The sequence below is a fragment of the Tenacibaculum discolor genome (assembly GCF_003664185.1).
In the GTDB taxonomy this organism is placed as follows: Bacteria; Bacteroidota; Bacteroidia; order Flavobacteriales; family Flavobacteriaceae; genus Polaribacter; species Polaribacter discolor.
This window is the reverse complement of the sequence record NZ_RCCS01000008.1, coordinates 57672-115342: the sequence shown is the minus strand read 5'-3', so window position 1 is coordinate 115342 and position 57671 is coordinate 57672. Positions and strand designations below refer to the sequence as shown.

Annotated in this window: 64 protein-coding genes (2 of these 64 cut by a window edge); 42 read left to right on the top strand and 22 right to left on the bottom strand. The window is 31.3% G+C overall.

Annotated elements, in window-relative coordinates:
* A protein-coding gene (locus tag C8N27_RS11085) for an AAA family ATPase (protein ID WP_099216073.1) crosses the window boundary here: on the top strand, positions 1-439 show its 3' end. Its footprint begins 566 nt before the window's first position; the window shows 439 of its 1005 coding nt (coding positions 567-1005); its start codon lies off the left edge, out of view; it ends in the stop codon at positions 437-439.
* A 2-nt stretch (positions 440-441) separates the two neighbouring features.
* Complete coding sequence (locus tag C8N27_RS11080; RefSeq protein ID WP_121147579.1) at positions 442-1773, top strand: DUF58 domain-containing protein; 1332 nt, start codon at positions 442-444, stop codon at positions 1771-1773.
* Positions 1774-1822: 49 nt separating this feature from the next.
* Here the strand turns inward: C8N27_RS11080 and C8N27_RS11075 are convergent, their stop codons facing one another.
* Genes C8N27_RS11075 through C8N27_RS11065 form a run of 3 tightly spaced genes read right to left on the bottom strand, consistent with a single transcriptional unit; the run spans position 1823 to position 2787 of the window.
* Positions 1823-2149, bottom strand: coding sequence for a CCC motif membrane protein (locus C8N27_RS11075; protein ID WP_028892547.1), 327 nt, complete (start codon positions 2147-2149; stop codon positions 1823-1825).
* Between the two features lie 14 nt (positions 2150-2163).
* Positions 2164-2457 (bottom strand): DUF2752 domain-containing protein, encoded by a 294-nt coding sequence (locus C8N27_RS11070; RefSeq protein ID WP_237270938.1) that lies wholly within the window; start codon positions 2455-2457, stop codon positions 2164-2166.
* Between the two features lie 6 nt (positions 2458-2463).
* Entirely contained in the window at positions 2464-2787 is a 324-nt protein-coding gene (locus C8N27_RS11065) for a YbaB/EbfC family nucleoid-associated protein (RefSeq protein WP_121147422.1), read from the bottom strand.
* 139 nt (positions 2788-2926) lie between these two features.
* Here C8N27_RS11065 and C8N27_RS11060 point away from each other — a divergent pair, with 139 nt between their 5' ends.
* Positions 2927-5023, top strand: coding sequence for a S9 family peptidase (locus C8N27_RS11060; protein ID WP_121147577.1), 2097 nt, complete (start codon positions 2927-2929; stop codon positions 5021-5023).
* 114 nt (positions 5024-5137) lie between these two features.
* Positions 5138-6133, top strand: coding sequence for a cysteate synthase (locus tag C8N27_RS11055; RefSeq protein ID WP_121147421.1), 996 nt, complete (start codon positions 5138-5140; stop codon positions 6131-6133).
* Positions 6134-6267: 134 nt separating this feature from the next.
* On the opposite strand, the gene C8N27_RS11050 is transcribed toward C8N27_RS11055, so the two are convergent.
* Positions 6268-7197 (bottom strand): DsbA family protein, encoded by a 930-nt coding sequence (locus C8N27_RS11050; protein WP_121147576.1) that lies wholly within the window; start codon positions 7195-7197, stop codon positions 6268-6270.
* Between the two features lie 226 nt (positions 7198-7423).
* Here C8N27_RS11050 and C8N27_RS11045 point away from each other — a divergent pair, with 226 nt between their 5' ends.
* Positions 7424-7783, top strand: coding sequence for a winged helix-turn-helix transcriptional regulator (locus tag C8N27_RS11045; protein WP_244174747.1), 360 nt, complete (start codon positions 7424-7426; stop codon positions 7781-7783).
* 134 nt (positions 7784-7917) lie between these two features.
* Here C8N27_RS11045 and C8N27_RS11040 read toward each other — a convergent pair whose 3' ends face one another.
* From C8N27_RS11040 to C8N27_RS11030, 3 genes are all read right to left on the bottom strand, one after another.
* Entirely contained in the window at positions 7918-8934 is a 1017-nt protein-coding gene (locus C8N27_RS11040; protein ID WP_121147419.1) for a DUF4405 domain-containing protein, read from the bottom strand.
* A gap of 88 nt (positions 8935-9022) precedes the next feature.
* On the bottom strand, positions 9023-9346 hold the full coding sequence (locus C8N27_RS11035; RefSeq protein ID WP_121147418.1) for a winged helix-turn-helix transcriptional regulator: 324 nt from the start codon (positions 9344-9346) through the stop codon (positions 9023-9025).
* Between the two features lie 60 nt (positions 9347-9406).
* Positions 9407-10576: an exo-beta-N-acetylmuramidase NamZ family protein gene (locus tag C8N27_RS11030; protein WP_244174746.1), complete on the bottom strand. Its 1170-nt coding sequence runs from the start codon at positions 10574-10576 to the stop codon at positions 9407-9409.
* A gap of 223 nt (positions 10577-10799) precedes the next feature.
* Here C8N27_RS11030 and C8N27_RS11025 point away from each other — a divergent pair, with 223 nt between their 5' ends.
* Entirely contained in the window at positions 10800-12035 is a 1236-nt protein-coding gene (locus C8N27_RS11025) for an ABC transporter permease (protein ID WP_121147416.1), read from the top strand.
* 22 nt (positions 12036-12057) lie between these two features.
* Positions 12058-13416: a pyridoxal-phosphate dependent enzyme gene (locus tag C8N27_RS11020; protein ID WP_121147415.1), complete on the top strand. Its 1359-nt coding sequence runs from the start codon at positions 12058-12060 to the stop codon at positions 13414-13416.
* A 236-nt stretch (positions 13417-13652) separates the two neighbouring features.
* On the opposite strand, the gene lipA is transcribed toward C8N27_RS11020, so the two are convergent.
* The 4 genes from lipA to C8N27_RS11000 all read right to left on the bottom strand — a co-directional run bounded on the left by lipA (position 13653) and on the right by C8N27_RS11000 (position 16949).
* Positions 13653-14522 (bottom strand): lipoyl synthase, encoded by an 870-nt coding sequence (gene lipA / locus C8N27_RS11015; protein WP_121147414.1) that lies wholly within the window; start codon positions 14520-14522, stop codon positions 13653-13655.
* Positions 14523-14561: 39 nt separating this feature from the next.
* Positions 14562-15782: an Nramp family divalent metal transporter gene (locus tag C8N27_RS11010; RefSeq protein ID WP_121147413.1), complete on the bottom strand. Its 1221-nt coding sequence runs from the start codon at positions 15780-15782 to the stop codon at positions 14562-14564.
* 182 nt (positions 15783-15964) lie between these two features.
* The gene (locus C8N27_RS11005) at positions 15965-16528 is read right to left on the bottom strand and encodes an RNA polymerase sigma factor (RefSeq protein ID WP_121147412.1); all 564 of its coding nucleotides are present in this window, start codon (positions 16526-16528) and stop codon (positions 15965-15967) included.
* A gap of 217 nt (positions 16529-16745) precedes the next feature.
* Complete coding sequence (locus C8N27_RS11000; RefSeq protein WP_099216576.1) at positions 16746-16949, bottom strand: membrane or secreted protein; 204 nt, start codon at positions 16947-16949, stop codon at positions 16746-16748.
* Between the two features lie 134 nt (positions 16950-17083).
* Here C8N27_RS11000 and aqpZ point away from each other — a divergent pair, with 134 nt between their 5' ends.
* Positions 17084-17770, top strand: coding sequence for an aquaporin Z (gene aqpZ, locus C8N27_RS10995; protein WP_121147574.1), 687 nt, complete (start codon positions 17084-17086; stop codon positions 17768-17770).
* A gap of 50 nt (positions 17771-17820) precedes the next feature.
* On the opposite strand, the gene murB is transcribed toward aqpZ, so the two are convergent.
* Positions 17821-18831, bottom strand: a complete 1011-nt coding sequence (gene murB, locus C8N27_RS10990; RefSeq protein WP_121147411.1) for a UDP-N-acetylmuramate dehydrogenase — start codon at positions 18829-18831, stop codon at positions 17821-17823.
* Complete coding sequence (locus C8N27_RS10985) at positions 18832-20022, bottom strand: pyridoxal phosphate-dependent aminotransferase (protein ID WP_121147410.1); 1191 nt, start codon at positions 20020-20022, stop codon at positions 18832-18834.
* A gap of 157 nt (positions 20023-20179) precedes the next feature.
* On the opposite strand from C8N27_RS10985, the gene C8N27_RS10980 reads away from it, so the two are divergent.
* Positions 20180-21520 (top strand): retropepsin-like aspartic protease, encoded by a 1341-nt coding sequence (locus C8N27_RS10980; RefSeq protein WP_121147409.1) that lies wholly within the window; start codon positions 20180-20182, stop codon positions 21518-21520.
* A gap of 49 nt (positions 21521-21569) precedes the next feature.
* Here the strand turns inward: C8N27_RS10980 and C8N27_RS10975 are convergent, their stop codons facing one another.
* Positions 21570-21974: a DUF1573 domain-containing protein gene (locus C8N27_RS10975; protein ID WP_121147408.1), complete on the bottom strand. Its 405-nt coding sequence runs from the start codon at positions 21972-21974 to the stop codon at positions 21570-21572.
* 187 nt (positions 21975-22161) lie between these two features.
* On the opposite strand from C8N27_RS10975, the gene C8N27_RS10970 reads away from it, so the two are divergent.
* Positions 22162-24801, top strand: coding sequence for a valine--tRNA ligase (locus C8N27_RS10970; RefSeq protein WP_121147407.1), 2640 nt, complete (start codon positions 22162-22164; stop codon positions 24799-24801).
* A gap of 67 nt (positions 24802-24868) precedes the next feature.
* Here C8N27_RS10970 and C8N27_RS10965 read toward each other — a convergent pair whose 3' ends face one another.
* From C8N27_RS10965 to C8N27_RS10950, 4 genes are read right to left on the bottom strand one after another with little or no spacing between them, the layout of a single operon-like run.
* Positions 24869-25597, bottom strand: coding sequence for a head GIN domain-containing protein (locus C8N27_RS10965; RefSeq protein ID WP_167444749.1), 729 nt, complete (start codon positions 25595-25597; stop codon positions 24869-24871).
* Positions 25598-25622: 25 nt separating this feature from the next.
* Entirely contained in the window at positions 25623-26693 is a 1071-nt protein-coding gene (locus tag C8N27_RS10960) for a hypothetical protein (protein WP_121147405.1), read from the bottom strand.
* Positions 26680-27210 carry a hypothetical protein gene (locus tag C8N27_RS10955; protein ID WP_121147404.1) on the bottom strand — a complete coding sequence of 177 codons (531 nt, stop codon included), beginning with the start codon at positions 27208-27210 and terminating at the stop codon, positions 26680-26682. Before C8N27_RS10955 ends, C8N27_RS10960 begins: the two co-directional genes overlap by 14 nt.
* Positions 27200-27766: an RNA polymerase sigma factor gene (locus tag C8N27_RS10950; protein ID WP_394342567.1), complete on the bottom strand. Its 567-nt coding sequence runs from the start codon at positions 27764-27766 to the stop codon at positions 27200-27202. Before C8N27_RS10950 ends, C8N27_RS10955 begins: the two co-directional genes overlap by 11 nt.
* A gap of 212 nt (positions 27767-27978) precedes the next feature.
* On the opposite strand from C8N27_RS10950, the gene C8N27_RS10945 reads away from it, so the two are divergent.
* The 9 genes from C8N27_RS10945 (at position 27979) to C8N27_RS10905 (ending at position 36846) form a co-directional block, all read left to right on the top strand.
* Positions 27979-28836, top strand: coding sequence for a hydroxymethylglutaryl-CoA lyase (locus tag C8N27_RS10945; RefSeq protein WP_121147402.1), 858 nt, complete (start codon positions 27979-27981; stop codon positions 28834-28836).
* Between the two features lie 3 nt (positions 28837-28839).
* On the top strand, positions 28840-29646 hold the full coding sequence (locus tag C8N27_RS10940; RefSeq protein WP_099216586.1) for a hypothetical protein: 807 nt from the start codon (positions 28840-28842) through the stop codon (positions 29644-29646).
* Between the two features lie 36 nt (positions 29647-29682).
* Complete coding sequence (locus tag C8N27_RS10935) at positions 29683-31242, top strand: bifunctional metallophosphatase/5'-nucleotidase (RefSeq protein WP_121147401.1); 1560 nt, start codon at positions 29683-29685, stop codon at positions 31240-31242.
* A gap of 142 nt (positions 31243-31384) precedes the next feature.
* The gene (locus tag C8N27_RS10930) at positions 31385-32587 is read left to right on the top strand and encodes a putative porin (protein ID WP_121147400.1); all 1203 of its coding nucleotides are present in this window, start codon (positions 31385-31387) and stop codon (positions 32585-32587) included.
* 99 nt (positions 32588-32686) lie between these two features.
* Positions 32687-33223 carry an FMN-binding protein gene (locus C8N27_RS10925; RefSeq protein WP_121147399.1) on the top strand — a complete coding sequence of 179 codons (537 nt, stop codon included), beginning with the start codon at positions 32687-32689 and terminating at the stop codon, positions 33221-33223.
* Complete coding sequence (locus C8N27_RS10920; protein ID WP_121147398.1) at positions 33224-33715, top strand: Aq_1264-related membrane protein; 492 nt, start codon at positions 33224-33226, stop codon at positions 33713-33715.
* 141 nt (positions 33716-33856) lie between these two features.
* Positions 33857-34384, top strand: coding sequence for a hypothetical protein (locus C8N27_RS10915; RefSeq protein ID WP_121147397.1), 528 nt, complete (start codon positions 33857-33859; stop codon positions 34382-34384).
* Between the two features lie 2 nt (positions 34385-34386).
* Positions 34387-36099 carry a tetratricopeptide repeat-containing sensor histidine kinase gene (locus tag C8N27_RS10910; RefSeq protein WP_121147396.1) on the top strand — a complete coding sequence of 571 codons (1713 nt, stop codon included), beginning with the start codon at positions 34387-34389 and terminating at the stop codon, positions 36097-36099.
* A gap of 3 nt (positions 36100-36102) precedes the next feature.
* Positions 36103-36846, top strand: coding sequence for a LytR/AlgR family response regulator transcription factor (locus C8N27_RS10905; protein WP_121147395.1), 744 nt, complete (start codon positions 36103-36105; stop codon positions 36844-36846).
* Here the strand turns inward: C8N27_RS10905 and C8N27_RS10900 are convergent, their stop codons facing one another.
* From C8N27_RS10900 to C8N27_RS10890, 3 genes are all read right to left on the bottom strand, one after another.
* The gene (locus C8N27_RS10900; protein WP_099216594.1) at positions 36847-37116 is read right to left on the bottom strand and encodes a hypothetical protein; all 270 of its coding nucleotides are present in this window, start codon (positions 37114-37116) and stop codon (positions 36847-36849) included.
* Positions 37117-37121: 5 nt separating this feature from the next.
* On the bottom strand, positions 37122-37709 hold the full coding sequence (locus C8N27_RS10895) for a hypothetical protein (protein ID WP_121147394.1): 588 nt from the start codon (positions 37707-37709) through the stop codon (positions 37122-37124).
* 123 nt (positions 37710-37832) lie between these two features.
* Positions 37833-38597, bottom strand: a complete 765-nt coding sequence (locus tag C8N27_RS10890; protein ID WP_121147393.1) for a hypothetical protein — start codon at positions 38595-38597, stop codon at positions 37833-37835.
* Positions 38598-38852: 255 nt separating this feature from the next.
* Here C8N27_RS10890 and guaB point away from each other — a divergent pair, with 255 nt between their 5' ends.
* Complete coding sequence (gene guaB / locus C8N27_RS10885) at positions 38853-40328, top strand: IMP dehydrogenase (RefSeq protein ID WP_121147572.1); 1476 nt, start codon at positions 38853-38855, stop codon at positions 40326-40328.
* 70 nt (positions 40329-40398) lie between these two features.
* Here the strand turns inward: guaB and C8N27_RS10880 are convergent, their stop codons facing one another.
* The gene (locus C8N27_RS10880; protein ID WP_121147392.1) at positions 40399-41175 is read right to left on the bottom strand and encodes a hypothetical protein; all 777 of its coding nucleotides are present in this window, start codon (positions 41173-41175) and stop codon (positions 40399-40401) included.
* 371 nt (positions 41176-41546) lie between these two features.
* On the opposite strand from C8N27_RS10880, the gene C8N27_RS15940 reads away from it, so the two are divergent.
* The 22 genes from C8N27_RS15940 to C8N27_RS10780 all read left to right on the top strand — a co-directional run.
* Positions 41547-41714: a hypothetical protein gene (locus C8N27_RS15940; RefSeq protein ID WP_167444748.1), complete on the top strand. Its 168-nt coding sequence runs from the start codon at positions 41547-41549 to the stop codon at positions 41712-41714.
* Positions 41715-41774: 60 nt separating this feature from the next.
* A complete protein-coding gene (locus tag C8N27_RS10875; RefSeq protein WP_121147391.1) occupies positions 41775-41957 on the top strand; it encodes a hypothetical protein in 183 nt (60 codons plus the stop codon).
* 29 nt (positions 41958-41986) lie between these two features.
* Complete coding sequence (locus C8N27_RS10870) at positions 41987-43867, top strand: hypothetical protein (protein ID WP_147431724.1); 1881 nt, start codon at positions 41987-41989, stop codon at positions 43865-43867.
* A gap of 2 nt (positions 43868-43869) precedes the next feature.
* Positions 43870-44535 carry a response regulator transcription factor gene (locus C8N27_RS10865; RefSeq protein WP_121147389.1) on the top strand — a complete coding sequence of 222 codons (666 nt, stop codon included), beginning with the start codon at positions 43870-43872 and terminating at the stop codon, positions 44533-44535.
* Positions 44536-45421: 886 nt separating this feature from the next.
* Positions 45422-46087: a hypothetical protein gene (locus tag C8N27_RS10860; protein ID WP_121147388.1), complete on the top strand. Its 666-nt coding sequence runs from the start codon at positions 45422-45424 to the stop codon at positions 46085-46087.
* 82 nt (positions 46088-46169) lie between these two features.
* Complete coding sequence (locus C8N27_RS15935) at positions 46170-46319, top strand: hypothetical protein (RefSeq protein ID WP_099216601.1); 150 nt, start codon at positions 46170-46172, stop codon at positions 46317-46319.
* 24 nt (positions 46320-46343) lie between these two features.
* Entirely contained in the window at positions 46344-46577 is a 234-nt protein-coding gene (locus C8N27_RS10855) for a hypothetical protein (RefSeq protein ID WP_121147387.1), read from the top strand.
* Positions 46577-46858, top strand: a complete 282-nt coding sequence (yidD, locus tag C8N27_RS10850; RefSeq protein WP_121147386.1) for a membrane protein insertion efficiency factor YidD — start codon at positions 46577-46579, stop codon at positions 46856-46858. Before C8N27_RS10855 ends, yidD begins: the two co-directional genes overlap by 1 nt.
* An 80-nt stretch (positions 46859-46938) precedes the next feature.
* Positions 46939-47496 carry an SH3 domain-containing protein gene (locus C8N27_RS10845; protein ID WP_099216604.1) on the top strand — a complete coding sequence of 186 codons (558 nt, stop codon included), beginning with the start codon at positions 46939-46941 and terminating at the stop codon, positions 47494-47496.
* An 84-nt stretch (positions 47497-47580) separates the two neighbouring features.
* A complete protein-coding gene (locus C8N27_RS10840) occupies positions 47581-47910 on the top strand; it encodes a YegP family protein (RefSeq protein WP_121147385.1) in 330 nt (109 codons plus the stop codon).
* Between the two features lie 102 nt (positions 47911-48012).
* Positions 48013-48234: a hypothetical protein gene (locus C8N27_RS10835; RefSeq protein WP_099216606.1), complete on the top strand. Its 222-nt coding sequence runs from the start codon at positions 48013-48015 to the stop codon at positions 48232-48234.
* 7 nt (positions 48235-48241) lie between these two features.
* Complete coding sequence (locus C8N27_RS10830; protein ID WP_121147384.1) at positions 48242-49000, top strand: ion transporter; 759 nt, start codon at positions 48242-48244, stop codon at positions 48998-49000.
* Positions 49000-49248 carry a DUF4236 domain-containing protein gene (locus tag C8N27_RS10825; protein ID WP_121147383.1) on the top strand — a complete coding sequence of 83 codons (249 nt, stop codon included), beginning with the start codon at positions 49000-49002 and terminating at the stop codon, positions 49246-49248. The genes C8N27_RS10830 and C8N27_RS10825 overlap by 1 nt, the downstream gene beginning before the upstream one ends.
* A gap of 27 nt (positions 49249-49275) precedes the next feature.
* Positions 49276-49644, top strand: a complete 369-nt coding sequence (locus C8N27_RS10820; protein WP_121147382.1) for a DUF6804 family protein — start codon at positions 49276-49278, stop codon at positions 49642-49644.
* Between the two features lie 4 nt (positions 49645-49648).
* A complete protein-coding gene (locus C8N27_RS10815) occupies positions 49649-50044 on the top strand; it encodes a hypothetical protein (protein ID WP_121147571.1) in 396 nt (131 codons plus the stop codon).
* Between the two features lie 26 nt (positions 50045-50070).
* The gene (locus tag C8N27_RS10810; RefSeq protein WP_121147381.1) at positions 50071-51333 is read left to right on the top strand and encodes an ABC transporter permease; all 1263 of its coding nucleotides are present in this window, start codon (positions 50071-50073) and stop codon (positions 51331-51333) included.
* 6 nt (positions 51334-51339) lie between these two features.
* Complete coding sequence (locus C8N27_RS10805) at positions 51340-52254, top strand: hypothetical protein (protein WP_121147380.1); 915 nt, start codon at positions 51340-51342, stop codon at positions 52252-52254.
* A gap of 3 nt (positions 52255-52257) precedes the next feature.
* On the top strand, positions 52258-52728 hold the full coding sequence (locus C8N27_RS10800) for a thermonuclease family protein (RefSeq protein ID WP_121147379.1): 471 nt from the start codon (positions 52258-52260) through the stop codon (positions 52726-52728).
* 7 nt (positions 52729-52735) lie between these two features.
* A complete protein-coding gene (locus tag C8N27_RS10795; RefSeq protein ID WP_121147378.1) occupies positions 52736-52972 on the top strand; it encodes a hypothetical protein in 237 nt (78 codons plus the stop codon).
* Positions 52973-53064: 92 nt separating this feature from the next.
* The gene (locus C8N27_RS10790) at positions 53065-54921 is read left to right on the top strand and encodes a DNA topoisomerase IV subunit B (RefSeq protein WP_121147377.1); all 1857 of its coding nucleotides are present in this window, start codon (positions 53065-53067) and stop codon (positions 54919-54921) included.
* Between the two features lie 54 nt (positions 54922-54975).
* A complete protein-coding gene (locus C8N27_RS10785) occupies positions 54976-55506 on the top strand; it encodes a hypothetical protein (protein ID WP_147431723.1) in 531 nt (176 codons plus the stop codon).
* Positions 55507-55589: 83 nt separating this feature from the next.
* Positions 55590-57671, top strand: partial view of a DNA gyrase/topoisomerase IV subunit A gene (locus C8N27_RS10780; protein WP_121147375.1) — the 5' portion only. It continues 633 nt past the right edge of the window; the window shows 2082 of its 2715 coding nt (coding positions 1-2082); the start codon lies at positions 55590-55592; its stop codon lies off the right edge, out of view.

The window sequence follows — 57671 nt, the reverse complement described above, 5'->3', positions numbered from 1 at the left end:
AATAAATGTTGGATATCCTAACTTAGAAGAAGAAATACAAATAATCACTGCTCATAACGATCGTAAAGGAGCACTACCACAAACTAAAGTGGAAGCAGTATTAACTGAGTCTGAATTATTAGAGTACAGAAACAAGGTTTTTGAGGTGTTGGTAGAAGAAAAGATTATCAAATATATAGCGCAACTCATTTCTAACACGCGTAACAATGCACATTTGTATTTAGGAGGTTCGCCAAGAGCAAGTATTGCAGTATTGATGGCATCTAAAGCGTTTGCGGCAATTAACGGACGTGATTTTGTAATTCCAGAAGATGTAAAAAAGAGTATTTATCCAGTATTACGTCATAGAATTATGTTAACTCCTGAACGCGAAATGGAAGGAATGACTGCCGATAAGGTTATTGAAATGATTGTACAATCTGTAGAAGTTCCAAGATAGTGATACAATTCTTTAAATCGTTATACGTACACAATCGCTTTTTTATCTATATAAGCGTAATTTCGGCATTGTTTTTATTGTCGTTTTGGCTTCCTGCGTTGTATGCAGCAACATGGATGTTAGTATGGTTATTTGTGATAGTGATGTGCATTGATGTACTTATTTTATATCGATTTAAAAACGGATTTTCAGCGAAAAGAATTGCATCAGAAAAGCTGTCGAACTCTGATGATAATGAAATAGCAATTACACTTGAAAATAATTATCCGTTTCAAGTTTTTATTTCGTTGATTGATGAATTGCCAGCACAATTTCAAAAAAGAGATTTTGAACATGGAATGTCTTTGAAACCTGGAGAGAAGTCCACTTATACATACAATGTAAGGCCTGTTGAAAGAGGAGAGTACAAATTTGGAAAAGTAAATGTATTCGTGTCTTCTTTTTTACAAATGTTTTCTAAACGTTATTTGTTTTCTGCGGAAGAAAGTGTGAAAGTATATCCGTCGTATATACAAATGAAGAAGTATGAGTTTTTGGCTATGAACAATAACTTAACGGAGTTTGGCATGAAGAAAATACGACGAATAGGGCATACCATGGAGTTTGAGCAGATAAAAAACTATATTCCTGGTGACGATGTACGTACCATAAACTGGAAAGCTACGGCTAAAAGAGCAGAGTTAATGGTGAATCAATATCAAGATGAAAAATCGCAACCTATTTACTCTATAATAGACTTAGGACGCGTAATGAAAATGCCTTTTGAAGGATTAAAGTTACTAGACTATGCAATTAACTCAACGTTAGCTTTTTCAAACATAGCTTTATTAAAAAATGATAAAGCAGGAATGCTTACCTTTTCCAAAAAGGTTGAAAAGATAGTAGCAGCAAGTAATAAGAAAACTAATTTATCGGTCATCAACGAAGAGTTGTATAATATAACTACCGACTTTTCAGATGCTAATTTTGCATTGTTGTATGCAAACATTAAACGAAAAATAAATCAACGTAGTTTGTTGATTTTATATACTAATTTTGAACATATATCGGCGTTAAAAAGGCAATTACCCTATTTAAAAGCGATAGCTAAGAAGCACCTATTGGTAACAGTTTTCTTTGAAAACACTGAATTAGATACTTTAGTCACTGAAAATGCAGAAGACTTGCAAAGTGTATATCACAAAACGATTGCAGAGAAATATGCTTACGAAAAACGTTTGATGATAAAAGAACTAGAGAAAAATGCTGTACATGCTATTTTAACCAAGCCGCAACATTTATCCGTAAATGTAATTAATAAATACCTTGAGTTTAAAGCTAAAGGAATGATATAAAAAAAAGCGACCGTTTTGGTCGCTCTTTTATTTTTTTATTGATGTAGAATTATTGTAGTTCTTGTAATCTTTCTTGTAATAATTCTGGATTTCCTAATGCATCCATTCCTATCATTGAAATAATCCAAACAATGTAAGCTATAAAAATAACATTTAATATAATACCAACAATACCAAGTATTTTCCCAGTATTGGCATTTTTTACTCCCTCATACATATCAGGGTTTTCGTTATTCAATTTAATAGCTTTGTTACCTAAAACTAAAGCAATAATTCCTAAAGGTAGCCCAATAACTCCATAACAACAGCAAGTTACAATAGAGCATATACCTAAAACTAATGCAGTAGTTGAATTTGGTAGTTTTTGTTTTTCCATAGTTTTTCTAAAGTTTAAATTAATTGATTCATTTTTATAACATAACTACTCACAATGATAATTATATTAATAATAGCCAATATACTGATTATTTTTTGAGCATATTTTACTTTATAGAAGAAGTTAATACTAACAGCAATAGCTAACAGCAGTAAAGTATATATAGCAGGATACATTTTAAAAGCAGCTATAAACTCTCCATGGAAAACTAAACTTAAAGCACGTTGGATACCACAACCTAAACAATCAACTCCAAAGAATTTTTTGTTTAAGCAGGGTAACATATAATCTTCTAATTGTAAAGGCATAAGTTATTATTTGAACATATCCATTCCAGGAATATTTGGCATTCCGCTTTTAGCAGCAACAGCCAATTCTTGTTCGTTAATTTCACCAGCACGTTTTAATGCTTTGTTTAGCGCTAAGATTAAATAGTCTTCTAATTCTTCTTTGTCTTCTAACAAAGATTCATCTACTGTAATAGCTTTAACTTCACGATTAGCAGTTACTGTAACTTTTACGTTTCCTCCAGCAATTGTTTCATCAATTAAAACAGTATCTAATCGCTTTTTTGTCTCTTCTACTTTTTGTTGGGCTTCTTGTAATTTACCCATCATTCCAGAAATATCTCCAAACATTGTTGTACAGTTTTTATGATTTGTTTAACAACAAAAATAGTATTTTCACAGGAAATATAAACCAACTTAAAAAATGAAAAAAATAATGCTACCGGCTTTGTTTTTTAGTCTTATTTTTGGTTCTTGCAAAAAACAAGAAATGAATAAAGATATCAAAGCCCCAGTTGCTGAAAAGCAACCGACTAAGTTAGAGAAACATGGAGATGTTCGTACCGATGATTACTTTTGGATGCGTTTAACCGATGAGCAAAAGAATGCTAAAGTTAAAGATGAACAAACCCAAAAAGTATACGATTATTTAAATGCAGAAAATGCTTATTATGAAGAAATGACGAAAGAAACCAAAGAGTTTCAAGAAGAGTTATTTCAAGAAATGAAAGGGCGTATTAAAGAGGATGATGAGTCAGTACCATATAAAAAGGATGGATACTTTTACATTACTCGTTATGAAAAAGGACAGCAATACCCAATTTATAGTCGTAAAAAAGAAACCTTAGAGGCTGAAGAGGAGATCATGTTTAATGTGAATAAAGAAGCAAAAGGATATGATTATTTTCAGTTAGGAGGGTTAAATGTTTCACCAGATAACAAAATGGTGGCTTTTGCAACAGATACGGTAAGTCGTAGACAATATTTTATCAGAATTAAAAACTTAGAAACTGGTAAAATTTACAAAGATATTATTGAGAATACCACTGGAGGTTCGGTTTGGGCTAATGATAATAAAATATTGTTTTATGCTAAAAAAGACCCTGTAACCTTACGTTCTTCAAAGATTTACAAACACACTTTAGGTTCAGATGCATCTTTAGATGAATTAGTATATGAGGAAAAAGATGATACTTTTGGAGCTTTTGTTACCAAATCAAAATCAAAAAAGTATATCATAATTGGTTCTTACAGTACAGTTTCAACTGAGTACCATGTATTAGATGCTAATAATCCTGATGGAGAATTACAAATAATTCAACCTCGTGAGCGTGATTTAGAATATGAAGTAGCACACTACGGAGATCATTTTTACATTAAAACCAATAAGGATGGAGCAACCAACTTTAAGTTGATGAAAACTCCTGTAGATAAGCCAGGAAAAGAGAATTGGGTAGATGTAATTCCACATAGAGAAGATACGTTATTTGAAGACTTCTCAATTTTTAAAGATTATTTAGTTTTAGAAGAAAGAAATGAAGGATTAAATAAGATCCGTATCAAACGATGGGATGGAGGAGAAGACTATTATTTGCCTTTTGATGAAGAAACTTACTCAGCAGGAGTATATGGAAATCCAGAATTTGATACTGAGGTAATCCGTTATTCATATAACTCAATGACAACTCCAAGCTCTGTGATTGATTTCAATATGAAAGACAGATCAAAAGAGGTTAAAAAAGAACAAGAAGTTTTAGGAGGAAAGTTTGATAAAAACAATTATGTAAGTAAGCGTATTTGGGTGCCTGCTCGTGATGGTAAAAAAGTAGCGTTATCAATCGTACACCATAAAGATACTAAGCTTGATAAAAATACGCCAATTTTACAATATGCGTACGGTTCTTACGGATATACAATTAATGACGGATTTTCAACAACACGTTTAAGTTTATTAGATCGTGGATTTGTATATGCATTAGCGCATATTAGAGGAAGCCAGTATTTAGGACGTGAATGGTACGAAGATGGTAAAATGTTGAATAAGAAAAATACATTTACCGATTTCATTGACTGTTCTAAGTATTTAATTGATCAAGGATATACATCTCCAGAACATTTGTATGCAATGGGAGGTTCTGCTGGAGGACTACTAATGGGAGCTATCATTAATATGAATCCAGAGTTATATAATGGAATAATTGCTGCGGTACCATTTGTAGATGTAATTTCTACGATGTTAGATGACAGTATTCCATTAACAACAGGTGAGTATGATGAGTGGGGTAATCCTAATAATAAAGAATATTACGATTATATTAAGTCATATTCTCCATACGATCAAGTAGAAGCAAAAGCATATCCAAATATGTTGGTAACTACAGGTTTACATGATAGTCAAGTACAGTACTGGGAGCCAGCGAAATGGGTTGCGAAGTTACGTGAGTTAAAAACTGATAACAATATGTTATTCTTACATACTAATATGGAAACAGGCCATGGAGGAGCTTCAGGAAGGTTCGATGCATTAAAAGAAACTGCAGAAGAATATACGTTCTTTTTAATGTTAGAAGGTAAGTTAAAAAAATAATTATATTTTTGCGCTCGATTGAGTGTAAGTGTCATTGCGAAAGCAACGAACAATCTCAACAGATTTTTCGTGTCTAATTTTCGTAATGACACTTTTTCTTATTTAAAGACTATAATGAAGAGACATCAAGGTATAACCAATTCAATAATAGATTTAGTAGGTCAAACCCCCATGATTCAACTGCATAGAATTACCCAAGATTTACCGGGTACATATTATGCAAAAGTTGAAGCTTTTAATCCGGGGCACTCTGCTAAAGATAGAATTGCGTTACATATCATAGAAACGGCAGAACAAAAAGGAATAGTAAAAGAAGGAGATATTATTGTAGAAACAACCTCTGGTAACACAGGGTTTTCATTAGCAATGATAAGTATCGTAAAAGGTTATCGTTGTATTTTAGCAGTAAGCGATAAGTCTTCTCAAGATAAAATAGATATGCTAAAATCGATGGGGGCAGAAGTGCATGTATGTCCTGCAAATGTTACTCCAGACGATCCTCGTTCTTATTACGAAGTAGCTAAACGATTGCATAGAGAAAATCCAGGATCTATTTATATCAATCAGTATTTTAATGAGTTGAATATTGAAGCACATTACAAGAGTACAGGACCAGAAATTTGGGAACAAACAGAAGGAAAAGTAACACATGTAGTCGCAGCAAGTGGAACAGGAGGTACAATTTCTGGAACTGCACGATATTTAAAAGAACAGAATCCAGATATTCAAATTTTAGGAGTAGACGCTATGGGGTCTGTAATTAAAAAATATCACGAAACTGGTGAGTTTGATGCAAATGAAATCAGTCCGTATAAAATAGAAGGATTAGGAAAGAACTTAATACCTACTTCTACAGATTTTGATGTGGTAGACGTTTACGAAAAAGTATCAGATAAAGAAGCTGCTTTAAAGGCCAGAGAGTTAGTAAAAGCAGAAGGAATTTTCGCAGGGTATACTTCAGGAGCAGCTTTACAAGCTACGCAACAATACGCCGATAATGGATTTTTTGATGAAAATAGTGTAGTAGTAGTAATTTTACCAGATCATGGTTCTCGTTATATGAATAAGATTTATTCTAATAACTGGATGAAAGAGCAAGGTTTTTTATAAGCCTTGTATGATAAAACTATAAAATTTCGCTTTTGTTTTTATACATAAGCAATAGCGGAATTAATGATGTAGTTTAAAATAAAACACCATTCATCTGGGGGGCGGTTGCTATTGCTTATGTTTAGTGCTAGGAGTTATATTTTTTTAACCTCCCACATAGCACCATTTTTAGTAGCAATTTTTTCTAAATATCCCTTTTTCATGAGGTCATTTAATAATAGTTCACTTTGTATTCTAGGAATCCCAGATAATTCTGAATACTCTCTAACAGTAAGTGAATTGTATTTAGCGAATAAAGTTTTCCAGTCCTTAGCATATTCACTTTTAGAAATTGTAGGTTGAATTTTTAAAATAGCCATTTCGTAGAAAGCATACGCTTTAGAACCGTATACGATTTCTTGGTTACCAGAATTATCTTCAAAATACATTGTAGGAAAACCTCTTACTCTATAAGCTCTCGCTAATTTTAAATCTTCTTCAAATAATAGTTTAGCTTTTCCTTCATAATCAGTTTTTAATGAATCAACATCAAGCCCCACATTTTTAGCAGCAGTAGCCATGTGCTCCCATTTAGCAATGTTTTTCTTTTTTAAGAATACCATTTCTCGCAGTTCCCTTAAAAACAAAATAGCTTTGTCTTTACCTTGTAACTGAGCAGCTTTAAAAGCAATTGAAGGAGGATAAGAAGAATCTAAAGGATCTTCTAACCATACATCACCATCAATAGGTATATCGTAATAAACGCTAACTTCGTCCCAATGATGAGCAACGTCTGAAGGTTTGCTTATTCCTCCACTGTTATAACTCCAATCAGGTAATAAACCTCCCATTCTATAATCAATTTCAAGATTTTGCCCATATTCAAGTTTTAATTTTCTTAATTGAGGCTCTATAGCCCAACAAGAAGAACAGATAGGGTCGGTAAAGTAAACCACCTTTATCTTGTTTTCGTTAGGTTGATCTTTTTTTATAGTAGCATTTTCGGTACTATCATTTGCTACTTCACACATTCCTGTTTGTGGATCGCATAAAAGCGGATTTGCGTTCGATGTTTGTTCTTTCATGTTGTTTGTTTTTGATTGTCCTTTGCAAGCTGCAAGATTCAACAAGGCAATAAATACTATTAGTACATTAATATTTTTAACCATGTTCTTATTTGTTTTACAATTGTTTTATAAAACAAAACTATGATAGATAACTAGTATATTTGGCATGAGTTTCCTAAAGGAAAGTACTTTCCTCTAGGAAACTACCTTAGTGTTTAAACAATAAATTATAGAGTTTACATCAGTGAAAAAATCAGTAATTAACAACACACCTATTTGTCAGGTTAGAATGCAAGCAATAAGTGATGCAATGAGTGTATTATCTGGAAAATGGAAGTTCCATATTTTAGGAACGCTGATAGAAGGCAATAAACTAGGGTTTATGGACTTGTTGAGAGAAATAGATGGAATTGGATCGAAAATGCTATCGAAAGAATTGCAAGATTTAGAAATGAATCGCTTGGTTAACAGAACGGTTAAAAATACCAAACCCATCACTGTTGAATATACTATTACCGAACATGGCAAAACACTAGCTCCTTTAATTGATACATTGGCAAATTGGGGAATTGAATACCGACGATCGGTGTGTAAGGATAAGTGATATAAAGTTTATTTAAATAATTGGATGAAAGAGAAAGGGGTAGTTTATTGGTGACTGATTTTAGTTGGTGTTATGTTTATGCTCTTTTAGTAATTTTTTAAACCTTTGTATTATGTGGTCTTAAACTTTGCTGATTATTCTAACGTCAAGATAATTCTTTCAGCAATGTTTTTAGCAGTGGTTATATTTGATACATCTGTATAAAGCTTTGCATCTTTTCCTGAATGATGTCCGTGACCAATTAAATTCATTATTTGATGAGTTGTTTTTTCGGTAATTTCAGTAGCATAAATTAAAGATGGTTGCCCTACTTGCCCAGATCCAGAATATATTTTATCGTCAGGAAATTTGTTTTTAGTATAATATTCGTTCCAATCATAAGATTGATTAATCTCTATTAAAACTTTGTAATTTGAAAGACGATTTAAATCACTTTTAGATTTGATGATAAAATTTCCTGTTGGAGTAGCTCCAGAAACCGCATCTAAATCAGGAGAACCATTTAAAGGAATAAAAAGGCCATCAGATTCTATGACCCCTCTTTTATGAGACCAATAAGGCAAAGCTTCAGGGCGTCTGAGTTTTGCTGGTTGCCAAGTGTCATTAACTTTTTTTCCATAATCAAAAGTGCTTGATGAGATTACCCTAGATATGTAAAGGGTTTCAATATAGTTTCCTATGGAATCTTCGACCCAAACTGCAAATAAAGGATATTGAAAAGCGTTCCCTTTTTTTAGTTCGATACTTATTTTGTGATTTCCTATGGTTTTATCCAATTCTATAATTTGATAATCAAAAGTCTCTTCTGTTTTTCCAAGTTGCTCATTTCTGAGTTGATTTCCCCAGTTATATACGGTATTAAACAAAGGGTTTTCAAAATAAATTAAAGAGCAAATAAGAGTGAAAAATATGAGTATAAATGGAGCTTGTAGTTTTTTCAGGTTAGAAACTCTCTTTCCAATTATATAGTTTTTTAAGGGTAATTTATTGTTAACTATATGAAGCACCATTGCTAAAATAAATAGCAAAGCAAAGAAAGTATGTAGAGATGCAACCCTCTTTTCAAAAGGAGTGAAATATAGTAGTAATCCTGTTCCTGAAAGGATAATAAGTGTGATGATAAGTATGTTGCCTAAGGTTCTTCTGTCCATAATAAAAATAAGTTTGACGACAAAAGTATTAGTTAGGTAGTATGAGGACAATAAGGGGCAAATTTGCCCCTTATTTTTTTAGAAAAATTTATACTTTTTTTCCGAATTCGTCTAAACTTTTTAATACAGAGATTAAATCTATTCCTCTAGAAGTTAAAGAGTAAACAACTTTTTTAGGGTAAACATTAAAGTCTGTCTTTTTAATAATTCCATCATCAACCAACTCTTTTAGTATTTTTGTTAAACTTCTTTTTGAAGCTTCAGGGTTATACTTTTCTAAATCTGTTAATCTACAATCACCTCTATTAAGTTCACAAAGAACTGCAATTTTCCATTTTCCAGAGATAATGTTAAGAGTCTTTTCCATAGGACAATCTTCCTTTAATGGAGTTTTTCGAGTATATATTCCCATCTTTGTTTTTAGAATTACTATCTATGTGCCAATAATACTGAAAGGAGTATTAAATTAGTGTTATTCATAAATTAAATACTGCTCACGTATTTTTTTAAAATCATTTAAACCTTGTTGCCAGCTTGCTTTAATTTCTTTTTCTGAAAGCCCTTGTTCAATTTGTTGTTGTAGCTTTTTAGTACCTGCTAATTTGATGAAAAAAGAATTGAAAAAATCTTTTTTAGGAGATTGTTGATAAGCTTTTAATAACCAGCTAAGGTTTAAGTTAGCTAAACGTTCTGAAGCGCTTAAATCTTCCCCAAAGCACATCTTTTCTTTATGTTTTGGATGTTTTGCTCCTTCATTGGACTGTGGTGTAAAATTAAAGTCAGATTTTTTTAAAAAAGGTGAACCATACACTTGAAACTGTTTGTCGGTTCCTCTTCCAGCAGATACGTTAGTTCCTTCAAAAAAACACAGACTAGGGTATAAGTTTATCGAAACATCATTTGGTAAGTTAGGAGATGGTTTTACAGGTAAGCTATATGTTGACTGATGTGTGTAATTTTCTAACGGAATAATAGTTAAATCACATTTTAAGTTGTTAGCTAACCATTGTTCACCATTAATCATTTGTCCGTATTCCCCAATCGTCATTCCATATACGATAGGAACAGGATGCATACCTACAAAACTTTTGTGTTCAGGTTCTAAAATAGGTCCGTCAATATAATGTCCGTTAGGATTAGGTCTATCTAATAAAATCACAGGAATATTTGCCTCGGCACAGGCTTCCATTACGTAGTGTAAAGTAGAAATATAGGTGTAAAAACGCGCGCCCACATCTTGAATATCAAAAACTACAACATCAATTCCTTTGAGTTGCTCAGGAGAAGGTTTTTTATTTTTTCCGTACAACGAAATAATCGGTATGCCTGTTTTTATATCTTTTCCATCAGCAATCGCTTCACCAGCATCCGCTTTTCCTCTAAAGCCATGTTCAGGAGCAAAAACTTTTTGTACGTTAATCTCTTCGTAGTTATGGAGGTAATCTACCAAATGATGTGTTACTTGTTTAGATCCCATAATATTGGGTGAAACTTCAGCTCGTTGTAATACTTGTAAAACGGAAGTTTGATTTGCAACAATGGCTATATTTTTATTTTTTAAAAGAGGAAGGTATAGGTTAGTTCTATCAGCACCCGTTTTAATTGTTTTTGGTTTTTCTTGTATTGTTACTTCTTTGGTCATTGATTTTTGTTGTTGTTGTGCACAAGAAGAAAATTGAAAACTGAATACTAAAAAAAGTAAAAAAACGTAATTAAAAGAAAGCTTCATCTATAAAAAATTAAAACATAAAGGTACAGATTTCTATTTTTTAAGAATAATAAAAGTTAAAGAATTAAAACCTAGGTATTCTTCTCTTTCTTTACATAAGAATTAATTACTTTTGGTTTTGTAAAAAAGAAAACATTTGAACTTCGAACTATTCATAGCAAAACGAATCATTGCTGGAAAACAGTATAAAAGCAGTATTTCATCACCTATCATAACCATTGCTACCATTGCCATTGCTCTTGGGGTAGCTATTATGTTGATAGCGGTATCAATTACCTCAGGATTTCAGAAGAAAGTACGTGATAAAATGACGGGTTTTAAAGGGCATATTCAAATTGTAAATTATGATAATAATAATTCAGATGTTTCCACAGTTCCTATTGATATTAACCAAGAGTTTTATCCAGAATTTAAAAATATTGATGGCATAAAAAAAGTACAACCTTTTGCCAATGTAGGAGGAATTATAAGAACTCCAACCGATTTTGAAGGAATTATTTTTAAAGGTGTTACTGCTGATTATGATTTTACTTTTTTTAACGAATGTTTAATAGAAGGTCGTTTACCAGATTTTTCGCAAGATAGAAATAGAGAAATTCTAATTTCAGAATCCATAGCAAACCGATTGCATTTTAAAGTTAACGATACAATTCAAACTTGGTTTGGAGCCGAAAATAGTAGTTTGAAGTTTAAGTCTAGAAAGCCAGTTATTGTAGGAATATATAATACAGGTTTTGAACAGTTTGATAAGATTATGTTGTTGGGTGATTTAAGAGAAGTTCAAAAAATTAATCGCTGGAAAGATAATGAGATAGGAGGTTTTGAAGTATTGATTGATGATTATGATAAGCTAAAAGAAAAAGGAGATGAAGTATATACAAGTATTGGTGCAACCCTAAATAGTATTACAATTGTAAGTAATTATCCTGCTATTTTTGAGTGGTTAAAATTACTAGATAATAACGTATGGTTTATCATAGGAATAATGGTGTTAGTTGCAGGTATAAATATGGTAACAGCACTGTTAGTGCTTATTTTAGAACGTGTACAAATGGTCGGGATTTTAAAAGCATTAGGAAGTGTAAATTGGAGTATTCGAAAAATATTTTTATACAACGCTTCTTACTTAATTTTAAAAGGATTGTTCTGGGGAAATCTTATTGGGCTTAGCATTCTTTTAATTCAGAAATATACGAAGCTAATAAGTCTAGATCCTGAAACTTATTATGTATCAACAATGCCTGTAGATATTAATTTCTTAGCAATTTTATTGTTGAATATAGGTACGTTAGCATTGTGTTTTTTAATGCTAATTGTTCCTTCATACATCATCACAAAAATCCGCCCTTCAAAATCCATTCGATTTGCTTAGTTTTGCATAACATTAATTAGATATGAAGTACGCAAAAAATATATTAGAAACTATTGGTAACACACCTTTAGTTCAGTTAAACTCAGTAACAAAAGAAGTAGATGCTTTAGTATTAGCTAAAGTAGAAACGTTTAATCCAGGAAACTCTGTAAAAGACCGTATGGCACTTAAAATGATTGAAGATGCCGAAGCAGATGGTCGTTTAAAGCCAGGAGGTACTATTATTGAAGGTACTTCAGGAAATACAGGGATGGGATTAGCATTAGCAGCTATTGTAAAAGGGTACAAATGTATTTTTGTAATCTCAGATAAGCAATCTAAAGAGAAAATGGATATTCTACGTGCAGTAGGAGCAGAGGTAGTTGTTTGTCCTACGAATGTAGAACCAGATGATCCTCGTTCATATTATTCTGTTTCTAAACGTTTAGGTGAAGAAACACCAAACTCTTGGTATGTAAATCAATATGACAATCCGTCAAATGCACAAGCACATTACGAGCAAACTGGACCAGAAATTTGGGAACAAACAGATGGTAAAATCACACATTTTGTAGTTGGAGTAGGAACAGGAGGAACTGTTTCAGGTACAGCTAAGTTTTTAAAAGAAAAGAATCCGAATATTAAAATTTGGGGAGTAGATACGTACGGATCTGTATTTAAAAAATACCACGAAACAGGTATTTTTGATGAGAATGAAATCTACCCATATATCACTGAAGGTATTGGTGAAGATATTTTACCTAAGAATGTTGATTTTTCTTTAATTGATGGATTTACAAAAGTAACCGATAAAGATGCTGCTATTTACACCCGTAGAATAGCTAAGGAAGAAGGTATTTTTGTAGGTAATTCTGCTGGATCAGCAATCAAAGGATTGTTACAATTAAAAGATGAGTTTAAACCAGATGATGTAGTAGTAGTGTTATTCCACGATCATGGAAGTCGTTATGTAGGAAAAATGTTTAATGACGATTGGATGCGTGATAGAGGCTTTTTAGAAGAAGAAATTACTACTGCGGAAGATTTAATTAAAGATCATATAGATAAACCATTAGTAACTGTTCAAACAGAAGAATTAGTATCTCATGCTATTGAAAGAATGCGTGCATTTAAAATATCTCAAATTCCAGTAAGAGATGCAAATGGATTTGTGGGGTCTGTAGACGAATCAGCATTATTACATAGTTATTTAGAAGATAAAAACATAGCAGAAAAACCTATTAAAGATGTAATGGGTAAAGCATACCCTACAGTTAAAAAATCAGCTTCTATTGATGAGGTATCTAAATTAATTAATAAAGAGAACCAAGCTGTATTAGTTGATTTAGAGAATGGTAAACATCATATCATTACTAAATATGATATTATTAGAGCTATTTAAGTAGCTTTATTATAAATACAAAAACAGGAAGCCCGCTCAATTGAGCGGGCTTCTTTGTTAATCAACTAATTCAAATAATTTACACAATGAAAACAATGTTACTTGCTTACGGTATTGTTGTTTCCAATATCTGTGCCAAAATTATAAATAAAAAGGCGTACTTTATTTAATTTTTAATTATTTGACATTTTTTTAACGTTAAACCGTTAAAAAGTTAAGGATATTTTAATTTAAGGTTAGCTAGCGTGTTTATGTGCTTTGTATGAAGAACGTACTAAAGCACCGCTTTCTACATACATAAAGCCCATTTCTAATCCTAATGTTTCGTATTTTTTGAACTGTTCAGGAGTTATGAATTCCTTAACAGGTAAGTGTTTTTTACTAGGTTGTAAATATTGTCCGATAGTAATAACATCTAATCCAACACCACGTAAATCTTTCATAGTTTGTATTACTTCATCTTCTGTTTCTCCTAAACCAAGCATAATTCCAGATTTAGTACGCATTCCGTTTTCTTTTAGGTATTTTAAAACACCTAAACTACGATCATATTTTGCTTGAATACGGACTTCACGAGTTAAACGGCGTACTGTTTCCATATTATGAGAAACTACTTCCGGTGCTACTTCAATGATTCGATCTATTAATTTTTCGTTTCCTTGAAAGTCAGGGATTAGAGTTTCTAAAGTAGTATTAGGATTTGCTCTACGAATAGCTTGTACTGTTTCAGACCAAATAATAGAACCTCCATCTTTCAAGTCATCACGGTCAACCGAAGTGATTACAGCATGCTTAATATTCATTAATTTAATAGAACGAGCTACTTTTTCAGGTTCATCCCATTCAACTGTATCTGGACGTCCTGTTTTAACACCACAAAATCCACAAGAGCGTGTACAGGTGTTACCTAAAATCATAAAGGTAGCAGTACCTTCTCCCCAGCATTCACCCATGTTAGGGCAGCTTCCGCTGGTACAAATGGTGTTCAGTTTATATTTATCAACTAAACCTCTTAGTTCGGTATATTTTTTACCAACAGGTAATTTTACACGTAACCATTTTGGTTTTTTTGTTCTTTCTGGTGCTACTGTAGATTCGTTTGCCATTCCATAAAAAATTGAACTGCAAATTTACAAAGAAAAGATTTATAAACTAAGTAAAAACCAAATACTAAATCCGAACAAAAAAACAATACCTATAAGACTCAAAATACGTAACCCCATACTTGGTCTGTATTTTTTAGGAGTGTGTTTACCAGTAATTAATATATAGTTGAGAATAGCATAAAAAGGAGCTGTTAAAAAAGATAAAACTGTAGCTATTCTTACAAGAAAAACCATATCACTTAAAAAGTAATATAGAATAACAGAAGTTCCAAGTGTTAACAATATCAACCAAAACCAATACCCTAGTTTTATTTTTTTTGAAAAAAGTAAAAAAGAAGATTTTTCCATGGCTCTAGGCGAAGCATCTAAAGTTGTAATGGTAGTGCTAAACATAGTAGTAAAAGCTGCTACTCCAATAAACACAGAAGAAAACTCTCCTAAGTTTTTAGTGTATAAATTAATTAATTGAGAGGCAAAAATAGTTCCTTTACTAGAGAATGACTCACCGGATTGATACATAACCAATGCTCCTAACATAACAAAACAAACCCCTAAAAATAAAGCTCCAATATATCCAACATTAAAATCAAAAATAGCTTGCTTAGGTTTTATTTTTACAAAAGTAGTTTTGTCTTTTTCCACTGACCATAAAGAGTGCCAAATAGAAATATCTAACGGTGCAGGCATCCATCCTAAGAAGGCAATTAAGAAAGTAACTTGAGCAGTTCCGCTTGGTACTATTTGTTGAAAACTAAAACCTTTATTAGTTTTAAGTAAAGCAATGTTTACAGCTACTATGGTGCTAATAGTTAAAATAGCAATAATGTACTTCATTAAATTATCTAAAAACTTGTATTTACCAATACCTAAAAAAACAATACTAACGAGCATAATTAGTATTGACCATGTAACTAAATCAAGAGAAATACCAAAAAGGTTAGAAGCTAAGCTAGCTGTAACAATGGTAACTGCTGCTTGAATGGTAAACATGGTAGCAAGGTTTAAAATAAAATAACTTATTAAAACACCTTTACCAAGTTTTTGATAGCCATCTAATAGTGTTTCTCCCGTTGCAGTAGCATACCGAGGGCCAAATTGAAAAAACGGATATTTAATAATGTGTACTAGGAGAAGTGCCCAAAGTAAACCAAAACCAAAATCGGCACCGGCTCTGGTTGATTGTACTAAATGAGAAACACCTATTGCGGCTCCAGCAAACAATATTCCAGGGCCAAGTAAATTTAAGAGGGATTTTTTCATGAAAAAAGAGGGCTTAAAAGTTTAAAAAGTCACTATATTCTAACTTTTTAAACAAAGTTTTTATGTGTTTTTTTCCTTCTCTTTTTTGTTGAAATTCTTTGTAAAGTTCTTTTTTATATAGATATTTTCCTGTTGCATGAAACTGTAAAATCATAAAGTTTTGATTTTTATGGTTTTGCAATTTATGATTTCTTTATTATTTCAGCTAATAATTTTTTTGCACGCAATAATTTTACTTTTACATTGTTCATCGGTTCTCCTATTTGCTCAGAAATTTCCTTGTAACTCAATTCTTGAAAATACCGAAGATTGATAACTTCTTGATATTTTGGTTTCAGTTTTTTGATGTCTTTTAGAAGCTTTACTAAATTTTGCTCAGTAATAATTTTGTCTTCAGGAGATGGTGCATCATCGGCAACAGCATATACCTCTTTTTCTTGCTCTTCTGTTGTTTGTGTGTATATACTAGACTTTTTCTTTCGAAGAGAATCAATATATACATTTTTAGAAATTGTAATTAACCAAGTTTTAAACTGGTAATTTTCATCAAAAGTCTCAATTCGGTCAAAAGCCTTAGAAAAAGTTTGAATGGTAATATCTTCAGCATCGTTATCATTCTTAGTTTTTTTTAGTTGAAAAGCGTACACAGTTCCCCAAAAAGTATCTAATAAATAATTAAAAGATATCTGATTTCCTTTTTTTGCTTGTTGAATGTGATTAAGTACTTTTTCTTGATTTATTTCCAATGCTTAGGTTTCGAAATTTGATTTGATATAAAGATACTAATTTGCAGCAATACTAAACAAATATCAAGGAATGCTAATAAGAAAACAAAACTTTCTTATGTTGATTTTCCAAGAGAGATAAGTTAATACACTATCTGTACAGACGTAGCTACATAATGAGCGTAGAGTAGGAGTATGTATTGTAAAGAAAGTAAAAGGTTAGTTGAGTGGTGTTTACTTAGTTATGTTGAGGCTCATTACAAGTATCAAACTGGTCTGGGGTTTTACCACAAAATCCACAAGCTTCACCGCTTTCGTTTAACATTGGGTTTTGACTAGCACAAGTCCCAGCAAACTCTCCGTCTTTTTTTGCCCAAATTTTAATGGCAATTCCAGCAAATGCTAAAGCTAATAATCCTATGGTAACAAAAATTAATTTCATGATGTATTGTTTTGTATTGCAAAGATACAAACTTCCAGTTTTTCTATATAGAATAAAGAGAGATTTATAAAGTTGTGACTTTTATCTGTTTGAGTGTCTTATATTATATAATCAATTAATTTAAAAATATGGATATGAAAAAATATTTTGCTGAATTCTTCGGAACATTTTGGTTAGTTTTTGGAGGTTGTGGTAGTGCAATTTTTGCAGCTGGTTTTCCTGAGTTAGGAATTGGTTTTGCAGGAGTAGCCTTAGCATTTGGTTTAACAGTATTAACAATGGCGTATGCTGTAGGGCATATTTCTGGAGGTCATTTTAACCCTGCAGTTACTATTGGGCTTTGGGTTGGTGGAAATCATACAGCTAAAGAAGTAGTACCATATATTATATCACAATTAGTAGGTGCTGTATTAGCAGCTACTTTTTTATATTTAATAGTAACAGATAACGACGGATTTGAAACACTTGGAGGCTTTGCAGCTAATGGTTATGGAGAGTTATCTCCTGGTGGTTATAATTTAACAGCCGCTTTTATAGCAGAGTTTTTGTTAAGTATGTTTTTCTTACTAATTATTTTAGGAAGTATTCATAAAAATGCTCCTAAAGGTTTTGCACCAATTGCAATTGGTTTAGGGCTAACTTTAATTCATTTAATTAGCATTCCTATAACCAATACTTCTGTTAATCCAGCACGTTCTATGAGTCAAGCATTATTTGCTGGCGGAGGTTATTTGTCGCAGGTATGGTTGTTTTGGGTAGCGCCTATTGCAGGAGCAATTGTAGGAGGTTTAATTTATAAAGCTTTGTTTGAAAAAGAATAGAAAAAAGAGGTGTAGAAATATAAAGGAGCGTAACTACTACGCTCCTTTTTTTATTGAATAATATTGACTTCTATTTCAAGATTAATATCAAATGTATCTTTAATAGTACGTTGAATTTTTTGTGCCAATTCATAAATTTCTTTCCCTGAGGCATCACCATAATTTACTAAAACTAAGGCTTGTTTTTCATGAACTCCGTAGTTACCGAAACGCTTTCCTTTAAAGCCGCTTTGTTCAATTAGCCAACCAGCAGGGACTTTAATTTCGGTATCTGAAATCACATAACTAGGAATGTCTGGATATTTTTTTTGAAGTTTTTCAAAATGTTCTTTAGAAATTACTGGGTTTTTAAAGAAACTTCCACTATTACCAATTTCTTTTGGGTTGGGTAATTTAGATTGACGGATAGTAATAACAGCATCAGAAATATCTTTAATGGTTGGATTTGTTATTCCTTTTGAAGATAATTCAGACTCTATTGCTCCGTAAGAAGTATTAAGCTTATGATTGTTTTTAGTTAATTTAAAACTAACAGAAGTTAATATATACTTTCCTTTAGCTTTATTTTTAAAAATGGAATTTCGATATCCAAACTGGCATTCTTCAGCAGAAAAAGAAACGAGTTTTCCTGTTTTTATTTCAATAGCTTCTACTTTAGTTATAGTGTCTTTTACTTCAACTCCGTAAGCTCCAATATTTTGAATAGGGCAAGTGCCTACATTTCCAGGAATAAGCGATAAGTTTTCTAAGCCGCCATAATTTAGAGAAACACACCATAATACGAACTCGTGCCAATTCTCACCAGCATTTACAGTTATGTAGACATCGTTATGGTTTTGTTGATCTATTGAAATTCCCTTAAAATTAATATGTACAACTAAGGTTTCAATATCTTTGGTAAGTAACATATTACTACCGCCAGAAATTAAAAAAATGTCTTTTTCCTCTTTTATAAGTTGTTGTAATTGGTATACTGAAGTAATAGAAACAAAACGTTTGGCATTTACATCAATACCAAACGTGTTGTATTCTTTTAAAGATATGTTTTCTTGAATATTCAATTAACTATTATATTTTTCTAAGGCGATTTTTAATATTTCAACAGAACGTTTTAAATCAGTTTTATTCAAAACGTAAGCAATACGCACTTGGTTTTTTCCTTCACCTTCGGTAGAGTAGAATCCACTTGCAGGAGCTACCATTACTGTTTCGTTATTATCATTGAATTTTTCTAAAATCCATTGCGCAAAATCATCAGTATCTTTAACTGGCAATTCAACAACACAGTAAAAAGCACCTTTAGGGTTAGCAACTTTTACACCGTCTATTTTTTGTAATTCAGTGATTAACGTATTTCTACGATCTTCATACTCTTCAATAACTTCATCAAAATAGCTTTGAGGTGTATCTAAAGCAGCTTCACTGGCAATTAAAGCATACGTTGGTGGGCTTAAACGCGCTTGTGCAAACTTAAGAGCTGTATTTATAAACTCTTCGTTTTTAGAAACTATACAACCAATTCTTGCACCACACATACTATAACGTTTCGATACAGAATCAATCATAATAGCATTTTGCTCTAATCCTTCAAAAGCCATAACTGAGTTATGTTTTTCACCATCGTAAGTAAACTCACGATACACTTCATCAGCAATTAAAAATAAATCGTGTTTTAACACAATTTGTTTTAGCTTTTCAATTTCTTCTTTACTGTATAAGTATCCAGTTGGATTTCCAGGGTTACAAATTAAGATAGCTTTTGTTTTAGGAGTAATTAACTTCTCAAAATCTTCAATTGCAGGTAAGGCAAAATTATTTTCAATTTTAGAAATAACAGGAACTACTTTCACACCTGAAGCAGTAGAAAAACCATTATAGTTCGCATAAAAAGGCTCAGGTATAATTATTTCATCTCCTGGGTCAGTAATACTACCAATACTAAATAACAAAGCTTCAGACCCTCCAGTAGTAGCAATAATATTGTTTGCAGTTACATGAATATCATTTTTAGCATAGTAATTAGCAAGTTTAGTTCTGTACTCTTCTGAACCTTCAGATCTAGCGTATGATAATACTTCGATAGTATTGTTTTTTACAGCATCTAAAGCAACTTGTGGTGTTTTAATATCAGGTTGACCAATATTTAAATGATAAACTTTTGTTCCATTTTTTTTAGCAGCCTCAGCAAAAGGAACCAATTTACGAATTGGTGATTGAGGCATAGCATTTCCTTTACTAGAAATTGATGGCATTTTAATATAAATTAGTTGTTTGAAAAGCAAAATTGCGAAATATATTTGAGAGTATCAGAATGTTTATTGGAAAAAAAACGGTTAAAAAAATCATAAAAATCAGAATTTATAAAATGAAGATTGTATCTTTAAGAGTATAACCATAAAATAAGTTCTTTTGAATAGATTATTACTATGCTTTTTTGCGCTTTTTTTTAGCGTATCTGCCTTTACTCAACAAAATTTTCAGTTTTTAGGGGAAGAAACTGATAAACAGTCTTTAAGATTTCAATTAATTAATAATTTAGTAGTCATTCCCTTAGAAATTAACGGACATCAGCTATCATTTATTTTGGATACAGGAGTGAATAAAACAATCTTATTCAATTTAACATCTAAAGACAGTGTAGGTTTAAATAATGTAAAAAAGGTGTTTATAAGAGGTTTAGGTAGTGGTGAGCCAGTAGAGGCTTTATTTTCTAGAGGCAATAAATTTAGAATTAAAAACATTGCTAGTTCTAATCAAGGTCTATATGTTATTTTGAAAGATGCATTTGATATTTCTGCTAAAATGGGGACAACCATTCATGGGATCATAGGGTATGATTTATTAAAAGACGTTATAGTTAAGATTAACTATGTTAATAAACGAATTGATTTTTACAACCCTAAAACATATGATCTAAATGTATGTAATAGGTGTGAAAGTTTTCCATTACAATTTTATAGAAATAAACCTTATATAGATGTTAACGTACAGGTTGATACAGTAGCTAATACAACGTTACCAGTAAAATTATTGATTGATACAGGCGGTAGTGATGCTGTTTGGTTGTTTGAAGGAACAAAAGAAGAATTAAAAACGCCTAAAAAATTTTTTAAAGATATAATTGGAGAAGGTTTTAGTGGTACTATTTATGGGAACAGAAGTAGAGTTCCAAAAATTTCTATAGGGAAGTTTAAAGTAATAGAACCCACAGTCTCTTTTTTAGATTCTTCATCAACTTTTAATGCTAGACAGTTTAAAGAAAGAAATGGTAGTATTGGCGGAGGAATTTTAAAACGTTTTAAGGTGTGGCTTGATTACCCGAATAAAAGAATTGTGCTAAAAAAGAACGCTTCATTAAATAAAGGATTTTATTACAATATGAGTGGCTTACATATAGTATATGACGGACAAGAGTTAATAAAAGAAAAAGGAGCGACTAAGTTTGAAGATGCTTATGGTTCAGATAATCAAACACAAAAGAGTAATGTAATTTCTTTAGTTAGTACTTTCTTTTATCGTTTTAAGCCTAAGTATAAAATAGATAAGGTAGTAGAAAGTTCACCTGCTTTTAAAGCTGGTCTACAGGTAGGAGATGTAATAAAGAGAATTAATGGAAAGGCAGCTCATGAATATCATTTAAATGAAATCATAGATATGTTTCATACAAAACCAGGGAAAAAAATAAGAATAGAGGTAGAAAGGGGAGGAGTTAGGCTTAAGTTTATGTTTAAACTTGAACAAAGGATATAAAAAAAATCTCAACCTGGGTTGAGATTTTTTTTATATGTGTAAAAAGTTCTTAGCTATCGCTTACTGTGCTTTTCTCTTTAGCAGGTGTAGCATCTTTTACAATGAATCCTTTAATTTTAACTCTTTTTCTTTTGTTTTTAGCATTTGAAATAACAGTTAAAGTTTTAGAGAAACCTCCTAATCTTTTAGTGTCATAAGAAACTTCAATTTGTCCTTTTTTACCAGGCATAATTGGCTCTTCAGGTTTAGTAGGTACTGTACATCCACAAGGAGAAACGATATCCTTTATAATAATAGGAGCATCTCCAATGTTTGTGAATTCAAATACGCGTTTTCCTTCAGACCCATGAGCTATCTTTCCATAGTCAATAGTTTCAGTTTCAAATTTAAATTCTTGAGCGCTTACTGTTAAGGTGATAAAGCAAACAGCGATAAATGATAAAATTGTTCTCATAATGTTAAAAATTAATTTTTTAGGGTATTAACCGCTACAAATTTAGTATTATTTCTTTAAGTTCTAAAAAAACAACCTCTAATTTTCTGTACCTCATAGATAGTTGTATTTTTGCTAATCGAATTTCAAAAACAATGCCAAAGGTTAAAAAATGTTAAATTATTAACCATAAAGATACACATAACATATGAATATTCCATCAAAATATAATTCTAAAGAAGTAGAAGGAAAATGGTACGATTACTGGATGAAGCACAATTACTTTCATTCAGAAGTAGATGAACGCGAACCCTATACAATTGTTATACCGCCGCCAAACGTTACAGGAGTATTGCATATGGGACATATGTTAAATAATACTATTCAAGATGTGTTAATTCGTCGTGCCCGTTTGCAAGGAAAAAATGCATGTTGGGTTCCAGGTACCGATCATGCTTCAATTGCTACAGAAGCGAAAGTAGTAGCGAAGTTAAAAGAACAAGGTATTGATAAAAATGATTTAACACGTGAAGAGTTTTTAGCACATGCTTGGGAATGGAAAAACGAATACGGTGGTATTATCTTAGATCAATTAAAAAAGTTAGGAGCTTCTTGTGATTGGGAACGTACTGCTTTTACCATGGATCCTGCTTTATCAGAATCAGTAATAAAAGTATTTGTAGACTTATATAATAAAGGTTACATCTATCGAGGATATCGTATGGTAAACTGGGATCCAGAGGCTAAAACTACACTTTCTGATGAAGAAGTTATTTATGAAGAGCACCAAGGGAACTTATATTACTTACAATATGATATCGTTGATTCTGATGAAAAAGTAATTATAGCAACAACACGTCCTGAAACTATTTTAGGTGATACTGCTATCTGTATAAATCCTAATGATGAGCGTTTTACTCATTTAAAAGGTAAGAAAGCTATTGTTCCTCTATGTAATAGAGAAATCCCAATTATTGAAGATGAATATGTAGATGTTGAATTTGGTACAGGGTGTTTAAAAGTAACTCCTGCACACGATGAAAATGATAAAGCTTTAGGAGATAAGCACAACTTAGAGGTAATAGATATCTTTAATGAAGATGCTAGTTTAAATTCTTTTGGTTTACATTATGAAGGGAAAGATCGTTTTGTAGTTCGTAAAGAAATTACCAAAGAATTAGAAGAAAAAGGGTTTTTAGTAAAAACTGAAGTTCATACCAATAAAGTAGGTACTTCTGAGAGAACTAAAGCAGTGATTGAACCAAGATTGTCAGATCAATGGTTCTTAAAAATGGAAGAGCTAGTAAAGCCAGCTATTGAAGCTGTTTTAGGTGAAGATAGAGAGGTGAAGTTATTCCCTAAAAAGTTTGAAAATACATATCGTCACTGGATGGAAAATATTCGTGATTGGAATATTTCTCGTCAGTTATGGTGGGGGCAACAAATTCCTGCTTTCTACTTTGGAGACGGAAAAGAAGACTTTGTAGTAGCTGAAAATATTGAAGATGCTGTAAAACTAGCTCAAGAAAAAACAGGAAATACATCATTAACTGCTTCTGACTTAAAACAAGATCCAGATGCATTAGATACATGGTTCTCTTCTTGGTTATGGCCAATGTCAGTTTTCGACGGAATCCGTAATCCTGAGAATGAAGAAATCAAGTATTATTACCCAACCAACGATTTAGTTACCGGACCAGATATTTTATTCTTCTGGGTAGCACGTATGATTATTGCTGGATATGAGTATAAAGATGAACGTCCGTTTGAAAACGTATATCTAACAGGGTTAGTGCGTGACAAACAACGTAGAAAAATGAGTAAATCCTTAGGGAACTCACCAGATGCTTTAAAGCTAATTGAAGATTTTGGAGCTGACGGAGTTCGTGTAGGGCTGTTATTAAGTGCAGCGGCTGGAAACGATTTATTGTTTGATGAAGATTTATGTCAACAAGGAAAAGGGTTTGCAAATAAAATTTGGAATACCTTCCGTTTAATTAAAGGTTGGGAGATAGATGAAAGTTTAGCGCAACCAGAGACAGCTAAAATAGGATTAGCTTGGTATGAAGCTAAGTTTAATAAAGTGTTGTTAGAAATAGAAGATCACTTTAGTAAGTATCGTTTATCAGATGCGTTAATGGCAATTTATAAGTTAATTACTGATGATTTTTCATCATGGTTATTAGAAATTGTAAAACCAGGATACCAACAACCGATTGATGCAAAAACATATAAAGCTGTAATAGAAGTATTAGAGAATAACTTAAAAGTATTGCATCCATTTATGCCTTTCTTAACAGAGGAAATTTGGCAACATATTACTGAAAGAACTCCAGATGATGCTTTAATTATTGCTAAATACCCAACGGTTGGAGAAACAAATGAAGAATTAATTGCAAATTTTGAGTTTGCTACGGGCGTAGTTTCAGGAATAAGAACGATTAGAAAAAATAAAAATATTTCGTTTAAAGATGCTATTGAACTATCAGTGGTAAATAATGAAAACTTTACCAAAGAGTTTGATGTAGTAATTCAAAAGTTAACCAATGCTTCAGAAATAAACTATGTTACTGATAAAGTAGATGGAGCAGCATCTTTCCGTGTGAAATCAAATGAATATTTTGTTCCAATTTCGTTAGATACCATTGATGTTGAAGCAGAAATAACTAAGCTAAATGCAGAGTTAAAAAGAGCAGAAGGATTCTTAACAGGGATTCAAAAGAAGTTATCTAACGAGCGTTTTGTAAGTAATGCACCAGAAAAAGTAATTACTTTAGAACGTAAAAAAGAATCAGATACATTAGCCAAAATTGAAACAATTAAAGCGAGTTTAGCTTCGTTACAATAAAGAAAATAAATTTAAATAAAAACCGCTGTAAACATACAGCGGTTTTTTTTTATTTAGTTATTTAAGTTTAGTTTCTGTCAATAACGTCTCCAGAACCTAAAGAATTGCTGTCTATTTGTGAAGGATTTCCTTTGTAATATACACTTCCAGAACCCACTACTGTAGCTTTTATTTTATTACTAACAGTAGCTAACACATCACCAGAACCAGCAATGCTAGCTTTTAAAGAATTGGTTTTTAAATCGTAGCCTTTTACGTTTCCAGAACCACCAATAGCACATTTTAAGTTATCAGTTTTTCCTTTAAGTCTAATATTTCCAGAACCACCTATAGATGCTTTAACAGTATTAGCGTCAACACTAGCAACAATATTTCCTGAACCTCCTAAAGCAAAAGATGCCTCATCAGCTTTAATACGTTTTTTTGCAATTACATTTCCTGAACCTCCTAAAGCAACCGATTCAATATTTTCAAAAGGAACAGTAACTATTAACTTTTTAGTGGTTTTAATATTGGTGTTTTCTTTAAAGTTAATATTTAACTTTCCTTTTTTTACCTCTGTTTCAATATATTTTAAAATGTTTTCTTCTCCTTCTAAAGTTATTTTACCTTCAGTTCCGTCTATTAAATAAACATCAAAGGAACCTCCAACGTTCACTTTATTAAAAGAACTAACCTTTCTAGTTTCTGTGATAACTTTTCCGTTACCTTTAACTTTTTTAGAACTCCACCAGCTTTGTGCTTGTGTTTGAAAGCTAAAAGAAAGTGTTAATAATAAGATCGCTAATTTTTTCATTGTAGTATAATTTGTAAGTTGTTGGTTAATCATTTAATTTTAAAGAAACGCCTCCGTATCTAGATTTTATAGTAATAGAAGAGTTAGAGTTGTCTTTACCAAAAGTTCCTTCGTAATATTTTTTAGAAGATTTACTAATGCTTTTAAACATTTTTACATGGTTATCAGGATATCCAAATCCGGCATAACCTAGATCAATAGTAAAATTAAAGTTGTTGTTGCTACTAGTACCAAGTTTAATACCGGCATAACTTCCATCAATAACAATGCTTTCAAAACCTTTTTCAATATTTCTAACTCTGACACCACCATAATCAGTATCAATTTTTAAGTTTTTTCTAAGAGTTCCAATTTTTATACTAGCATAATCAGAATTACCATTAATATTTGAGGCATCATCTACAGAAATACTTCCGTAATCACTATTAAAGTCAACATTGTTTGCTGTACCTATTTTCATGGTAGAATAGTCGGCATTTACTTTTAAGTTTTCTGACTTTATAATAGTTAGTTTAGAGTAATCAACACTTAGGTTTCCTGATTTCATAAAATTAATTTCAGAAGTACCACAGTAATCTAAATTAATGTTATTAGTTTCATTTAGTAATTGGTCAATTTGTATTTTACCATAATCACAATTAATATTGGATTTACCTTCTAGTTTGTCTAATTCAATATTTCCGTACTTATTGTTTAAATCGGCATTATTGGTAACTGGCATTTTAACAAAGTAATTAATCTTATAGTTTGTGTTATTGCTACCCCACCAAGACCAGCTAGATTTTGTTTTTTCAATAATAGTTCTAGCTTCTACTAAACTAGGAGTAGACTCAAATCGAACATCAATCGCCTTTAATTTACGTTCAACGTTAGACAAATCATTACCTTTTACAGTTATTTTTACATTAATCTCTATTCTGTTTTCGTTCCAAGTAGTCACGTTTACATTACCATATTTATTGTTAATATATAAGGTAGCGTTTTTGTTAACAGCAAAAGTTTTACGTATGTTTTTGCTTTTTTCGTGTTTTTTATCATTCGCTACTAAAAGAGTAGGAATGAATAGTAGTAGGAAAAATAATTTATATAATTTCATCTTCTAATATTTCTATTTTAGCGGGGTTTTGTTGTAATTCTAATCGTAAAAGAAGCTTTTCTAACACATCTAATCTTTGTTGATAATTTTGTATCATTTCTCTGATAATTTGATGCTTGTTTTCTCTTTTAGATAATTCTTTTACAAGGGTTTTATATTGGTCCTCTAGTTCTTCAATTTCGTTTAAAGAATCTTCAATAACCGTTTCAGTTTCTAAATTTCTATATTGTTCAACCTCTTTTAATTCTTGATTTATAGTTGTTACAAAAAAGTTTTGAGCTTCAGCCATTTTAGGCGAAATGTCAGCTAAATCGTAGGTGTTTTTTTGCTGGTAACTACCTAGATAAAAACCTAAAACTAATACCACAGATGCTGCAATACTCATCCAAAAATAAGATGGTTTTTTAGATCTTTTCGGTGTTTCTAGTTTTCGTTGAAAGCGATTTAAATGCCCTTGATGAGGCTCAAAAACATCAAAGTCATTTTCTTTGAAAAATTGATGCAGTTTATCCTCCATATACTTCTGTTTTATTAGTATTACTTGCTAATACTTGTTTTAACTTCTTTTTTGCTCTAGATACCGTTGTACGTACATTTTCATTAGTATAGTTTAGTATTTGAGCGATTTCCTCATAATCATAGCCTTCAATTAGGTTTAAAGTCAATACAATTCTGTAATTATCCTTTAAGCTCTGTAAACAGTTTATAACTCTTTTAACTTCAAGTGAGCTATAATCTATTTCTATATCTTCAACTTCATAGCTAGGAATCACATCCATCCTTACTTCATCATATCTAGTAACTTTTTTTAACTGGGTTAAACTTTTATTAATTACAATTCTTTTTAACCACGCACCAAAAGTAACTTCACCTTTAAAAGTATCTAATTTCGTAAAAGCAGTTAAAAATGCTTCTTGAATTAAATCTTCTGCTTCGAACTCGTCTTTTAAAATACGATACGACGTGTTATACATAGCTTTGTAATAGCTCTGATAAACCTGCATTTGTGCAGAATTATCGTTCTTTTTACAGCGCTCGATTAGTTGGTTGATATGTGTTTGTTGCGACTCCAATGAAATCATTCTATACTAGAGACAAATTAACTTTTAAATTGTGACAGTTTGCAGAAAAAAAAATAAAAAAAATAAAAAAAACTTTCAAGTTTTTATTTCTGTTTCTTTGTATTTTATTGATAATTAATTAATTGGGTGGTGTTTTATAAAGGGCGAATAGAGACAGGTAAAGCTAGGTGAAAAAATGAATCAAAATATGTATATTTGACACAATGGTTAACAGTGTTAAAATTATTGAATGTCCAAGGGATGCAATGCAAGGAATTAAAAGCCATTTTATACCCACAGAGACAAAGGCAAAATACATCAATTCACTGTTGAAAGTGGGATTTGATACAATTGATTTTGGAAGTTTTGTGTCGCCAAAGGCAATTCCCCAAATGAAAGATACAGCTGAAGTTTTATCGAATTTAGATTTATCTACTACTAAAAGTAAACTATTAGCAATTGTAGCAAATGTGCGAGGAGCAAATGATGCGTCACAATTTGAGGAAATTGATTATTTAGGATATCCCTTTTCGATATCAGAGAATTTTCAAATGCGTAATACACACAAAACAATAGACCAATCTATTGATACTTTAAAAGAGGTATTAGCCATTGCAAATCGAACCAATAAAGAGGTAGTAGCTTATTTATCAATGGGGTTTGGAAATCCTTATGGAGATCCATGGAGTGTTGAAATAGTAGGAGAATGGACAGAAAAACTTTCGTCGTTTGGTGTTAAAATCTTATCTTTGTCAGACACAATTGGGAGCTCAACACCTGAAGATATAGACTACTTATTTTCAAATTTAATACCTAGTTATCCTCAAATAGAATTTGGAGCTCATTTACATACAACACCAACTAAATGGCATGAAAAAGTTGACAGTGCTTTTAAAGCAGGTTGCCGACGTTTTGATGGAGCTATTAAAGGGTATGGAGGTTGTCCAATGGCTAAAGATGAGTTAACAGGTAATATGCCAACTGAAAAGTTATTGTCTTATTTTACAGCAAATAAAGTAGCAACTAATATTAAACCAATGAGTTTTGAAAGTGCTTATAATAAAGCACTAGAAGTTTTTTAAAAGATGATGAAATTAAATATTATTTTTCTATTTTTCTTTTTTTCAGCCTTTTCTCAATCTACAAATAGTGAAAGAATAGGGGTGTGGAATGTGAATGGTAGTAAAATAGTTAAAAATCAGTCGGTAAGTGATGATTTAGCTGCTTATTATTGGGGTGAATTTAATAGGATTTTCCCGAAAGAGCTCACCCAAAAATATATAAAGCGTATTGTTTTAATGACGGATGGGGTAGATGAAAAAACAGGAGCTTTAGTAGCATTGAGTTCAAAAAATGATAAATGGCAGTTAGAAATTGATATTAGAGATGTTAATTTTGAAACTAAGGATAAGAGAAGACTTCATGAGTCAGTATATACTTTAGTACACGAGTTTGGGCATTTATTAACATTAAATAGAACTCAGATAAGGCCAACAAACAAAAGGCAACAAGAAGAAGGAGAGTTATATTTAACTCTTGAAGGAGAAGCTTATAAAGATAGTTACATCAATAGGTTTGTTAACATATTTTGGAAAGGAGCATTATTAAATCGTTGGGATGTTATTCAACGAAAATATTGTTATACAGAAGCAAACTGTGTAGAAAAACTATATGACTTATACTTAAATAATAGAACAGAGTTCCTTACAGATTACGCTGCTGAAAGTCCAGAAGAAGATATTGTTGAAAGCTGGACAGCTTTTGTGTTAAGACCTAAAATAAAGAAGCCTAGAACTATAGCACATAAAAAAATAAACTTCTTTTATCAATTTCCAGAATTGGTAGAATATCGAAAAATGATAAGACAAAACACACGTCAATATCTTCACTAGAATTCGTAAATTTGGTTTTCTTATAAAAAAAGCCAAATGAAGCAATTTAAAACCCTATTACTACTTTTAATAACTTGCACTTTAGTTAGTTGTGGTTCTCCAAAAAAGAAAATCAATACAACTACATCAGAAACAACGTATCAGTTTAAAAAAGATAATGATAAAACCTATTTTACATTACTGCAATTAAACGATGTGTATGAAATAGCCCCAATTCAAGGAGGAATGTATGGAGGAATGGCAAGAGTAGAAACAGTTCACAAACAACTTTTAAAAGAAGATAAAAACACCATGCTAGTATTAGCAGGAGATTTTTTATCACCTTCTTTACTAGGAACAATGAAGTATAATGGTGAGCGAGTAAGAGGGAAACAAATGGTAGAGGTTATGAATGCTATGAACTTTGACCTTGTTGCATTTGGAAACCACGAATTCGATTTAAGTTTTACACATTTACAAGATCGTTTGAATGAGAGTAAGTTTGATTGGATATCAGCCAATGTATTACATAATGTTGATGGTAAACACTCTTATTTTCATAAAATCGTTGATGGTAAAAAAGAAACTTTAAAAGATTTTTTCATAAAAGAATTTAAGAGTTTAGATGGAACTACTTTAAAAGTAGGTTTTATAAGTGTTTGTATTCCGTCAAACCCCAAAAGTTACGTGTATTATGGAGATATGTATAAAGAAATACAACGCTCTTATAACGAAATAAAAGATAAAGTAGACATCGTATTAGGGTTAACTCACGCATCACTTACACAGGATAAAGAAATAGCAAAACTTTTACCAAACGTGCCATTAATTATGGGAGGTCACGAACACACCAATAGTTACACAACAGTAGGAGAGGTAACAATTGCAAAAGCAGATGCTAACGCAAAAACAGCCTATATCCATAGGTTTGAATATAACCCAAAAACAAAAGAAGTCAGCTTTAAATCTGAGTTAAAAGAAATTAATAAATCAATCCCTTTTGATGCGAGTGTAAAAGAAGTTGTAGATAAATGGCAAGCAGTCTTAGAAGATAAAATTCAAGAAGTAGTATCGAATCCTTATGAAATAATATACAAGGCAGATCAACCTTTAGATGCAAGAGAAAGTACAATTAGAGTTGTACAAACCAATATGGGGAAAATTATAGCAGAATCAATGAGCTTAGCGTATAATAATGATGTAGATTGTGCTTTGGTAAATGGAGGATCTGTACGAATAGATGATGTATTATCAGGAGATATAAATGCTGTTGATATTTTTAGAGTATTACCATATGGAGGAGAAATTTTAAAAGTTGAGATTAAAGGAAGCTTATTAAAAAAAGTGTTAGATTTTGGTGTAGAATCTTCAGGAACAGGAGCCTATTTACAAAGATTTAATGCTGAAAAAGTAAATGGAGTATGGGAGCTAAAAAATGGAAAACTACAAGAAAACCAAACTTATACAGTTGCTTTTTCAGATTATTTATTAAGAGGACTTGATATTCCTATACTTTCAAGTAAAAGTGAAGGGATTTTAAGTGTTTACACACCAAAAAAAGAAGAATTAGCATACGATATACGTAAAGCAGTTGTTAATTTTCTAAAAGAAAAATAAATGTAAAATACTGTCTATTAAATAAATATTAAAATGTGTTAAAGTTTATTTAAAATAAATCTTAATAAAATTTGTTAGATTAATTATCTCTATTACTTTTGCGGTCGTAAAATTAAAATAGTTTAAAATTAATCTAAATAAAATGAAAAGAATATTTTTCGGTTTATTAGCAGGAGTGTCTTTATTTGCATCGGCGCAAACAGCTCCAAAAGATAGTATTCCAACAAACCCACAAAGCCAACAAAATGCTGCACAACGTTTATTGTCTTCTAATTTAAGTCAAAAAGGGTTAACAGTAGGAGGTTATGGGGAAGTACACTTAAATAGAGCTACAGGTAAAGAAACAAATTTAGATGTTCATAGAGTAGTAATGTTATTTGGTTACAAGTTTAATGAAAGAACACAGTTTATTACAGAAATTGAATTTGAGCATGTAAAAGAAGTTTACATTGAGCAAGCATTTTTACAGTATGGTTTAACAGATAACTTAAATGTAAGAGCTGGTTTAATGTTAGTACCAATGGGGATTGTAAATGAATACCACGAGCCAACTACATTCAACGGAGTAGAAAGACCAAGTATGGATAAAGCGATTGTACCAACAACATGGAGAGAAATCGGTTTAGGAGTATCAGGAAAATGGGATGAAGCTTCTTTACGTTACCAAGCTTATATGTTTAACGGATTTAACTCAGGAACTTACGACGATGCTACAGGTGAGTATACTGGAAAGTTAGGAGGATCAAATGGTTTAAGAGGTGGTCGTCAAAAAGGAGCAGAATCTAAAATGAACAACATTAATTTTGCTGGAAAATTAGATTATTACGGATTACCAGGTTTACGTTTAGGGTTATCAGGATACTTTGGAAGAACACAATCTGATAGAGCAGTAGAAGATATTAACGGAGCTGATGTAGGTATTGCAATGCTTGGTTTAGATGCTCGTTATGCTTATCAACGATTTACAGCTCGTGGTCAATTTATCCACGCTAGTTTATCTGACACAGAAGAGTACAACGCGTTATATAATTTAGATAACTCTAAAGATGCATTAGGAAGTGAGTTACAAGGATGGTATTTAGAAGCCGCTTATAACTTATTACCTATGGATAAAAAGCAACAATTATACGCCTTTGCTCGTTATGAAGATTTTAACACACATGCTTCTGTAGAAGGAGGAATTAGCGAAAACCTTGCTTATGATCGTGATGAGTGGACGTTTGGTTTAACTTATAAGGTTGCACCAGGAGCTGCATTTAAAGCAGACTACCAATTAAAAAACAATGCAATAGCAGGAAACCCAACAACAAAACAATTAAACTTAGGTTTTGGAGTTTGGTTCTAAGAGAACTAAAAGTTTAAAAAAATATAAAACCGAACCAAATTCTAGTAATTTGGTTCGGTTTTTGTTTTTTATTTAGACTAATTCTAATATTTTTGCAACATGAGAAAACAAATACTATTTCCTTTTGTACTATTAATAGCTTCTTTTAGCTTGTCATCATTTGTTATTCCAAAAAACATTCAAAAAAAAGTAGCTAAAGAAATTAGTAAAACTTTTGATGTAGAGGATTTTGGCTTACAAAAAGTAGAAATATCAGATGAAGTTAATGACCAACTTGTACGTAAAATAAAAGGAGAAAAGTTGTTTAAAATAAATGCGAATAATAAACTCATTGGTTATGCATTTATTGATAAAGCACCTAGTAAAACAGACGAATTTGACTATTTAATTTTATTAGATTCAAATTTAATTATTGCTAAAACTAAGGTGTTAATTTATCGTGAAGATTATGGTGGAGAAATAGGAAGTAAACGATGGTTAAAGCAATTCAAAGGTAAAACATCAAAAGATAAGCTGAAGTATCAAAAAGATATTATGGCAATTTCTGGAGCAACAATATCTGCTTCATCAATGACTATTGCTGTAAATACATTCCTTCAAAATTTAGCAATTCTTCATCAAAATAAGGTATTATAAATGCAGGTTCACGGAGTTATTCATCAGTTTCCTAAAGAAATAAAACATTTAATATTCGTTTTTGTAGCTACGTTAAGTATAGGCTATTTTGGAGGTCTTTCTTTTGTAAAAGATACGACCAATGCTAGCTCAAAAGGAATACAAGAACGCTACTTAGGAAATGAAGACGATGAAGAAGCTACTAAAATGATGTTTAAAAAATCTCCTGGAGAAATTAAAACATTAGTACACAATCACATTTTATCACTTTCAGTAATTTTCTTTTTATTAGCAATTATTTTGTCTACAACAAGTATTACTATGAAGCTGAAATTGTTTTTAATGATAGAACCTTTTATTTCAGTTGTATGTACCTTTGGAGGTATTTACGTAATGTGGACAGGTATTACTTGGATGAAGTACATAGTTATGGCTTCAGGTTTTTTAATGACAGCTGTGTATGTTACTTCAGTTATTGTTATTGTTCAACAACTGTATTTCAAAAAACAATAAATAATATTACTTTTTCTAAAATTCTTTTTTAGAAGAAATTTAATTCATAAAATATCACTTAAAAATTATTTTAAGTAGGTTTTCTATCTAGTCTTTTTATTGTAATTTTAGCCAAATAACCAAATTAAAAAATTATAAAAGATGGGAAACCCAGTAAACGTTAACGGAGTTACATTAACATTAAAAGATTTTAGAAAATTTGACACCAATATTAGTGTTGATAATATACCAAAAGGACCTTTAGTTAACATGTCAGGTCTTGAAGGTAGTACAAGTAACTATTTTACTGTGACGGTTTTAGCATACTTACCAGATAACCCTTTGAAGCCAATTGAAAACACCACTGGTTTACAACTACAAGGAAATGAAATCTATTTAAACTATTATGGAATTATTCCAGTTCAAATCCCAAATAAAGAAGGAGGGTATAATATGGTAAGTTGTAGAGATTTTAGAGTAGATTTTAATTGCGATGAAGTAGCCAGTCAATATGATTTGTATTATATAGAATATACTTATGAATTGGAAGAAGGGACTGAATTAGCGGACATGATTCTTGTTAGGAATAACAATACAAATCCAATTTTGAAAGATGTAAATGAAGGACCTATAACAGATAGAGGAACAGTTACAGCACCAGCAGAAACAGAACCACCAACAGAATTTTAATTTTGAGTAAATTAAGTTCTATTATAGGAATAATAACTTTGTTTTTTTTTCAGGTTAATGGTCAGCCTAAAAAGAAAAACAAAGTTTTTATTGAAAGAGGTTATTCTATATGCCAAAAATATAAGAATGAAACTTTTTGTAAAGCCTTAAACTTTTATAAAGAAAAACAGTATGATTCCTGTTATGCTTACAGTAGTAAAGCTTTATTATTGACTAATAAAGAGGAAGAAATTACTTATATTAATTTTATGCAAGCGTATAGTGCTTATAAAAAAGGTTTTTATAAAAAGGCTTTGCAAAGTTTACATTCAATTACTGATGATAAGGAGAATATCTTAGAAAAACAAGTTTTATTAGGAAGTGTATACTTAAGTTTAAAAAAATATAATAAGTCAATAAATCATTACGAAAAAGCTTTAGAAGAAGGGCCTGAAGTTTTCAGAAAAAAAAACATTTACCATAATTTAGGAGTTAATTTTTTACAAAAAAGAATTTTTGGAAAAGCTAACGAATATTTTTCGAAAGAAGTTTCTCTAATAAAGAAGAAAGATACTGCGGCAATAATTAGAACCAAAATTGATTTAGCAAACCTATATTATAATCAATACTTAGACGATAAGGCAATTCCGTTGTTTAAAGAGGCTTATGATCTGTCCAAATTATACTCAGATTTTAATCTTAAACAAATATCTGTAAGAAACATGGCAGTTGTGGAGAAGAATAGAAAAAATTATAAAAAAAGTATAGAGTACTATATGGAGTATGGTAACTGGAAAGATTCTATTTGGAACCGTGATAAAATTTGGGAGCTTACAGAAAAAGACAAACAATTAGCCGTAGCGCAGAAGCAACAAGAAATCGTTTTGCAAGAAGAACAGCTAAAGCGTCAAGCAGTGGTGCAAAAGAGTTTGGTAATAGGAGCTTCGGGTTTATTAGTTTTTCTCGGATTTTTAGGCTATTTTTATAGAGAGTTAAAAAGTAAAAATAGGTTTATTACTCAACAAAAGGAAGAGTTAAACGTAGCTAACAAAACCAAAGACTATTTGTTTTCTGTAGTGTCTCACGATTTACGTTCGCCAATAAATACAATTAAGCGACAACACGAAAAGCTTAAACGACAGTTAAAAAACAAAGAATACGACGCAGTCAATGAAACTACTAACAATGCTATTGCATTAACTGAAAGTACAAGTCATTTATTAAACAATGTATTACATTGGTCGTTAGAACAAAACAACCAGTTATCGTTTAAAGCAGAAGAGTATCCTTTAAAACCGTTGGTAGAACAGGCAGTTTATAACTTTGAAGAAATTGTAGAAGCTAAAAACATTGCACTAACTACCGTGTTAGAGGCTACTATTTTGGTAAAAGCTGACAAAGAGTCCTTAAAAATAGTATTGAGGAATTTGTTAGATAATGCACTAAAATACACAGGAGAAAACGGTACAATAGCAATAAAAACCTATAACGACTCTGAAGAATTTAGTACAATTGAAATTAAAGACACAGGTTTTGGAATTTCAGAAGAAAAACTAGCAAAAATTAAAGGATTAGAAGATTTAAGTATTGACAAAATTAACAGATCTGAGGGCGTAGGGCTAGGTATGTTACTATGTCAAACACTTATTAAAAAGAATAATGGAAAATTACTCATAGATAGTGAGTTGGAAGTGGGGACAACTATACGAATTTTGTTACCCAACGCAAGCGCATAAATTATGAAAAGACTACAATTACTATTGCTAGAAGATTCAGGAGAGGAAGCTTTAGAACTTTCTTCTTTTTTAGAAGATAATGATTACGAGGTATCATTAGCAAAAAATGCGGTAGAAGCAGAAAAGTTAATTAGAAATCGCTTTTTTGATGTTATTATTTTAGACATCATGATAAACGGAAGACCAGACGGAATTTCGTTAGCACACCGTTTGAATAAAGAAGGAATTAATGTGCCTTTTTTATTCTTAACAAGTATGCAAGGAAGAGAAATTTTTGATGAAGCAAAACTAACCAATCCGTTAGTATATCTTTTAAAGCCATATAATAAACTGGAATTGTTATTCTCTTTAGAGTTGGCGATAGAGTCATGCTATCAACAAAGTAATAGTATAAGCTTAGCTTCAGACAATGCAGTGTTAAGTCCTGCTTTTTTATTCATAAAGAAAAAAAGAAGCGTAGTAAAAGTTGATGTAGCTGCTATTAATTATGTAGAAGTAAAAGAAAAATACTGTAGTATAATTTGCGACTCAGGAAATTACCTAATAAAGTTATCGTTAACCAAGCTAAAAGACATGCTGTCTAATCCAGATTTTAGACAAGTGCATAGAAATTACTTGGTAAACGTTAAGAAAATCAAAGAAATTTACTTTGAAGATAACCTTATAGTATTAGACAATGAAGAGAAAATTCTCTTTAGTGAGCGTTATAAAACAGCATTTATAAAAGACAATACAATTTTTAGATAGTTATACAATTTTAGAAACTAAACTTATAACAAAGCCAAAGCCATTTTCGATATTAGAAATAGCTTTGGCTTTTTCGTTATTACTAATAGTAGCATCATCAATAAGTTTAAGTGTTTTTATGGCATTAGCATTGGTAATTTTACTTTCCTTAATAAAAGCATCCACTTCACTAAGTTTTAAGTTAGTTAGGCTAGCCAATTGTTTGTTAAACTCAGCATCAGTTTGTGAAGCAGCTTCTTTAGCTATATTGTTCCAATCTATAGAATTCATAATTGTTATTTTTCAGTAATTACTTTTTCAATATTTATCAATTTATTTAGAGTATCCCCAGTTTTATCAATACTCTGATTAATGGTGTTTTCAACTTTTTTTATGTTAATTCTGTCACCTGTAAGTTGATCTATAGCAGATAAAGCATCACTTTCTGTAGTTTTTACTTTTACAACAGAATTAATTAAGTTTTGAAGTGAAGTAGTAGCTTTACTATAATCGCTATAATTAGAATTTAGTTGGTTTAAAATATCTTGCCTTTGTAAATCCAATACACTTTGAAGAGAGTCTTTTTTACGATTAATAATAGGAACAATACTATTAAGAATATTAGGTAACTCCTTTTTGTAGTCTAAAGAATCAGGTAATAAACCCTCAAACTTTTTTAGTAGCGTAGGGGTGTATTTATTCTCAATAAATAAATTTATTTTTTCTTTTCGTTCATCAAAAAGTCTGTTGACTAAAGAAACATTTAGCTGATGCATATTATCTGCTTCTTTAATAACCTCTTTCGTTAATGTTACAGTAGAGCTTGGAATACTGGCGCAGGAAAAAAGAAAAAAAGAAAAAATAGATACGTAAAAGTATTTCATAAGTATAGTTAGTTTATAATTAAAAAGAGGTTGCTACAGTATTGAGCTAAGTTCGGTTAGTATGCTGTAAGCTCTATTATAAATAATCACTTAACGTAACAACCTCTTTGTTTTTAAGTATAGTTAATTTGTATTGGGTTTTGGTATGATAAAAATAGATTTAACTCTATCTATAATACCCTGTAGGATACTAAAAATAGCTTCTGAGGAAAAACCTCCAATAAGAGCTAAAACACCTTTGTTAAACAAGTTAATATCTTCAGGGCTTTTGGTGTAAAACGAAATAATTTCAGACATAATAAGTCCGGCAATAATACCAAGTACTATTTGGGCTAAATAAGAAATAGATTCTTCTGATACCATGGTAGATTCTTTAATAGAATCGCTAACTCTTTTCAATAAATAAAAAATAACCCCCAAACCAGCAACAGATGCTAAATAAGAGAGGTTTAAAAGGAGTGGCAGTCCAGAGTTATTCATTAAGCCTTTATCTAATGAGTCATTATTTACATCAGGAGAAAGAGCAGTAACAATAAATAAAACCAAAAAGAAAAGCGCTAAGAAAATAAGATTCCTAACTATAGGAAGTTTACTGAAAATAGATTTATTTTGACCTTCATCACGAAGAGCTTTCGTATATTCTATCGATTTTGGTGTTGCAGGAGCAATATTTTTAACAAGAATATTATGAGCATTTATCAAATCGTTCAGGTTCTTACTTTCAATTAAAGAGTTCACTTCAGTATTAATAACAATACCATTATAAATAGCGTATGATAGCATGTTGTTAATCTCAGTAATCAATTCTATAGATACCTTAGGGTAAACACCATTACTATTAGTGCTAACAATTTTTTTACTGTCTTTTTGAAGGGTGTTATTTTCCATTGCTTTATTTTATGAGTTCTAATATATGCAAAAGCAATATAAATTTAAAAAAAAGGTGAAAAAGAAAATAGAAGAAAAACCCTCAACGTATAAAACTTGATTATTAACGTAATAGAAAAAAGGTTAAAATAAAATGCTACTAAAAAAATAAACATTAAAAAAATGATTTTCTTAACTTAAATTTAAAGGTTGTTTTTGCATTATTTGTAGTATATTTGCATGCAATTAATTAACAACACACTAAATTGATTGCATATGCAAGCTCATCAATCTAAAATACTAGGCGAAGGATTAACGTATGATGACGTTTTATTAGTTCCTGCTTATTCAGAAGTACTTCCAAGAGAGGTTTCAATTCAAACAAAATTTACAAGAAATATAACAATCAATGTTCCTATTGTATCTGCGGCAATGGATACGGTAACTGAGTCTGCTATGGCAATTGCTATTGCAAGAGAAGGAGGAATAGGAGTGTTACATAAAAACATGACAATTGAGCAGCAAGCTCAAGAAGTTCGCAAGGTAAAGCGTGCAGAAAGTGGAATGATAATCGACCCGATTACCTTATCGTTAAGCGCAATCGTTTTAGATGCAAAACAAGCAATGCGTGAGCATAAAATTGGAGGTATTCCAATTGTTGATGAAGCAGGAAAATTAGTAGGAATTGTAACCAACCGTGATTTACGTTTCGAAAAAAATAACGAGCGTCCTATAGTTGAAGTTATGACCTCTGAAAACTTAGTAACAGTTGCAGAAGGAACTTCTTTAAAAGATGCTGAAGTTATCTTACAAGAAAATAAGATTGAAAAATTACCAGTTGTTAATGATGATGATAAACTTGTAGGGTTAATTACCTTTAGAGATATAACAAAACTTACACAGAAACCAACAGCAAATAAAGATACTTATGGTCGTTTACGCGTAGCTGCGGCATTAGGAGTAACACAGGACGCAGTTGATAGAGCAGAAGCATTGGTTAATGCAGGTGTAGATGCTGTGATTATTGATACAGCTCATGGACATACCAAAGGAGTAGTTTCTGTATTAAAAGAAGTAAAAGCAAAATTTCCTGAATTAGATGTAGTTGTAGGTAACATAGCAACTCCTGAAGCAGCTAAATATTTAGTAGAAGCAGGAGCTGACGCGGTAAAAGTAGGAATAGGACCAGGATCTATTTGTACAACACGTGTAGTTGCTGGTGTAGGGTTTCCACAATTTTCAGCAGTATTAGAAGTAGCTGCTGCAATTAAAGGAAGTGGAGTTCCAGTAATTGCTGATGGAGGCATTCGTTATACAGGAGATATTCCAAAAGCGGTTGCGGCAGGAGCAGATTGTGTGATGTTAGGATCTTTATTAGCAGGAACTAAAGAATCACCAGGAGAAACTATTATTTACGAAGGAAGAAAATTCAAATCGTACCGTGGAATGGGATCTGTTGAAGCAATGAAACAAGGTTCAAAAGATCGTTATTTCCAAGATGTAGAAGACGATATTAAAAAGTTAGTTCCAGAAGGAATTGTAGGTCGTGTTGCTTACAAAGGAGAATTACAAGAAAGCATTCACCAGTTTGTAGGGGGATTACGTGCAGGAATGGGATACTGTGGAGCAAAAGATATTGAAACATTAAAAAATACAGGAAAATTTATCCGTATTACTGCAAGTGGAATTAACGAAAGTCACCCACACGATGTTGCTATTACTAAAGAAGCACCAAACTATAGTAGACGATAAAATATAAAGTTATTATTACCTTAATTAAGGTAAAGGCAAAAGCTGTTAATTTAAATATTAACAGCTTTTTTTATGGTCTGAAACCTTCTTTCTCCAAAATGTAAGGTGTAATAGGGTCTAATTCCTTTAATGTTTCAGGATGTACACCCCTAGCCGTAAAGAATTCTCGTTTTCCCTCTGTATTACTTCCATACCAAAAATTCTCCTTACCGTTTGTAAAAAATTCCATATCCTTGGTAAGGGTTACCTTTTTAAAGCGATCAATATCTATATGGTATAAAGTGTTTTTAATAGCTTTTTCATTTGTACATGATGTCTTTTCATAATAATCTCCATTCCATATAATACAATTACTAGTTTCGTAATTAATATATAAAAATAAAGGAATAGCTAACATAGGAATTAGAGTAAAAACGATAGACTTTTTATACTTAGCAATACAAATGAGGCAAATCTTTTTCTTTTTCGTAGAACCTAAAAAATCTGCATAGTTTTTATATCCTAGATACTCAGCTATTAAATCTTTTAATTCAATTTTAGGTTCTCCAGCACCATTTTCAACATTATCTACATACTTTTTGTAATAATTGGAAAGAGTTTTTTTTGTTGTTTGAAATTTAGGTCTTGGAGCATCATTGCCTAGGTATTCATTTACAAAATAGGTAAAACAGCCATTAGTAGTCTTATTTTCAACAGCTTCGTCTTTCATTAACCCTTCTAATAATTCAGTAAATAACTCTTTTAGAGGTTCTTTTTTGTTTTTTTTAGCAGATAAACACTTAAAGAAATGTTTAAAACAAAAAATAAAGTCAATGTCGTTTAGTGTAGTCCTTAAATCATTTTCCATGGTAGTTGATTGGTTTTTCCAAAGTTAAAAAGGATGGAAAAAACATGGAAAAGGAAACCCGTAAAATGAGAAAATCTTTTCCAACTTCTTTTCCATCCATTTTCCACAATCTCATTTGAAGTCAGTTATATGTTTGTACCAGAATTAATCGAGATATAAAAAAGAAAACAAATTGATTGGTTCTAATTAAAAGATGAAATATCGGTAGAATTTCTTAGGGGGGAAGCTACTTAATAATACCGATGTCCATCTCTACTTCCCGCGAAAGAGGCGCGCGACTCTTTTAAAAATTCTACACCCAACATGGTGTAACTGTAGCTAAGCAAAGTGCTTGGACAGGATAAATATTATCAATTTTTAAAAGTAACAAAATGAACAAGGTTTTATTAATTATTACATTTTTAGTAACAAATGGATTATACACTATAAATACAAATTCAACAACTGTAGCACCTGAAACAAACTCTACGGAAACAACAACAAGTGATACAGGTGGGGAAGATGGTCAAATACCTGATGAAGATGAGGATGAAGGATAGGTAGTGATAAAAGAAGGCTTTTAAAGCCTTCTTTTTTATTTTAGTATAAAATTTATTTATATGAGAAAAGTAATTTTATCAGTGACACTTTTATTAATAAGTGGAGTATTCACATCTTGTACAGACTTATCCGAAAATAATGTACAAAGAAAAATAGAGCAAGAGCTTCAAAGTACAGGAGGAGAGGAAGACCAAGATCCAGATGAACCTGAAGATCCAAATGAAAGTTTAACAGGTAAATAGAAAAAAAGTAATATTTTAGGAGGATGAAAATGATTAAGATTTTATCCTTCTTTTTTTTTGTGTTAGCTTTTTCTTGCAAAAAAAGTATAGGTGTTCAGAATAATGAAGTTATAAAGCTGTATAGTTTATCTAAAAAAGACTCGTTAACAACTTTACAAAAAAGAGTATTTTTAGAAAAAGCATTTGAAGCATTAAAGTTAAAGAGGAATGATTCCTTGGAATTAAAAATGCTAAACTACAATGTAATTCTTTATAGAAAAGAAAAAAAATATAAAGAAGCGATTAGAGCTTCAAGAAAATTATTGAATACTGCTCAAAAATATAACAATAAAAAAAATATAGGAGAGGCTTATTATAAAATGGGATTGTATTATCAAAGAATGAACATTGAAGACTCGGCGTATGTATATTATAAAAAATCTTTAGATGTTTATAAAAACCTTAAGGATAGTGTTAAAATAGGAAGAAGGCTTTTAAATATAGGAATTATAGAGTCCAATTTTGGAGACTATCAGAAAAGTAATGCAACAGCGGTTAAAGCATTGAAATATTTGAGTAAATCAAAAAAAAGATACATAGTTTCAGTTTATAATTGTTTAGCTATAAATGCACGAAATCAAAAAAAAATACTTAAATCTATTGAATATTATAACAAAGCAATAGATTATTCAACCAAAGAAATCAATAGGAATATATGTAAAAATAATAAGGCTAATATATATAGAGATTTGGAAGAATATTCAAAGTCAATAGAGATTTTAGAAAATATTTTAAGAGATTCTAATCTTAATAAAACAGAAAAACTTAAAGCACGCGTCATAGATAACCTAGCGTATACAAAATGGCTTCAAGGTTCAAATAGAAATGTAGTAGCTGACTTACATTTAGCAGAGAGTATAAGAGTAGCAGAAAAAGATAGAAATGGTTTAATAGCTTCGTATTCACATTTAGCAGATTATTATAAAGACGTAAATGTTAATAAATCACTAGAATATGCTTATAAAATGAAGAGTGTTGCAGAAAATGAAAAGAGTGTTTATGATATTATAGATGCCTTAGATAAAGTAAAAGAAATAGAGAAACCTGAAAAAGCAATACTTATAGCCAATAGAAGAAGTATTATAAAAGATAGTATTGAATTAGCAAAAGATAAAGCACAAGAAAAATACGCTTTGATAAAATATGAAAGTGAAGAAAATGAGAAGAAAGCAATTGAAAACCAATTCTTAGCAGAACAACAAAAATCACAAAAACAACTCTGGATTTTTACAGTTATTCTTACCATTCTATCCTCAATAGTCTATTTCTTTTACAAAAGAGAAAAAAATAAAAAAGAAAAAGCCATAGAAGTCTACAACACAGAAACCCGCTTAGCTAAAAAAATACACGATGAATTGGCAAACGATGTATACGCGGTAATGAATACACTACAAAATACTTCAATAACAGATGAAAGGTTGCTCACTAGAGTAGAGAAAATATACGCACAAACCAGAGATATTTCTCACGAAAACAGTCCTGTACTCACAGGAGAACACTTTGAGAATTTCTTAAAGCAACTGTTTTTAGATTTTACGAACGATCGTTGTAAAGTAATCCATAAAGGATTACAAGAAGCAAACATAAACCAGTTAGCTAAAGAAAAACAAATAGTAGTGTATAGAGCCTTACAAGAGCTCTTGGTAAACATGAAAAAATACAGCGAAGCAACTTTGGTGCTTATCACTTTTTCAGTAGAAAAAAATAAATTATCAATAGCGTATCAAGACAATGGAATAGGTGTAGAAAACCTCTCTGTAAAAAATGGTTTGCAAAATATGGAAATCCGTATTAAATCAGTAGGAGGGTTTATTACTTTTGAATCAAAGCAAGAAAAAGGATTTCAAGCAAAGTTTCACTTTAAAAAGTAGTTATGTTCAAAAAAGTATTGATAGCAGAAGATGCTGATTTTATGTCAAGCGGAATAAAAGTAGCCTTAGAAAACATGCAAATTCCTAATGTTGAATATGCACAATATTGCGATGAGGCTTTTTTAAAACTAAAAAAAGCATGGTTAGAGAAAGAACCATTTGATTTATTAGTAAGCGATTTATCATTTAAAGATAACATACATGAGCAACGATTAGAATCAGGTGAAGCACTTATAGCCGAGGCAAAAAAACTACAGCCAACTTTAAAAACAGTCGTATTTTCTGTAGAAGACAAACCATACAGAATTCAGCAACTATGTAATGAGTTAGAGGTAAATGCGTATGTATGGAAATCTAACCACGGACAAAGAGAGCTAAAAAAAGCAGTACAAAGTGTGTTTAACGGTGAGTTTTTTATCACACCACAATTAGTACATGCCTTACGAGATAAAGAAGCTTTTGAAGTTACAGACTACGACGTGTTTTTATTAAAACATTTAGCAGAGGGCTTAGATCAAAAAGAAATTAGCGAAGCATTAAAAAACAAAGACATAAAGCCCAGCAGTGTTAGCTCTGTAGAAAAACGCTTAAAGCTATTAAAAGAAAACTTTAACGCCAATAACCCTACACAACTGATTGCCATCACCAAAGATTTCGGACTCATCTAAAATAAATGTCATTCCGAGCGATAGAGAGGAATCTCAATATAAAGAGTAACAAATATTCTTAAGATTTAGCTACGCTGAACCTTAGGGTTTCTTCCTCTGGTCGAAATGACGTTAACAAACAGTAAACCGTCATTCCGAACGAGGTACGAGGAGGAATCTCAAAGGAGTTACTCTAATTCTTTTATTGTAATCACTGTCAGTTCGAGTGATTTTTATTGAGTGATAACGAAGTAAAAATTGTATCGAGAACTATTCGAACAGCTCTAAGTACAATATATAACTCCAAACATAAAGATTGCTTCGCTTTAGCCTGTCTTGAGCGACAGTCGAAAGGCTCGCAATGATGTCATAACGAAGAACGATAAAGCACCCTATAAAACATTGAGAATTTTGTTAGTTATAGTAGTGAACACCTAATACCCATTAAAAAACATATCAAAAAGAGTATATAATATAAGAAAGTACGAGCTATATGCTCGTACTTTTTACGTTATTAAATTTTGTATTAACCTTCATACACTACTGTATGAAGTCACCCGACACTACTGTATGGTATTACTCGACACTACTGTATAGTGTTACGATACAGTAAGAGTATATGTAGACTCAGCTATCATAATATCCTTTAAAAATTGATGAGTACTAGAAGTAGCTTGCGTTTTAATTCTAACACGATAGTTACCAGCAGTAAGGGCAGGAGCTTGACCAATAATCTTCTTATTACTCTTTTAAAAAGTTAAGAAAACCAATATAACCTCTAACAAAGCTTTAATTATAGAAGCCATTTTGTATAGCCCCTAACATAATAGCAAAGCCTACGGAAACCCTCAAAGTTTTGTGCTTTAAGGAGGATAAGTTTGCAGTAATATTAATAAAAAAATAAAAAATGAGAAAAGTGTTTATTGTATCGGTAATACTATTAGCTATTGTTTCGTGTTCTTCCCCTCTTGATAAAAAGTTTAATGAAGAAAGAGCAGCAGAAGACATCAAGGCGGTTCAATCAGAAATTGATTCAACTGAATTTGGAATGTTGGTAGGATCAATGTTAAGATTAAAACTAGAAGGAGAAAGAGTAGAAGGCTTAACCTACAGGGAAATTTTAGAAAAAGGGAAAAGGTGGAAAGAAAAAGAAGAAGAACTAGAGAAAGAGCAGAAACTCTTAGCAGAGAAAGCAAAAAAAGAAGAGTTAGAAAGGATTAATAGAATATCAGAAAGTGTAGTGATTTCTTGTTTTGAAAAGGGATTTTATAAGTACAAATATGAAGATTATATTACGTATAAGTTTGTAATTCAAAATAAATCGAGCAAAAATATAAGAGCAGTAAAGGGGAGTCTTATTTTTTCAAATTTATTTGATGAAGAAATAAAAACGATAAACTTGGTTTATGATAAAGTGCTTACAGCAGATACTACCGTTAATTATGAAGCACAAACAGATTACAACCAGTTTAGTGATAGTGATAAAGCTCTTAAAAACAAAGAGCTAAAGGACATGAAAGTAAAGTGGAAACCTGAGAAAATAATTTTTGAAGACGGAACAACTTTAGAGTAAATCATTAACCCTACGGATTCCCGTAGGGTTTTGTGTTTTTATAAAGGTAGGTTTGTAATGATATTAACAAAAAAATATAGATATGGCTGTAAAACACACACCAACAAATGAGGTTCATAAAGGAAGTAAGGGAGGAACGACAGGATGCGGTTTTGATACAACAGAGCACCCAGAACATTGGGTAAGTACTAGTGATAAAATTACTTGTGATAAAAATGGTTGTAAAAACTAAGAATCAAATTTTAAACAGAGAGTTATGGAATATAAAGTAATACCCTTTACACCGTCTATTGATAGAAATAAAGGAAACTCAGCAAAAGTAGCACAACAATTAGAAGCTATTATTAGTAATTACAACGATCAAGGTTGGCGATATGTTCGACTTGAGAGTGTGGAAACTTATTTCTTTCCTGATTCAGGATGCTTTGGTTTTGGTGTTAGACCAGGATATACAGCATACAGGAAAATGATTGTTTTTAGTAAAGAATAATGAAACATTTGTTACTTCTTTTTATAAAGGCATATTGGAAGTTTAAACCAAAGGATAAGCCAGCACGCTGTATATTTAGAAAATCCTGTTCACATTATGTATATGAAGAAACAAAAAGAAAAGGACTGTTAGCAGGAGTAAAAGCATTAAGATATCGATTTAACAATTGTACTTATGGTTATGAACTGTATTTAAACCCGATTAGTGAGAAAAAACAGATGTTGCTAAAGAATGGAGAAGTACTAGAAGAAGAGGAAATAGCAAAACGACTATTATATTAATTAAACCCTACGGATTTCCGTAGGGTTTTCTGTTTTATAGAAATTAGATTTGATATAATAAACTTAATCCCTTCAATATTATGAATCAGAAATATGAAAAAGTATTACTAATTACATCATTATTAATAGTAATAGTTGCTACGGTAGTTGTAACGAAGAAAAACAATTCTAAAGAAAATTTATATAACAAAGCTTTAGTAGGCTGTTATGTTTCACCTGAAGCTAGGTGTACAGGTTCTGTTAACTGTAGAGCATGTAAAAACTGTAAGTATTGTAAATATTGTAACAGTGGAGGCTCTTGTGGTGTTTGCGGAAAGAGAAGTAGCACAAAAAGTTATACCAACTCTTATAAAAGCTACTCAAAGAAGCCACAAACCAAACAAACTATTTTTGACGGACGTAAAACCAATAGTACATTGTTAAAAGAAGAACCATATTATTTAAAAACATTATTGGTAAACAAAAACCTTTTAAATTTAAGAAGTGGCCCTAGTACTTCTTATTATGTAATTCAACAATTAGACTTTGGAGAAAAACTAACCATATTAGCCACTCAAGCAAAATGGATTAAAGTAAAAGTACAAAGAACAAAAGTGATAGGGTTTGTTCATGTTAGTGGTGTTCTTTTGGTGGAATAAAAGAAAGCTTATATGTGGGTTTCCGTAGAGTTTTCTGTATTAGAGAGTATAGTTTTGATGTAATACTAATTAAAAATATACAAAATGGGAAACCCAAAATTTGAAATCAAAAAGAGAACGGATAATGAATTCATGTTTAACCTGAAAGCAGGAAATGGAGAAGTAATTTTAACCAGTGAAGGCTACGCTAGTAAACAAGGATGTAAAAAAGGAATAAGTTCTGTAAAAACGAATGCACCTGATGACGATAATTATAAAAGAAAAGTAGCTTCAAATGGGCAATATTACTTTACACTAAAGGCGCAAAATGGAGAAGTTATAGGTAAAAGTGAAATGTACACGACCACTTCAGCAAGAGATAAAGGAATTGAATCAGTTAAAAAAAATGCACCAATAGCCTCTGTAGAAGAGTAATTATAAACAAAACAAAAAAGAGTATTTAGAAGCCTTACGGAAATCCGTAAGGTTTTGTTTTTGAGTAGGTTTAGCTTTGGGGTATAACCAAACTAAAACATAATGATAAAAAGATTACAAATTGTAGGTCTCTTTTTTATTTCAGTATTATTAACAGAATGTTCTACTGATACGGATGGAATAGAAGAGCAAGAAACAAAAACAGAATGGAAGTGTGGGGTTCATAATGGAAAGCAATTATGGACAGGACCCAAAGGAGGATGCTATTATAAGAATAGCAATGGAAATAAAACATATGTAGACAGATCAGAATGTAATTGTTAAATGAGCTATGAGTACGAGAGCATTAAAAGTATTCAATTACAACCTGTTTTTATCAAGGTTTATTTATGGTTTAATCATTGTAAATATAATCTGTTTAGTACTAGAGTCTTTTAAAACTTTAAGAGTTAACTATACACAGTTCTTTCAGTTTATAGAAGGATTCTCTATTCTGGTTTTTTCAATAGAATTTATAACAAGAATTGTAATTGCAGAAAAGCAAAATAATAAAGGGTGGAGTTCTTACGTGTTTTCTGGTTACGGAATTTTAGACTTACTGTCAATATTACCTTTTTACTTACCACTAATTTTTCCGTTTGATTTACGAGTATTAAGAGTATTAAGGCTGTTAAGGTTAGTACGAATATTTAAACTAGGGAGGTATTCAAAATCCTTTAAAACGATTAATTTAATACTAAAAGAAACCAAGCCAGAACTCTTAATAACAGCCTTTATAGCATTGATATTAGTAATGCTCTCATCTACCTTAATTTTTTATGCAGAAAACGAAGCACAACCCGATAAGTTTTCAAGTATTATAGAAGCCTTTTGGTGGTCGTTAGGAACGCTTACCACTGTAGGAGTAGCAGATATGTACCCCGTAACTCCCTTAGGAAAATTCTTTAGCGCTTTAATAGGAGTTATAGGAATTGGCTTTGTGGCATTGCCTACAGGAATTATAAGTTCAGCTTTAATAGATAAAGTAAAAGAAGAAAAGAGTAACTGTAGTAACTGCCCTAATTGTGGGGTAAGAATAGATAAGAACTAATGGGATTTCAATTTTACAGACGAATAAAACTAGGAAAAGGTTTTGGACTGAATATTAGTAAATCGGGCATTTCTCCAAGCTTACGAACTAAAATAGGAGCAGTAAGTTCCAAAGGGTACTCTATAAGAACTGGTGTAAAAGGGTTGCAGTATAGAAAAAGACACTCTAAAAAAGAAGGAATAGGCTGCCTAGGAATTGTCTTTGCTATAATTAGTGTTTTTGTAGCACTGTTAATAAAAAGAAAGTAAATGTACTCGTAGTTAAACTTTAATCAAATGAAAGTAGGAATACAAAAAACAGTAAATATTATTTGTGCCATAGCATTGTTTTTAGCAGTAACAGCACTACCAATTGAATATTACAATGTTTTAAGAATAGTAGTTTTTGCAGGGTGCTTATTGATAGTTTTTAATCAGAAAATAAAGAAGTATTGGAGGTTATTATTTATATCAATAGCATTATTATTTAACCCCATATTTCCCATCTATTTATATGTAAAATCATATTGGGTTCTTTTAGATGTTCTCTGTGGAATCTTATTTCTACTGCTCGTATTTTATGGGTATAGCTCAAGCATAAAAAAACAACGAACAATAAAAAAACAAGTGTCTAAAAATAAAGACATGTATAATGTTAAATATTAAAAAAATGAATGAAATAACTACCGAACTTAAAAGTCACTTTTTAAGACTATATGAAATGGCTTTTGCTGACAATGATTTTGATGTGTTAGAAACACAAATGCTATACAAATTTGCAGAAGAGAGAAATATATCTAAACAAGAGTTAGATAATATTTTACTAACAAGCCAACAAGAAAGCTTAGTACCTGAAAGTTTAGAGCTTAAAGTTGAATACTTATATGATTTAGCAGTAATGATTTGGGCAGATGGAAAAGTAACAGAAGATGAAATGATAACTCTAAAAAAGTATTGTTTAAAGTTCGGGTTTTTGGAAGAGAACCTAGAAGAATTGACCAGTTTTTTGATAGAGAATGCAAAAAAACATACTCCTAAAACAACATTGTTAAAACAACTAACCTAATCAACTAACCTAATCAACTAACAAATATGGAAGCCTTAAAAAAAATATTTACTACAAGGGAGAAAGACCCAGTAGAAGAAGTAGTAGTAAAGGAAGAAAAAAAAGATGTCAAACTAACTTTTTTCGAAAGTGGTTATGGATCATCAAAGCAAGCTTCAGGAAATCATAAAGTCTTTAGAGCTTGTTTAAACGATGTTTATATGGACTATAAAAGAAAATGTGCAGAAGATGAAGAGCTACAAAAAAAACTAAAACAACCACATATTCAAGAGAAAGGAAGAGAAGGCATAGAACTTAAAAAAAGACAAACAGCCAAAGCAATCTTAGAAGAAAGTATAAAAACTGATGAAGAAAAGATTGAAGAGTGCGAACATCAAATAGTTGAAGTTAGAGAGAATCCAGAGAAGTATGTAGAAGAAGTAGATAAAAAACCAAAAGCACAATTTTATCTAGGTCTAATAGTACTCATTCCAATTACGTTCTATTTGTTGGTTTTTTACATATCAGCTTCTTTTTCAGCTTTTTTTAAAGACTTTGAAAATAGCGAGTTATCAGCAGCAATTTTTGATGGAAAATCATTTTCTAAAGCTTTAGAGCATGGAGTGTTAGAGGCGGTTTTTATAGCTACCATACCATTCGCTTTTATGGGTTTAGGGTATTTAATACATATGTTTCAAAAACATAAAAATTGGTTGTCATATGTAAAAATAGGAGCATTATTTATTATCACTTTTATATTCGATGCCATACTAGCGTATCAGATAGAAATGAAGATTTATGATTATAATAAAACACCAGATTCACCAGAGTTCGATTTGTCAATAGCCTTTAGTAAAGTGGAGTTTTGGGGAATCATCTTTGCAGGCTTTGTCGTATATATAATTTGGGGACTGGTGTTTGATTTTATTATGAAGGAATATGAGAACATTGATAAAATAAAAGCCTTTATAAGAAGTAAAAGAGAAACCATTGTAAACCTACAAAAATCAATAGCTGAAGCCATAGAAAAATTAAATGGTGTAAAAGAAGAAATCTCAGGAATAGAAGCAAGAATAGCTAATTTACAAAGAACAATTGATGGCTTTGTGTTTCCTAACAAGCGTTACTTAACCTACCATGCAGAATATGTAAAAGGATGGTATTTAGCTATAACAGACAATTTTTTAGATTTAAAAAGAAGAGATGAATTGCTTTCTAAATGTGATGAGGTAGAAAAAGAACATCTGACAAAATATGATTTAACAGATGAAAACACGGAAGGAATAATTTATAAATCTCAACTAAAATAACGAAAAATGAAAACATATAAACTTATAATAGTAACTCTAGTCATTATACTTGCCTACTCTTGTTCAAATAAAAAAGAGAAAGATCCAATAGCAGAAGTATCAAAAGAAGTAAGAAGTACAAGTAAAATAAAGAGTAAAGAAAATTTAAATATTAGTATAGTATTAGACTTGTCAGATAGAATAAACCCCAAAAAATATCCAGAGCCTTCAATGGAGTTTTATCAAAGAGATTTAGGTTACATCGAATCCGTTGCGAAGACTTTTGAAAATCATATTAGAGGGAAGAGAACAAATAAAATTAATGACAAAATTCAATTGTTTGTAGAGCCGGCACCTTCAGATAGCGAGTTAAATCAGAAAATAGCAACACTCAAAACACAGTTTGATAAAACCAATGCAACCAAAGACGAAATTCTAAAAACCTCAAAGAAGTATACAGAAATATGTAATAATATTTATGAAACCGCAATTACAGATGACAGTTATGTTGGATCAGATATAAGAGGTTTTTTTAAAAATAAACTACAAGATTATTGTGTGGAAGAAGGATATAAGAATGTGGTAGTAGTTTTAACAGATGGTTATGTGTACCATAAAGACAATCTTACAAAAGAACAAAACAGAACATCTTATTTAGTTCCAAAAACAATAAGAAATTTTAAGCTAAACAAAGGTAATTGGAAAGAGAAGTTTCAATCAAAAGATTATGGTTTTTTGCCTTTACATAAAAATTTAGAAAATGTAGAAGTATTAGTTTTGGGAGTAAATCCGAATAAAAAGAACCCCTATGAAGAAGATGTAATAAAAGAATATTGGAAAAAATGGTTAACTGAAATGAATGTTAAGAAATTTCAAATAAAAAGAGCCGATTTACCAATTCATATAAATGATGTTATCAACGATTTTATCCTTACTAACTAAACTATGTACCTAAAAACAATACTATTATTTTTATTAATAACTGTAACAGGGGTAAAAGTACCGAAAGAATTTAGTGCGAGAGTAATTGGGGTAGTAGACGGAGATACTGTAAAAGTGTTATATCAAAACAAACCAATACACATAAGGTTAGAACATATTGATTGTCCAGAAAAAGGACAAGCTTATAGCACCAGAGCAAAACAATTTGTATCCAACAAAATATTTGGAAAAACAGTTAAAGTAGTCAACAAGGGGAAGTGGCATTGGAACCGTTTAATTGCTGAAATATATTTTGATAACCATCAAAATATCAACAAAAACTTAGTGAAAAAAGGATTGGCAATGCACTTTAAAAAATATTCAAAAAGTAAAGAATATGCCCTGTTAGAAAGGAAAGCAAAACAACTTAAAATAGGTATGTGGTCATTACCTAATGTAACCACACCCTGGCAATATAGAAAACAACCAAACTAAATAACAAATGAAAAAAGTCATAATAATGCTACTATCAGTAGGTGTGTTAGTGGCATTTCAAAAAGTAGAAGACAAAAAAGTGTATATCTGTAGTAGTGTAGCAAGCACAAAATATCACTTCAAAAAAAACTGTAGAGGATTATCGCAATGCAAAGCAACAATAAAGGAAAGTACAGAGAAAAAAGTGAGGAGATATGGGAGATTGCTCTGTAAATGGGAGAAGAAAGCATTAAAAAAGAAATAAAACGAACTCTGTTGATAACTATATTAACAGAGTTTTTTATTTTTTCTGGCGAAGTACTATTTTAGCACAGACTTCAATTCACACGATTTTTTATGACGCAAGAAACACAATATACCGAAGACAATATACGCTCGCTCGATTGGAAAGAACATATCCGTATGCGACCTGGGATGTATATTGGTAAACTTGGAGATGGATCATCACCAGACGACGGAATTTACATTTTGGTTAAAGAGGTTTTAGATAACTCTATTGACGAATTTGTCATGGGAGGAGGTAAGACCATAGAAGTTTCTGTACAAGGGAATAAAGTAATTGTGCGAGATTACGGACGTGGTATTCCTTTAGGAAAAGTAGTGGACGTAGTTTCTAAGATGAACACAGGAGGAAAGTATGACTCCAAAGCCTTTAAAAAATCAGTTGGTTTAAACGGAGTTGGTACCAAAGCAGTAAATGCTTTGTCAACCTATTTTAGGGTAGAATCTAACCGTGATGGTAAATCTGCTTCTGCCGAATTTGAAAAAGGGAATTTAACCAATCAAGAAATACTAGATGAAACATCACGTCGTAGAGGTACTAAAGTAACCTTTATAGCAGATGAGACCATCTTTAAAAATTACAAGTACCGTCCTGAATACATTTCTAAACTATTAAAAAACTATGTATACCTTAATCCAGGGTTAACCATCGTTTTTAACGGAGAAAAATTTTATTCAGAAAACGGATTAAAAGACTTATTGGAAGATAACAACAACAAAGAAGACATGTTGTATCCAATAATTCATTTACGAGGAGATGATATTGAAGTAGCAATTACACACAGTAGAACACAGTATTCAGAAGAATACCATTCATTTGTAAACGGACAAAACACTACACAAGGAGGAACGCACTTAAATGCCTTTAGAGAAGCAGTAGTAAAAACAGTTAGAGAGTTTTTCGGAAAGAATTTTGATGCTTCCGATGTACGTAAGTCAATTATCGCTGCTATTTCTATCAAGGTAATGGAACCCGTTTTTGAAAGTCAAACAAAAACAAAATTAGGTTCTACAGAAATGGGAGGAGACCTGCCAACCGTTCGAACCTACATCAACGACTTTGTAAAAACACAGTTAGATAATTACTTACATAAAAACACTGAAGTAGCCGATAAACTTCAAAAGAAGATATTACAGGCAGAAAAAGAGCGTAAAGAATTATCAGGAATACGAAAGTTAGCTCGCGAACGCGCAAAAAAAGCAAGTTTACACAACAAAAAACTACGCGATTGTCGTATACATTTTGGAGACACTAAAAAAGATGGATATTTAGACACTACGTTGTTTATTACGGAGGGAGATTCGGCAAGTGGATCCATAACAAAATCACGTAATGTAAACACACAAGCAGTATTCAGTTTAAAAGGAAAGCCACTAAACTCGTATGGGTTGTCTAAAAAGATAGTGTACGAGAATGAGGAATTTAACCTATTACAAGCAGCCTTAAACATTGAAGACGGACTGGAAGACTTACGTTATAACAATATCGTAATTGCTACCGATGCCGATGTAGATGGTATGCATATTCGCTTATTATTAATAACCTTTTTCTTACAATTCTTCCCAGAAGTAATCAAAGAAGGACACCTGTATATTTTAGAAACTCCGTTATTTAGAGTACGAAATAAAAAAGAAACCATTTATTGTTATTCAGAAGAAGAAAAGCAAGCTGCGATAAACAAACTAAGAGGAAAGCCAGAAATTACTCGATTTAAGGGGTTAGGGGAGATTTCTCCTAACGAATTTGTCCATTTTATAGGAGATGATATTCGTTTAGACCCAGTAATGTTAGACAAAGAAATGTCGATAGAACAAATGTTAGAATTCTATATGGGTAAAAATACTCCAGACAGACAAAAGTTTATCATTAACAATTTAAAGGTTGAGTTAGATATTGTAGAAGAAGTTTAATATGAAAGAATCTTGTTTAAAGATAGATGACAGAATAGATACAAAGTATAATTAATGAAGATTATTAAACTATCCTCCAAAGATATAACTCATTTGAAAAAACAGATAAAAAATGATTATATGTTGTTGTTTTTTATGATGGTTATATTAATACTTTTTTGGTACTTATTTAATGATAATGGAATTTTTGGAAAGTTAATTATAGTATTTGGAGGAATAGGTATCCTTGGGATATTTTTAAATAGGTTGGCAATCTATCAAGATTTAATAGAGAAAAAAAAATATTCTGGAGAATTTAAGGTAATAGAAAAAATTGAAAGAGTAAGAGGCGGAGGGCATGATACTGATTCTGGTTATATAAGCAGTGTTGAAGATATTATATACTTAATTAAATTCAATGATTGGCGGATAGGAGATATAAGGTTTGAAAAGGAATATTGGGAAAAAGTATCTGAAGGAGATTTTTTCAAAATAGAACAAGCTATAAATTCACAATATGTGTTAGAAATTAGCAGAGGTGGAGAAGATTTTAATAAAGCTGTTACATTAGATTATAATGATAGAAAGAGTAGTTTAGATAGGTAAATTACCTTTTTTAAGATATATGATTCAGGTAAAGAATAAAAATAAACTAACTCTTAAACGAATAAACGTTTAAACATTCATACATGAGTGAAGAAAATAACAATTACGAACACGACGAAGAACTAAACCAACCCCTTGAAAATACAGAAACCATAACCAAGGTTACGGGAATGTATAAAGAATGGTTTTTAGATTATGCTTCGTATGTAATTTTAGAACGTGCAGTACCATCAATGGAAGATGGGTTTAAACCCGTGCAACGTCGTATTATGCATTCAATGAAAGATTTAGATGATGGACGCTATAACAAAGTAGCAAACATTGTTGGTCACACAATGCAGTATCACCCTCATGGAGATGCTTCGATTGCCGATGCTATGGTACAAATGGGACAAAAGGAGCTGCTAATCGACATGCAAGGTAACTGGGGTAACATTTTAACAGGAGACCGTGCAGCAGCCTCTCGTTATATTGAAGCACGTTTATCAAAATTTGCGTTAGATGTTGTTTTCAATGCTAAAACTACCGAGTGGCAAGCATCGTATGATGGACGTAAAAAAGAACCTGTAAACTTACCTGTAAAATTCCCTTTACTGTTAGCACAAGGTGCAGAAGGTATTGCGGTAGGATTATCAACAAAAATATTACCACACAACTTTAACGAGTTAATAGATGCTTCTGTAAAATACTTAAAAGGAAGAAGTTTTACACTTGTACCCGATTTTTTAACAGGTGGAATAGCAGATGTTACCAACTATAATGAAGGGAAACGAGGAGGAAAAGTAAGAGTAAGAGCAAAAATATCAGCTTTAGATAAAAAAACATTAGTAATTACTGAAGTTCCTTTTGGTACAACTACATCATCGTTAATTGATAGTATTTTAAAAGCCAATGAAAAGGGGAAAATTAAGATTAAACGTATTGAAGATAACACAGCAGCCAATGTTGAAATCTTAGTGCACTTACCAGCTAATGTATCACCAGATAAAACAATTGATGCATTATATGCTTTTACCAGTTGTGAAAATTCAATTTCTCCGTTATGTTGTATCATTGAAGACAACAAGCCAGTATTTATTGGAGTAAACGAAGTGTTGAAAAAATCAACAGATTTTACGGTAGAGTTATTAAAACGTGAATTAGAAATTCAATTACATGAATTAGAAGAACAATGGCATTTTGCTTCTTTAGAACGTATTTTTATTGAAAACAGAATTTATCGTGACATTGAAGAAGTAGAAACCTGGGAAGGAGTAATTGAAGCAATTGATAAAGGACTAAAACCTCATACAAAACACCTTAAAAGAGAAGTAACCGAAGAAGATATTGTTCGTTTAACAGAAATAAGAATTAAGAAAATCTCTAAATTCGATATTGATAAAGCAAAACAATTTATTGAAGGTTTAGAGGAAAAAATAGCTGAGGTTAAAAATTATTTAGATAACCTAATTGATTTTGCAATAGACTATTTTAAAGATCTAAAAGCAAAATACGGAAAAGGAAAAGAGCGTAAAACAGAAATCCGCATTTTTGATGATATCGTTGCTACCAAAGTAGTAATGCGTAACTCAAAACTCTATGTAAATAGAGAAGAAGGGTTTATAGGAACATCTTTACGAAAAGATGAATATGTTACTGATTGTGCCGATATTGACGATGTTATAGTGTTTAGAGAAAATGGTTCAATGGTAGTAACGAAAGTAGATTCTAAAACCTTTGTAGGAAAAGGAATTATTCATGTTGCTATATTCAAGAAAAAAGATAAACGTACAGTTTATAATATGATTTATCGTGATGGAGCAAAAGGCCCTTCATACATGAAGCGTTTTAATGTAACGTCAGTAACTCGAGATAAGGAGTATAACCTAGCTAATGGAGACCCAAAATCAAAAGTATTGTATTTCACAGCCAATTCTAACGGAGAAGCTGAGGTAGTAACTATTTTACTCAGAGCTGTAGGAAGTGTTAAAAAACTAAAATGGGATATTGATTTTGCTGATTTAGCAATAAAAGGACGTAGCGTTAGAGGTAACTTAGTAACCAAGTACTCAATTAAAAAAGTAGAGTTTAAAGAAGCGGGAGTTTCAACTTTAAAACCTAGAAAAATTTGGTTTGACGATACGGTACAACGTTTAAATGTTGATGGTAGAGGAGAGCTGTTAGGA

Bases quoted from the DNA above. Each gene is read 5' to 3' on its own strand.
- C8N27_RS10935 (WP_121147401.1), top strand. From the start codon at position 29,683: ATGAAGCAATTTAAAACCCTATTACTACTTTTAATAACTTGCACTTTA.
- C8N27_RS11035 (WP_121147418.1), bottom strand. From the start codon at position 9,346: ATGGGAATATATACTCGAAAAACTCCATTAAAGGAAGATTGTCCTATG.
- C8N27_RS10835 (WP_099216606.1), top strand. From the start codon at position 48,013: ATGATAAAAAGATTACAAATTGTAGGTCTCTTTTTTATTTCAGTATTA.
- C8N27_RS10875 (WP_121147391.1), top strand. From the start codon at position 41,775: ATGAGAAAAGTAATTTTATCAGTGACACTTTTATTAATAAGTGGAGTA.
- C8N27_RS10970 (WP_121147407.1), top strand. From the start codon at position 22,162: ATGAATATTCCATCAAAATATAATTCTAAAGAAGTAGAAGGAAAATGG.
- C8N27_RS10805 (WP_121147380.1), top strand. From the start codon at position 51,340: ATGAAAACATATAAACTTATAATAGTAACTCTAGTCATTATACTTGCC.
- C8N27_RS10800 (WP_121147379.1), top strand. From the start codon at position 52,258: ATGTACCTAAAAACAATACTATTATTTTTATTAATAACTGTAACAGGG.
- C8N27_RS10905 (WP_121147395.1), top strand. From the start codon at position 36,103: ATGAAAAGACTACAATTACTATTGCTAGAAGATTCAGGAGAGGAAGCT.
- C8N27_RS10985 (WP_121147410.1), bottom strand. From the start codon at position 20,022: ATGCCATCAATTTCTAGTAAAGGAAATGCTATGCCTCAATCACCAATT.
- C8N27_RS11075 (WP_028892547.1), bottom strand. From the start codon at position 2,149: ATGGAAAAACAAAAACTACCAAATTCAACTACTGCATTAGTTTTAGGT.
- C8N27_RS10895 (WP_121147394.1), bottom strand. From the start codon at position 37,709: ATGAAATACTTTTACGTATCTATTTTTTCTTTTTTTCTTTTTTCCTGC.
- C8N27_RS10955 (WP_121147404.1), bottom strand. From the start codon at position 27,210: ATGGAGGATAAACTGCATCAATTTTTCAAAGAAAATGACTTTGATGTT.
- C8N27_RS10870 (WP_147431724.1), top strand. From the start codon at position 41,987: ATGATTAAGATTTTATCCTTCTTTTTTTTTGTGTTAGCTTTTTCTTGC.
- C8N27_RS10790 (WP_121147377.1), top strand. From the start codon at position 53,065: ATGACGCAAGAAACACAATATACCGAAGACAATATACGCTCGCTCGAT.
- C8N27_RS11070 (WP_237270938.1), bottom strand. From the start codon at position 2,457: ATGCCTTTACAATTAGAAGATTATATGTTACCCTGCTTAAACAAAAAA.
- C8N27_RS10865 (WP_121147389.1), top strand. From the start codon at position 43,870: ATGTTCAAAAAAGTATTGATAGCAGAAGATGCTGATTTTATGTCAAGC.
- lipA (WP_121147414.1), bottom strand. From the start codon at position 14,522: ATGGCAAACGAATCTACAGTAGCACCAGAAAGAACAAAAAAACCAAAA.
- C8N27_RS10795 (WP_121147378.1), top strand. From the start codon at position 52,736: ATGAAAAAAGTCATAATAATGCTACTATCAGTAGGTGTGTTAGTGGCA.
- C8N27_RS10880 (WP_121147392.1), bottom strand. From the start codon at position 41,175: ATGGAAAATGATTTAAGGACTACACTAAACGACATTGACTTTATTTTT.
- C8N27_RS11010 (WP_121147413.1), bottom strand. From the start codon at position 15,782: ATGAAAAAATCCCTCTTAAATTTACTTGGCCCTGGAATATTGTTTGCT.
- C8N27_RS10940 (WP_099216586.1), top strand. From the start codon at position 28,840: ATGATGAAATTAAATATTATTTTTCTATTTTTCTTTTTTTCAGCCTTT.
- C8N27_RS10845 (WP_099216604.1), top strand. From the start codon at position 46,939: ATGAATCAGAAATATGAAAAAGTATTACTAATTACATCATTATTAATA.
- C8N27_RS10965 (WP_167444749.1), bottom strand. From the start codon at position 25,597: ATGAAAAAATTAGCGATCTTATTATTAACACTTTCTTTTAGCTTTCAA.
- C8N27_RS11050 (WP_121147576.1), bottom strand. From the start codon at position 7,197: ATGAAAGAACAAACATCGAACGCAAATCCGCTTTTATGCGATCCACAA.
- C8N27_RS10785 (WP_147431723.1), top strand. From the start codon at position 54,976: ATGAAGATTATTAAACTATCCTCCAAAGATATAACTCATTTGAAAAAA.
- C8N27_RS10860 (WP_121147388.1), top strand. From the start codon at position 45,422: ATGAGAAAAGTGTTTATTGTATCGGTAATACTATTAGCTATTGTTTCG.
- C8N27_RS11060 (WP_121147577.1), top strand. From the start codon at position 2,927: ATGAATAAAGATATCAAAGCCCCAGTTGCTGAAAAGCAACCGACTAAG.
- C8N27_RS11000 (WP_099216576.1), bottom strand. From the start codon at position 16,949: ATGAAATTAATTTTTGTTACCATAGGATTATTAGCTTTAGCATTTGCT.
- C8N27_RS10820 (WP_121147382.1), top strand. From the start codon at position 49,276: ATGAAAGTAGGAATACAAAAAACAGTAAATATTATTTGTGCCATAGCA.
- C8N27_RS10960 (WP_121147405.1), bottom strand. From the start codon at position 26,693: ATGAAATTATATAAATTATTTTTCCTACTACTATTCATTCCTACTCTT.
- C8N27_RS10855 (WP_121147387.1), top strand. From the start codon at position 46,344: ATGGAATATAAAGTAATACCCTTTACACCGTCTATTGATAGAAATAAA.
- C8N27_RS10930 (WP_121147400.1), top strand. From the start codon at position 31,385: ATGAAAAGAATATTTTTCGGTTTATTAGCAGGAGTGTCTTTATTTGCA.
- C8N27_RS10975 (WP_121147408.1), bottom strand. From the start codon at position 21,974: ATGAGAACAATTTTATCATTTATCGCTGTTTGCTTTATCACCTTAACA.
- C8N27_RS10825 (WP_121147383.1), top strand. From the start codon at position 49,000: ATGGGATTTCAATTTTACAGACGAATAAAACTAGGAAAAGGTTTTGGA.
- C8N27_RS11030 (WP_244174746.1), bottom strand. From the start codon at position 10,576: ATGACCAAAGAAGTAACAATACAAGAAAAACCAAAAACAATTAAAACG.
- C8N27_RS10900 (WP_099216594.1), bottom strand. From the start codon at position 37,116: ATGAATTCTATAGATTGGAACAATATAGCTAAAGAAGCTGCTTCACAA.
- C8N27_RS10890 (WP_121147393.1), bottom strand. From the start codon at position 38,597: ATGGAAAATAACACCCTTCAAAAAGACAGTAAAAAAATTGTTAGCACT.
- yidD (WP_121147386.1), top strand. From the start codon at position 46,577: ATGAAACATTTGTTACTTCTTTTTATAAAGGCATATTGGAAGTTTAAA.
- C8N27_RS10830 (WP_121147384.1), top strand. From the start codon at position 48,242: ATGAGTACGAGAGCATTAAAAGTATTCAATTACAACCTGTTTTTATCA.
- C8N27_RS10925 (WP_121147399.1), top strand. From the start codon at position 32,687: ATGAGAAAACAAATACTATTTCCTTTTGTACTATTAATAGCTTCTTTT.
- C8N27_RS10810 (WP_121147381.1), top strand. From the start codon at position 50,071: ATGGAAGCCTTAAAAAAAATATTTACTACAAGGGAGAAAGACCCAGTA.
- guaB (WP_121147572.1), top strand. From the start codon at position 38,853: ATGCAAGCTCATCAATCTAAAATACTAGGCGAAGGATTAACGTATGAT.
- C8N27_RS10915 (WP_121147397.1), top strand. From the start codon at position 33,857: ATGGGAAACCCAGTAAACGTTAACGGAGTTACATTAACATTAAAAGAT.
- C8N27_RS10815 (WP_121147571.1), top strand. From the start codon at position 49,649: ATGAATGAAATAACTACCGAACTTAAAAGTCACTTTTTAAGACTATAT.
- C8N27_RS11065 (WP_121147422.1), bottom strand. From the start codon at position 2,787: ATGTTTGGAGATATTTCTGGAATGATGGGTAAATTACAAGAAGCCCAA.
- C8N27_RS15935 (WP_099216601.1), top strand. From the start codon at position 46,170: ATGGCTGTAAAACACACACCAACAAATGAGGTTCATAAAGGAAGTAAG.
- C8N27_RS15940 (WP_167444748.1), top strand. From the start codon at position 41,547: ATGAACAAGGTTTTATTAATTATTACATTTTTAGTAACAAATGGATTA.
- C8N27_RS10920 (WP_121147398.1), top strand. From the start codon at position 33,224: ATGCAGGTTCACGGAGTTATTCATCAGTTTCCTAAAGAAATAAAACAT.
- C8N27_RS11055 (WP_121147421.1), top strand. From the start codon at position 5,138: ATGAAGAGACATCAAGGTATAACCAATTCAATAATAGATTTAGTAGGT.
- C8N27_RS10840 (WP_121147385.1), top strand. From the start codon at position 47,581: ATGGGAAACCCAAAATTTGAAATCAAAAAGAGAACGGATAATGAATTC.
- C8N27_RS10945 (WP_121147402.1), top strand. From the start codon at position 27,979: ATGGTTAACAGTGTTAAAATTATTGAATGTCCAAGGGATGCAATGCAA.
- aqpZ (WP_121147574.1), top strand. From the start codon at position 17,084: ATGAAAAAATATTTTGCTGAATTCTTCGGAACATTTTGGTTAGTTTTT.
- C8N27_RS11020 (WP_121147415.1), top strand. From the start codon at position 12,058: ATGAAGTACGCAAAAAATATATTAGAAACTATTGGTAACACACCTTTA.
- C8N27_RS11040 (WP_121147419.1), bottom strand. From the start codon at position 8,934: ATGGACAGAAGAACCTTAGGCAACATACTTATCATCACACTTATTATC.